Consider the following 41,960-nt stretch of genomic DNA (forward strand, 5'->3'; position numbering starts at 1 on the left):
TTCTCGTTATATGGATAAGCTTCTAGATCAATTATTAGATATTACTCGGCAGGATGAGGAGAATGTAACACTTCATGTTGCAATGCATAATGTATCCGAAATGCTACAAAACATCGCTGCAGATTATCTGATGTTTTTAGAGGGTCAAAACTTCACTGTTGAAGTGAATATCCCTGATGAGGATATCTATGCTTCGATTGATGCCTCCCTAATCGAACGTGCGCTGCGAAACCTGCTCGACAACGCCATTCGTTACGGATCAGAAGGACATTATCTTGGAATCGAACTTTGGGAAACAGATGATGTCCTCTTCATAACGGTTATTGATAAAGGAAGTGGCATTACTATACAAGATCAAGAGCATGTTTTTGAACGATTCTACCGTGCCGATAGTAGCAGAAGAGGCGAGGGACTTGGTATTGGACTGTCCATTGTCAAAGAAATTATTGCCTTCCATGGTGGATCAATTACTTTAATAAGCGTCCCTCTTGAAAAAACAGTGTTCGAGATCCAACTACCAAAAAGTCAGCGTAAATAACGCTGACTTTTTGTATCTTTACAGTGTCACTACTATTTGTGATACGGTTCACCTCTCTTAATTAATTTGTAAAGCATTATACGTACTTTTTCCATCGTCCTCTGTAAACCAGAAGACGATGCTTTTTATGTTCTTGCGGTCAGCTTCCACATGAATTTCCTTTATTTATGATCGAAGTAACGCCCTTTTCACTTAATTCGTAAGTACCGCTAAAAGTCCTCGTCGACAAAACTTCGTTATTCATTAGATCATCTCATGATGAATACTCCCGCCACTTACCAAAGCTGTCGCTTCGATTGAAGTGGGGGTTTCTGATGGTTCATCCCATTTATTTCAGGATGCTTAACACCAGTGGAGTTGACACATTGATGGTCTGGTTACCATCCAACCCCTCTATCCCATTCGCATCTTTGACCGATACGTTTGGGAATACTTTTCGCATAATATTGGCTGCACCGTTGACATCGGCATGAATCAAACCCTTCGTGTTCTGATACAGACCGCGAGACATCCGTTTGCCTGAGAAGATCCATGTTCCTTCTTCACCATAACTCGGTAACGGATCTTGATCTACAAAGCTGGCTTTCGAGGTATACGCCTCTTCCGTCAGGATCACGATGATTCCCTGCTCAGCTGCCTTATACTCGATCATCTTGATGAGCATGTGATGGGGAATATGATGGAAGGACTGATTATTTCGCCGTCCGATTCCGAGCGATTGTTTCCATCCATCGTTATGGCCAATGACGATCGTACCGATGTTGTATTCCACAGCTAACCGAACAATATGACAGCTTGTCTTGTGGAACAAGTCTTTGATCCTCCGATGACGCTTCAGATGAAGCCGTTCTAATCGCCTGGATGTATACGCCCCCTCGCGAGGTTCTTTACCCTGACGAAGAATGCTAGTATAGTACGCTTTCATCTTGTTGTAATACTGATTGATTGCTTTCACGATCTTGCCCTTCACGAGGATCGGTTTCGCTCCGGTCGTCGTGACGATGGTTGCAAGATTGACGACACCAAGATCAATCGCCAGCATGTGGTCTTGTACTCGCTCCTTCATTTCGAGCGGATAAGCGAAGATTAATTCGACGACGTACTGTCCATGGCGTGGGATGACACGTACTTGCTTCAGTTGTCCGTCGGTACAGCCTAGCTTCCCGATATTCAGTTGTAGCTTGCTCTTTGGAAACTTGAGAAACTTTCGTTCTTTGATCACGCAGTCTTGGTTGGAGAAGATAACTTCCTTGACCTTGTTCCGAGCATATCCCGGAATATGGGGCTTGCCGTTGTACTTCTCAGGATGCTGGCGGTAATCCTTGATACTGGCAAAGAAGGATTTCCAATTGTGGAACACCACCTTCATGATTCCCTGACTGCTCTGCGTCGGGAGCGCTCGATAATCGAGTTGATTCATCACTTTGAACAAGGCGTCGAGGAAGTTGTAATGAACAAAGGGACTTTCTTGCGAGGGTAGCTTGAACGGAGGGGAACTGCTCCCTTCCCTTCGTCGTTCATTCATTAAATCAATATGTGACGCCAACGTATCTAGAACTTCTCGTTGCAACGGTTGGAGAGGCTCGTTCTTCTCAAATGCGGTCACAATCTGTCGGATGTAAAAATTGGTCGTGTTATACAGGTTCTTAGCGTCCTGGCATGCTTGATCGAGGTACGAAAACAAGCGATGACCTGGCTTAATCCATACTTGATGGGTTCTAAACATGGACTTTGAATCTGACAACATTTCACCCCCTCCCAGACCGAAATACGAATATATGTTCTCTATCCATTATACCTCTTAGGATATAAGAAAGGAAGAATATGTTGTGGGATTATTCAAGAAATCGCCGATTCACCTCGCCACTTATAGAAGTGGAAGTCCTCTCGGCGAAAACTGATAGATAAGTGAATTAGACGAACTTTCGCTTTAAGTGAAGTGGTTGAATTTATTGTTTGGTGAAGACCAGGGGGCTGAACGAGCACATGGAGCATCAGCTCTTAGTTAGCTCAGTTGGTAGAGCAGATAATTCTTACTCCTTAAGTCGAGGGTCGTTTCTTAGCTTCATTAGTTATTTAGATTTTTACAATTTGATAAATCTATAGGATGAACGAAGGATTTTCCAGCTAACAATTGCTAAATAAAAAAATAGTGCACCGAAGAGGAGAGCGAAGGGCAAGCTTAAGAGACGTGGGACTTCGAACATCGCGATATTCATTTCTAGTTTAAAACCGAATGTCCGCACCAGCCCTGCTGTCGATGACAATATAGCACAAATGAACAAACCAACTGTCAACACGCTGAATACAGGAAAAGCAAATAATCCAACCAATATTTTCAGTATCATTCTATAAACAGATCCCATGGACAACACCTCTTCATTTAATTTGCACAGTATGTTGCACTAAAGAGCGAGGATTTACGCTCAAGCTTTTCGAATATTGTACTTCACCAATTTTACAACCGGGTCCAATAATAATATCCTCTCCGATAACCAAATCGGCATCTAGATGTTCAATAACGATGTGTCTTCCCTGTAGACTTGTACACTTTCCATTTCTTCTGCCTAGCCGTATCAAATTCGCAAATGACAAACGATCAGAGCGAATTTCAATATTCTTCTTTGCAATGATATGTCTGAAAAAACTCTTGTAGTGGAAATTAATCCGTACTTCCTTAGCTGATAGAGTATCATCGATATGAATTAAGCCTTTCGCATGAAACGTTTCGACGCTTACTGATGTGTCAACATGTATTGAACCAGCAGAATAGATGTGTTCAGCGGTAATAGAATGAAAATGTCCGTGTCCGATATTCGAAAAATCCTTAGCGATGCAATCTGATTTAACACTGCAAGAGCCATTGTTTTTAAAGCTGCAGGTTCGAATCATCCCTTTAAATCTACCATGTCCAACGACTCGTATTGCTTTCGCATGAACATCTTTGATGTAGGTCCCCATTCCATTAATTCTTATAACATTAGAATTGGAGTGTTTCATATACTTCCCTCCTTAAATATTTTAACAGTTATAATATATTACAATTAAAATACATTGCGAAGTGGTCTCTTGTCAAGTGAAACTTACTAACTATGGAGGTATCTAAAAAAGCTGTCACGCTTTTTGCGGACAGCTCTCAATCAATCAATTATTTTTGACATAAGTACGTTTACTTGCTTTAAAACACTGGCTATTGTACGAAGCTTCTCTGAAGGGAATTGCTTGAATATGGTTTTTAACTTTTCTTCTCCTATGCTGGTTAGCTCAACCATTACAACTCTTCTATCTTCCTTAGTTCGAATTCTGCAAATCAGGTTTTGCTCCTCAAGCTTATCGCACATTGAGGTTGCTGCACCCGCTGTAATAAAAAAACGCTCGGATATGTCCGTTATCCGCATGCTGCCAGATAACTTTAAATCCATCAGTAGCATGATATGGTTCTGGGACAATTTATCGTTACGTGTTATACCTTCTATGAATGCTTTCGATTTTTGTTGAACCTGTCGCATTTCATTCATAACATATTGGATATCTATATCCTCATCGCTTTGTGCAGACACTATCCAACCACCTTTAATTTTATTAATTAAACATTATATTTATATAAATATATATAATGACTGTATGGAAGTCAAAGTGTAATTCGCTAATATTAAATGAAGGATTGATGCAACGATCGTGTCAAGGAGCTTAAATCGCAAATAGCTGTCAGGAAAAGAATTTGGGGTGCACTTCACAATGGGAGTGGTTTCTTAATAGAACTCTTTTATTGCACACTCATCAGTTAGTCAAGTTTAATAACCTTATCAAAGCAGTATGATTCTTTGTCATAGCCATTATGAAAATAAAAAGCATGGGCGTCGGTTCTCTTAAATCCGCTACATAAAATAATGCTTGATATTCCCATTTCTTTTGCATAATTTTCAGTATGTCTTAGTAGTTTTGTAATTTCCATCCTTATTCATGTTTTCCATAGTAACTCGGAAGTTTTCAATACTTACATTGCGAACTCCAAGTACATCATTCCATAAAAATACAACTTCAGTATAATCACTTGCTACAACTTCTCGTAACTTAATATCTATTCCCAACCCCCCTAAATAGAAATATTCGTACAAATGATTCGATAATCGTTCGATAATCCATATCGTATCTTACCATAATTCACATTTTTCGTATCGCTTCAATTTTGCTCATATTCGAGCGAAGGATGTGCATACCCTGTTTCCAACCTCATAAATGACAAGAATGATGTAACCCCACCACCACCCCTTCCACCTCATCAGACCGCCTAGAATCCTTTCTGATGCGCCAAATCCTTAAATCTGTCCACATATAAAGAAAGGTGTCGGAAACCAAAAAAGTCCCGTTTCCGCCCCAATGAGGAATGTCAAAAACTATACTTTCTTCCTCAATACAACAAACACGCCCCATGAAAAAAGGAGACTCTATAAAAGTCTCCTTTCACCACATCCTCTTATTTTCTTTACTTTTACTTACTCTGCTTGGCAACCACTTTCAATATAATCGTTACTGCCTCTGCTCTAGTTGCCTTATCATTAGGAGCGAATTCATTATTGCCTTTACCAGATAGTAGACCAAGATTTTTCAACGCTGCTATCTGAGCCTTTGCCCAGCTAGGAATAACTTCGTCATCCGTAAAGTCGGTTACCGTATTCGCTTCTACCTTCAATGCTAGCGCTTTGGCGATCATCATAGCCATCTCTGTACGTGTAATTTCTGCATTGGGACGGAAACTGTCATCCGAGTATCCTTGAACGATACCTGCTTGAACAGCTTGCTCGATGGCGTCTGTTGCCCATGTGCCAACCTTATCTGAGTCAATGAATGTCAGCTTCACAGCTTCATCTTGTCGCTTCAACGACTTCATCAACATCACTACAAATTCCGCACGAGTGACGACAGTATTCGGCTTGAACGTACCATCCTTATATCCATTCACGATACCGATTTGTGCTGCTTTATTGATGTCCGACTCTGCCCAGTGTCCAGTAATATCATTAAATTTCGGATGGTCCGTTCCAGACTGTTCCTCCTTACTTACAGCCATTACCGCAAACTTCGCAAAGAAATTGACTTCAACTGTAATCTTATTGCCATCTACCTTGCCGCCTTCAATCTGTATCCATTCCTTCTTCACCTCATCATAATAGAAGACAGCTGGATACTGATCTTCCTTCAAGCTTGAAGGATCAAAAATAAAGGTCAGCGTTACCAGCTTATTAAAGTTCTCGGAGAAGTTTTTAGAAATCTCGTAGATCAGACTGATTGGTGCGTCTTCATCGGATAGAAGATTGTCCGTGTCTGTCAATTCCTCTATCGTGATGTTTATTTCCTTGTCTGATGCACCTGCCGGAATGACAATGGTCACTCTATTCGGTATGCTCACTTCACCTGAGCTTCCTACTGGAAGTGTTAATGTTCCATCAGTTGAAGTTACTTTACCGCCACCTGTGCTAGGACTACTTGCGCCCCCATCGGTGCTGCCACCACTACTTGATGCCGCTCTAGTTACCGTGATCGTATATGTCTTCGTCGTTAATCCATCTTGTGCCGTCGTTATCACTGTAATCGTATTACTTCCTTCGACCAAACTAATCGCGCCCGATGCAGTACCACTCGTCACCACTACACCATTCACCTTCACGCTCGCAGTGTTTTCTTCTAACGTTGGTGTTACGGTAATACTCTCCACACCATGAGCCACGCTCGCCGTGTAATCAATCTTGCCTGCCGCAAACGTCGGACTCAGGACTCCACTTGATAATACCAAGCCGCTCAAATCTGCGTTGTTATTTAGCACTGCCATTGCCCTAGTTACCATGATCGTATACGTCTTTGTCGTTGTTCCATCCTGTGCCGTTGTCACAACTGTGATCGTGTTGCTTCCTTCGATCAAACTAATCGCGCCCGATGCAGTACCACTCGTCACCGCTACGCCATTCACCTTCACGCTCGCAGTGTTTTCTGCTACCGTTGGTGTCACGTTGATACTCTCCACACCGTTAGCCACGCTCGTCGTGTAATCAATCCTGCCTGCCGCAAATGTCGGACTTAAGACTCCACTTGATAATACCAAGCTGCTCAAATCTGCGTTGTTACTTAGCACTGTCGTTGCCCTTGTTACCGTGATCGTGTATGTCTTCGTCGATGTTCCATCTTGTGCCGTTGTTATCACTGTGATCGTGTTGCTTCCTTCGATCAAACTAATCGCGCCCGATGCAGTACCACTCGTCACCGCTACACCATTCACCTTCACGCTCGCTGTGTTTTCTTCTACCGTTGGTGTCACGGTGATACTCTCCACACCATTAGCTACGCTCGCCGTGTAACCGATCTTGCCTGCCGCAAATGTCGGACTTAAGACTCCACTTGATAGTCCCAAGTTACCCAAATCTGCGTTGATACTTAGCACTGCCGTTGCCCTTGTTACCGTGATCGTGTATGTCTTTGTCGTTGTTCCATCCTGCGCCGTTGTCACAACTCTGATCGTGTTGTTTCCTTCGATCAAACTAATCGCGCCCGATGCAGTACCACTCGTCACCACTACACCATTCACCTTCACGCTCGCAGTGTTTTCTGCTACCGTTGGTGTCACGTTGATACTCTCCACACCGTTAGCCACGCTCGTCGTGTAATCAATCCTGCCTGCCGCAAATGTCGGACTTAAGACTCCACTTGATAATACCAAGCCGCTCAAATCTGCGTTGTTACTTAGCACTGCCGTTGCCCTTGTTACCGTGATCGTGTATGTCTTCGTCGTTATTCCATCTTGTGCCGTTGTCACAACTGTGATCGTGTTGCTTCCTTCGATCAAACTAATCGCTCCCGATGCAGTACCACTCGTAACCGCTACACCATTCACCTTCACGCTCGCAGTGTTTTCTTCTAACGTCGGTGTTACGGTGATACTCTCCACACCATTAGCCACGCTCGCCGTGTAATCAATCTTGCCTGCAGCAAACGTCGGACTCAAGACTCCACTTGATAATACCAAGCCGCTCAAATCTGCGTTGTTACTTAGCACTGACGTTGCCCTTGTTACCGTGATCGTGTATGTCTTCGTCGTTATTCCATCCTGTGCCGTCGTTATCACTGTGATCGTGTTACTTCCTTCGATCAAACTAATCGCGCCCGATGCGATACCACTCATCACCGCTACACCATTCACCTTCACGCTCGCCGTGTTTTCTTCTAACGTCGGTGTTACAGTGATACTATTCACACCATTAGCCACACTCGCCGTGTAACCAATCTTACCTGCCGCAAATGTCGGACTTAAGACTCCACTTGATAGTCCCAAGTTACTCAAATCCGCATTGTTACTTAGCACTGCCGTTGCCCTTGTTATCGTGATCGTATATGTCTTCGTCGTTAATCCATCTTGTGCCGTCGTTATCACTGTAATCGTATTACTTCCTTCGACCAAACTAATCGCACCCGATGCAGTACCACTCGTCACCGCTACACCATTCACCTTCACGCTCGCAGTGTTATCTGCTACCGTCGGTGTCACGGTGATACTATTCACACCATTAGCCACGCTCGCCGTGTAACCAATCTCGCCTGCCGCAAACGTCGGACTTAACACTCCACTCGATAATACCAAGCCGCTCAAATCTGCGTTGTTACTTAGCACTGCCGTTGCCCTTGTTACCGTGATCGTGTATGTCTTCGTCGTTATTCCATCTTGTGCCGTCGTTATCACTGTGATCGTGTTGCTTCCTTCGATCAAACTAATCGCGCCCGATGCAGTACCACTCGTAACCTCTACGCCATTCACCTTCACGCTCGCAGTGTTTTCTTCTACCGTCGGTGTTACGGTGATACTCTCCACACCATTAGCCACGCTCGCCGTGTAATCAATCTTGCCTGCAGCAAATGTCGGACTTAAGACTCCACTCAATAATACCAAGCCGTTCAAATTGGCATTATTACTTTTTGGAGCAATAACTCTAAATGCATCAGAACGTGAATAGCCTGCAGTATGTTTTGCATCATCAACTTGAACATACAAATACCAATGACCTGTATCCGTAGGAGTAGTTATGGTGTCTTCACTTTGAAGTGTAGTCCCCTCTCCTTTGGTCCAACCTGGCAACGAGGAGTCTGTAGACCATTTATACTCGGATGTGACTGATACAGCAGCAGGAACTTTAATCTCCACAATTGTTGTGATCTCTTCCTTCCCTACCGATTCACCATTTGGAGAAAAACTAACTCCAGCAGACAAAATATTTACAAAAGGAAATAACATCGAATCAGCATATGTCTTTGCTGTAGACGAATCAAATGCTACGAACGTTATTGGATGACGATCCAGATTAGTAATTGCATTTTCTCCAATAGTAGTTGAATCACTCTCAATAATGACAGTTTTCAATTTTCCATTGTTCTGATAAAATGCATAAGTACCAACACTTGTTACTTTATCTGGAATATTCAAACTAGTTAGACCATTATATTGAAATGCCTTATCCCCTATACTCGTCACACTTGTTGGAAGACTTAAACTAGTTAGAGGAGCAGCAAGGAATGCTAATTCCCCAATGCTTATCACCCCTTCGGGGATCGTAACACTCTTCAGCAAAATATTTTCACTAAACAGACCTTCAGCTATAACTGTCAATTTACCTGGGAGCTCTACGCTTTCTAGACGGTTAAATTGAAATGCATAAATACCTATACTCTCTACACTATTTGGAATTTTTACACTCGCTAAGATATTATTGGAAAATGCATAATCTCCTATACTAGTCACACTATTTGGAATCTCTATACTTGTTAAACCACTATGTTGAAATGCATATCCTCCAATACTTTCTAATTTACTTGAACCTGCAAAAGTTATTCTCTCTAGATCAATGTTGTTCGCAAATGCATACGCCTCGATAGTTGTTACACTAGGTGGAATCTCTACACTCTTTAATTTTGTTCCGTAAAATGCACGATTGCTTATCGTTATTACACTGTTCGGGATTTTTACACTGGTTATATGTTTATTACGAAAAACGTTATCCCCAATAATAGTTACTGGTAAACCATCAATAGTTTCGGGAATGATTACATCTGGACTCGTTCCCTTATACTCGTAGATTAGAATTTCTTCCCCGCTAAGCATAGAATATTTAAAATCTCCCTCTGCTCGTGTTACTGAGATCATATACGTATTCTTTGTTGTTCCATCCTGTGCAGTAACTACTACCTTAATACTATTACGACCTTCATTTAGCTTAATCCATTCACTTGTACTTCCGCTCATTACTACACTGTCATTAACAGTTACTTTAGCCTTTGGATCCGCTACATTTGGCGTCACCTTGATACTACCCACACTATATTCTACTTCGGCACTATAACTCATCTCGTCCATTGCAAAAGTTGGACTCAAGCTCCCGCTCGATAGCACCAAGCTACTCAAATTCGCATTATTACTTCCTGGTGCAAGTACTCTAAATGCATCAGAACGTGAATAGCCTGCAGTATGTTTGGCATCATCAACTCGAACATGCAAATACCAATAACCTGTATCCGTAGGTGTAGTTATAGTCTCTCCACTAAGAAGTGTAGTTCCCTCTCCTTTGCTCCAACCTGGCAACGAGGAGTCTGTAGACCATTTATACTCGGCTGTGACTGATACATCAGCAGGAACTTTAATCTCCACCTTTGTTGAGATCTGTTCCTTCCCCACGGATTCACCATCTGGAGAATAACTAACCCCACCTGATAAAATATTTATAAAAGGAAGTCCCTGTAATTCAGCATATGTCTCGGCTGTAGACGATTGAAAGCCTACAATGATATTACGACTACCACCGATGTTAGTCAGTGCTGAGTCTTCAATAACTGTTGTGTCACCTTCAATAATAATAGTTTTTTCTGTGGTACTGCTAAATGCAACCTTCCCTATACTCTCCACACTAGCTGGAATCATAACATTTTTGAGTCGGTTACTATAAAATGCTCCCTCTCCTATCGTCTTCACACTTGCTGGAATATCTATACTTGTTAGAGGAGCTGATGCAAATGCTTGTTTCCCTATGCTCGTCACACCATACGGAATTGCCACACTACTTAACGATACATTTAAATAAAATAGACCATTTTCTATTATTGTTAAATTCGCTGGAAGATTTACGCTAGTTATAGCGTTACTTCCAAATGCAAAAGCACCAATACTTACCACGCTATCTGGGATTGTTACACTAGTTAAATCATTGTTGTTAAACGCATAGACCCCTATACTTGTTGTACCCTCTGGAATCTCTATGCTCGTTAACCCACTACCACTAAATGCAAGGTCTTCGATATTATCCAATTTACTTAAATTTGCGAAAATTACCTTCTTTAATTGTCGGGTGTTTTGAAAAGCAAGAGCCTCTATGATTGTTACACTAGCCGGAATCTCTACACTTGTTATGCTTTTTTCTGAAAATGCAGCTTCCCCAATAGATGTCACGGGTAAATCGTCTATAGTTCCCGGGATTCTAACGTCAGTACTAGAACCTGTATACCCTGTTATTTCAACTTTTCCATCCAACTTAGAATAGCTAAAGTCTCCATACGTATCTGCATGAACTTTTTGAATGCTGTCTCCTGACCATAGCCCCAAAGTCATAATTGACAGTATAAGTAAACAAATCATCAACTTCTTACTTTTTTCAACTGTTGAAAAATTCCAAATTTTCATAACGATTATGCACCATCCTAATTCAATTTTTATAAGATTAATTACCACTCTCACGGTATTACTATAAGTTTATCAAGTATTCATGCGACTTTTCTTAATGAAATCTTAATGGTTTTTAAAACACCATTTAAATAGATATCATTCTAAGAAATAAAAACAATACAAAAGAAAGGAGACTACTTAAAATGGTACCTGTAGTCTGGACACTCGAAAAAGAGTGTGCTTTCTACAGGTACCATTTAATTTCACCATATCATCTTCATTGCTTTATTTTTACTTACTCTGTTGAGCCACCACTTTCAATATAATCGTAACAGCCTCAGCTCTAGTTGCTTTATCATTAGGAGCGAATTCATTATTGCCTTTTCCAGATAGTAGACCAAGATTTTTCAACGCTGCTACCTGAGCCTTTGCCCAGCTTGGAATGACTGCGTCATCCGTAAAGTCGGTTACTGTATTCACTTCTACCTTCAACGCTAGTGCTTTAGTAATTATCACTGCCATCTCTGTGCGTGTAATTTCTGCATTCGGGCGGAAACTGTCATCTGAGTATCCGTTAACGATACCCGCTTGAACAGCTTGCTCGATAGCGTCTGTTGCCCACGTGCCAATCTTATCTGAGTCAATGAATGTCAACTTCACAGTCTCATCTTGCATCTTCAATAAATTCATCAACATCACTACAAATTCCGCACGAGTAACAACGCCATTCGGCTTAAACGTATCATCCTTATATCCATTCACGATACCGATTTGTGCTGCTTTATTGATGTCAGACTCTGCCCAGTGTCCAGTAATATCATTAAATTTCGGTTGCGTAGATTCCGATGGTTCAGTCCCTGTATTTACTGCCATGACTGCAAATTTCGTGAAGTGATCGACGTCGACTGTGATCTTATTACCATCTATCTTACCTCCGTCAATCTGCACCCATTCTTTCTTCACCTCGTCATAATAGAACACAACCGGTTGCTCATTTTCATTCAAACTTGCCGAATCGAACACAAAGGTCAACGTTACTGATTTAGCGAAATTATCGGTAATATTTTTCAGAATTTCATAAATCGGACTGATTAGAACTCCTTGATCAGATAGAAGTTCTTTCGTATCCGTCAATTTCTCGATCGTAATTTGTAATTCTTGGTCTGAAGTTCCTGCTGGAATAACAACTGTCACCCCATTCGGTAGACTTACCTCGCCAGAGTTTCCTACTGGAAGTGTTAATGTTCCGTCAGTTGAGGTTACTTTACCTCCAACACTACTACCACCACTACCAGTACCACTGTCGGAAACAACACTTGCTCTTTTTACTGTAATCGTATAGACTTTCTTCGTTGTTCCATCCTGTGCCGTAACTTCTACCTTAATCATATTACTGCCTACGCCTAAACTAATCGCGCTCGATGCCGTTCCACTCGTCACCAACGCGTTATTCACCGTCACTGTCGCACCGCTATCAGCTACCGTTGGCGTTACTATCATGCTATTAACATTGCTTGCTACGTTCGCCGTGTAACTAATTGTTTCTAAACCAAACGTTGGACTTAGACTTCCACTCGACAGTACCATACTACTTAGATCTGCATTATTACTCTTTAGTGCCGCCGCCCGCGTCACCGTTATCGTGTACATTTGCTTGGTTATACCATCCTGCGCCGTAACTTCTACTTCGATGGTGTTGCTTCCCTCTATTAAATCAACTTCTGCCTGATTGAATATAGGAACTGCTCCATTTACCTTCACAGTCGAATGATTATCCGACAAGTACAACTCTACCGTCATACTACTCACGTCGTTCGTTACACTAGCAGTGTAATCAATCGTGCCCCTAAAAAACGTCAGCATTAATTTTCCACTCGTCAACTGTATAAGATCTAATAACGCATTACTACTGATTTTCTCCGCTCGTATCACCGTTATCGTGTAAATCTTACTTGTGCCGCCATCTTGAGGTCTAACTTCCACTGTCATAGTGTTGCTTCCCACCTCTAGTGCAAGGTCTCGTTCAAATTCCTCAGGTCTTTCTGGATTTGGTGTCATAAATGCTTTATTCATTAGTATTGTCGCCGCACTATCTTCTAATATCGCAGTAACCGTAATTTCCTCCACATCGTGATGCACGTACGCCGTATAACTCGTAATGTCCGGCTCAAACCTTGGACCTAAGTACCCTTTTGACAAATACATATAACTTAGATCTGCACTACTTTCCAGCCCTAATCGTGTTACATTCACCGTGTATGTCTTCTTCAGCAAACCATCTTGAGCCGTGACTACTATTTTGATGGTGTTGGTTCCTACGTTCAAACTAATCGAATTTGATGCCGAACCTCTCTCTACCACTACATTATTCACTTTCACGGTCGCTTCACTATCTGCTGCCGTTGGCGTTATTGTCATGCTACTTACCCCGTTATTTGTAGTCACCGTGTAATCGACTGTGTATGGATCAAACTTTCCATTTAAGGTTCCTGCGGACAGATACATACTACTTAAATCTGCATTAGCTTCTGCATAAACCTCTTGAATCTTGGAGCCTGACCAAAGCCCAAACATGACCAAAGACAGTGACAGCAAACAAATCATTGTCTTCTTCATTACAGAGAAATATTGTCGCATCATTAATTAATACACTCTCCTATTTTTGATTTTTATTTTTTAGATATAAATCTAGTATATAAGATATTTTCGGTTCAATTCTTAATGAAATCTTAATGGATTATGGGCTGCGCTTGTTCTACAAGTGCATCTATAAAACGGTTATCCATGAACACCTATAAAGAAAACCAGGTGTAATTAGCTTATTTCTAAACTAATTACACCTGGTTATTGAACTTGATATATGCTGAATCTTCTACTAATCCTAGTAGCAGATTCAGAACTTGTATATTTCGTTTAGTATTATTAATCGATAATGAAGTAATTACCTTTGCAAAATATTGCTTGCTTTGTGTAGACGGACAAGCTTTTACATCAGCTAAAGTTAGTGATGTCTCAATTCTTAATGAATATTGTGGTCAATTAAACTATTCTCCTCACCAGCGATACACAGCACTCCACATGAGCCGAGTGCTACTACGTAACTACTGTCACTTTTAGCATTGCTGCTTCAACTATTAATTCAACTCTTTGCTGTACCAGAATGTGTGATACGCATCACCGTATAGTATCTAAGCACAAAGTACGATTTGACCATAACGTTTACATCTGTATATAACCACAAAGCCACTCCGAAACAATGGAGTGGCTTCTTTAATAGAACTTCTCTTTTATTGAACTATTTTTTTCCTAAAAATACAATTTGTCCTACTTAACCTTTCTCGAATCTCAAACAATAAAGCGGTTCACCTTCATTAGTAACGCCACCCGTGTACTCAAAACCTAGACTGGTATACAATTTTTTTGCCCCTTCATTTGAAGAAACGAAACTCGTATATATCTCTTTACAAGGAAATCGCTTCATGACTTCTATAATTTTCAACATTGCCTGTTTTCCAATTCCTTTACCTTGATGTTTGTAGTCAATCATAAGCCTTGTAATAAAATAAAATCCCTGATTTTTATCTAAACCATACATTGCGAAACCAACCATTGTCTCATTATAATAAATAGCTTTTGGCAACCATTCCACCTCTACCTTAGCTTGAGCCAAAGAAAATGCGTTTGATGCAACATGTTCTTCGAATAACAACCTTTCTTTTGTATCGTTTGACTTTAACAAGACACACTCATTAAAGTTCTCCGCAGTAATGTCTTTTAACTGAATATTCAAATATATTCCACCCTTACGTTTGGTTTTTCTATATACTGCTATTTAAACTCTGTTAATTATGTGATAGAACTTCCCAGTAGTCCCAAGCCTTTAAATAATCGGCTAAATCATGTGGATGGTGTATTAAACAGATACCTATGCGACAATAAAGCTGAATGATTACTTCTTCGATAAGCCTTGATCTCTCAATAGGTTCATGATTAAGCAAAGTGAATGTTGAAATCAAAGTTTCTAGGTTCAAATCATCAGGCGAGGAGCAAAAAGCATAAATAAAATCATATAGTACAGGTCCAACAATGGGTGATGGATCGATAACCCCTTTTAATACGTTTTGATCATACACGAAATTATGAACACCGCAATCACCGTGAAGCAAAAATCTTTCATATCCTTCACCCGTCGATATGTTTCCAACAAATGATTTTACTTTATGATAATCTTCAACTGGTAAAATGCTACCAATATTAATTCGGGCGTATTCCACACCCCGATCAATGAAGTCATGCCAAGTTTGACACGGATTATCTAACCAGAATCCCCACTTATCAGTTTGCTGATAGATTTCGTAATGATTCAGAAGTTCATTGATCAAAAGAGTCAACCAGTTTATTTTTGTACCACGATTAAAATGCGTTGTACCAGCGGTATAGAAATATACAATGAACTTTTTAGCAGTATCGGTATAGAGAAGTTTAGGTAATAATGTGCTATTTTTATAAGCTTGATGCAATTGTTCGACCAAAAATATATTTTCTGAGTTATCAATCTTCAACACGTATTTTGGATCATCGTCTACTGTAAGAGTATATACTACTCCTTCTGTAGTTCCATTCATCTTATTAAGAATCTTGGTGGTGCAATCAACTACACCTTTTTCACAAAGTTCTTTTATTATCCTGTTAACATCTATTGCTAATTCCATTTCTGCTACCTCCCGAAATCATTCCAATAATTTTATATCATACGCTCTCGGGTTGATAGGTATAGATTTAATTTATCTAACATCACCGCAATAATACCACATACTGGAACAAATATCTTTATCGTATCGCTAAGTTTCATGCATGGGTCGCTGACTGGATGTGCTATGGGTGTTCCCGAAAATCACAATCACTCTATGGATTTTAACTACCCCCGAGTATGTCCTTAAACAAAAAGCCACCTAATCAGGTGACTAATCTTTAAATATATTTTCTACCGCTTTCTGCTTATCTTCTTCGGATGGCATACTGTATCTTAATATCATGTCTGCTGAACTATGACCGCTAAGGCTCTGGATTACACTTATGTCCTCTCCTGCACGTACTAGCCCTGTAATGAAGCTATGTCGAGTCTGATGAACGTTGTGTCCATTCTTCTCCATTAGATGCTGAACACTTCTGATGCTAATACGCTCTTGTCTGTTGCTAACAAAGAGGGCTACAAAACCAAAAGAGATGCTTTCTTTGCTATCCCAACAATAAAGACAATCATCACTAATCCTTTATACGCTGCATTCATTCGTTTCAATCAGGTTCAAAATTGGACTGAGAAAAGAAGAAAAGGGAAAAATGAAAACTTTACTCTTGTTAAAGGTGAACATGAACCTATTATTGATATGCTTGTTTGGGAAAAGGCACAATCTACGATTGAGATGAAGTCGCATAAGCCTACAAAAGCATTTTTTGGTCACTTCCCTTTGACAACCCTTTTGCGTTGTCCAATGTGTGGTAATGGAATGATTGGACACAGAACAAAAAACTCGACAGGCGAATACATCCGCTATTATCAATGTTCCACCCTACTTTCAAAAGGCTCTGCTGTATGTAAAACCAATTGGGTAAGAGCAAATGAAGCAGAAGATTTTGTCTATAAGAGGATAGAGCAGATTACTGCGAATCCTGACCTCCTAGAGAAGATTGTAGATAACGTCAATGGAAAAGTTTTAACCTTAAAACAACCACTACAAGAACAGCTTGAATATATTACAGAGCAATTACTAAATGTCGAAAAAAACACGAAGAAGTTCCTCAGAATAATTGAAACATCGGATAATCCTCCATCCTCTATATTGGATAAGTTAGTTTCCTTGGAAGCTGAAAAGAAGAAATTGATTGTGCAACAACGAGAAACAGAATATGAACTCGATAGACCAACTATAAAAGAAGTTTCATTTGAACAGGTTTACCAAGTATTGAAGGGCTTCTCTACAGTCATTACCAAAATCGAGCCTGAAAAACAAAAAGATTTACTACACTCCATCATTAGCAAAATCACCGTAAACCTTGGAAATAATCCAGACGAAAGAAGCGTCAAGGACATTGAATTGTTCTTCGACGCTTCTATAAACAACGACTTTGTGCTTACTTATGATACGCATCACCGCGCTGTCTGTAACGGCAAGTTTTTGAAAAAGGCCATCCTTGGCGGGATGGCCTTTTCTTTGCAGAACATGTCGTAACTTAACTTATGTTTCCGTTAGCTAAAGAACGGTTCGTATTTATTTTTCTCCAACGACTAGACCTAACGAAATCCACCGACCATTATCACGTGTAATCAGTTCTTGTTCCGCTTCTGAAATACGTCGCTGGTCGCGATAATTTAACCACCACTGATAGGCTTCTTCAAAGTAATAACTTTCAGTAATGGCTAATCCTTGTTCGGTAAATAAGTTACGATTCCAATCTAAAGTTGAAAAACATTTTTGAAACCCTAGATTGAATTGGCTATCTAATTCAACCAAATCATCAGGCATTGCACCAGATAAGCACATGGGTTCAGCAATTCCAATTCGCGCACCTGTTTTGGCTACCCGAATCATTTCAGTTAATGCTAAGGGGCGTTCATCCCCAATCATCTCAAACGATCCAATACTAATAATGGCGTCAAAAGTGTTATCAGCAAAAGGCAGTGACTGTGCTTTTATCTTCATCTGTAAAACCTGGTTCTCGACGCCCTGTTCAGTCGCATAAGCTTGGATTTCATTGGTTTTAGCCCACGGTTCAAGAGTAACCACCGAAACATTCCAATGCTTCGCAATGGTTGAAGCAATTTGACCTGAACCGCCTCCGACTTCTAAAATTCGCATACCAGGTCTAATATTTGTAGCTTTTACTAATGATAAAGCCATCTCAAACGAACCTGGTCCCCAAGCCTTTGGAGTTTCAATACTTAAAAATGGATTTATTGTGTTATTAGTATTCAATGTTTTTTCCCCCGTGTCATATGGATTATTATTCTGTGCACGGAAGATGATTAATAAGAAAAATTATTACCCTTCCGTGCCTCTAATAAAAGTTTCCGTAGCATTGATTTTGGCAATCATCCAAATCACTCACTTTCTATTAAGAATATAGTCAAGTTTATTACTAAGGAAAAAAATGGTCAAGGTATTTTTTTTCTATATTTAAAGAATCCGTCACGTTCTTTTGGTTATTTTTTGTTACTGTAGCATCAGCATGCCCTCTGAAGCCGCTTCCGACGTTGTCGACAACATGAATTTTTGTTTTTCACTTTACTGACCGTAAGCCCAATAACCGAATCAAATTGAATCTCAGACATATATCATGATAGTGCCCCAGTACCAAGACCCCTTTTTCGAGGGGTCATTTTCATTTTCAGGAGGGATGTAAGAATGAGAATCTTCAAGACACAGCAGGACTTTGACGCGTTGCGCCGCGCCGGAGCACTTCCGGCGGCAGTCCTCGATCAGATCGAGGACTACTTCCTGCAACTAAGGGATGAGCAGGAGGACGAAGAGGAGAGCGAGTTTCGCTTGGGTAAGCACGGCTACATCGTCGTTCTCGAAGCGGGAGACAACGTCCGCGATCTCGGCAACGTTGGGCTGAACCACGATGGCGGCGGACTGCTGGGCAGTTGCCCCGAGTACGTCGAACTGCTCGACGTAGAAGAAGGACTTCAGGCGTACAAAGTCGTGGTGCTGTACGACAACGACTACCTATTGACGTTCTTCACGCAGGCTGGAGTACACGACGAGGAGGTGGAACAATGGCTGAACGAACAGGCGCAAAGAAGCTGACAGCAAACGAGCTGATCGTCCAGAAGCTCAAGGAAACGTTTGACCGGAATGCTATCGAAGGCGAAAACGTTTGGGTCATGGTTGCGGCAGCAAGGCCTTTCCTTGAGGACGACGAAAACGAACTCTCCCAGAAAGCCGAACACGATGGGCAGAAACCCTCTCACCTCGTCCGCGTCGTGCTTCGAACCTCCGACGCCCAAGCGGGAACGAACCCGTACGTCGACGGCTCGGACTTTTTCCTTGCAGTCGACGAGCAACAGCAGACAGCCGAGTTCGTTTGGGAAGACGAAAGCTTTGCCGACGCGCCGCTCCTGCACGGTTCCGAAGTTCTGACGGCGATCAAGTGGATAAGCGAACTGTCCGAGTCGCCGCTGTGCGTTCGACTTGAAAACCCATTTCTAACATCTTCACAGAAGAACGAAAAGTGAAACCAGAGTGTGCCCCTCAGATCCTCTGAAACATCTGTCCTCCCGCACTTCCCAAACACACCAAGGGTTTTCTGCCGCCCTCCCTCTGCTCTGTGCTGTCCTGCTGCCAAAACCAAAAGACGACACAACATTTCTGTGCCACCTGCAAACAACTATCTTTCGCCAAATGTCGGTCACAGCTTGAACCTAAAGTGCCGAACTTGACGGACTTCTAAGTGGCTCAAGGCGTTGGCACTGCCGAAGCCACCCAACCGCCCTTATCTTGACCCGTCCGCAAAGTGCGGTACAGGATGTCAAGAATGCGGATGTCCAATTTATGGAAACCCATGCCCTGCAAGTTAGTTTGCCAAACAGGGCGGCAGTACGGCTCAATGCTAGTACCTCGTCATGTGAGAAATTCTGTTTTTCATCTTCACTCGGTCTATCGTCCAGCACGGCGTTGATCACTCTAAACACTTTTCCTTATGCTCTTTTCTTTTCAAACATGATCATCTAAAAGAAAGGGGAAAACCTCATTTGAAGACAGCAAACATCGTCAAGCTTCTCATCTTGTCAGCAAAAATCATCGAGATCTTGAGTGATCATACCCACTCAAACAACAAAAAGTCGGGAACACACGAGCGTCGAGTCTAATACCGGATGACCCTCCTTTGCAAAGCAACCTAGCAGTCCATCTCACCCATTGAGTCTTCCAGAAACGCGTATTCCCGGTCACAAAATGTTCACAAATCCCCATGTGCAGCCGGAGGCCGTGGAGATTCAGAACAAAAAGCTTGTGCATCCCTCGAAAAAAGGCCAAATCGCAAAAAATCGCTTGAGATGCCTTTTTCGATTAATTTCGCCAAAAACTGTTCAACAAAATCCAATTCAAATGCCCAATCCGAAACCTTTCGCCCTCGAAGTCCACGGGGAAAACCTTGACGAGCTTTTGTCGAGGTAGCCCCCAAACTACATTTTTCACATCGATCTACCATTAGAAACCGATTCCCAAACCCTGCTATGATATGAGCATTAAGACAAGGGGGGATCGCGATGAGTGAAGAAGCAAAAACAACTGTCCTTCAAACGATCGAGCAGTACAAGGCAGGCGATGCTGGCGCTCCGTTCGAACGTCCTGTGCTCCAAGCGCTAATACATTTGAGTCAGGAAGACATAGCAGACTTCCAGCGGATGAGGTCAGCATTCACCGATGCGGGGGTTCCGCTCCGCGAGCTGAACAAAGCGCTCAAGATGGAACTGGAAAAGAGTACACAAACGAAAAGCGTACAGTCAGGGGAGCAGCTGTTTCCGCCCGAAATGATCAAAGAACTGGAGGAAAAAGGTTTTATTGTCGATCCGTACAAGGGAGTCACCGACATCCAGCCCAACCTGTTCGCCAAGTACGTTCTCAAGACCTTCAAACTGCGATTCACCACTGGGGAGCGCTTCTACTACTACAAGAATGGCGTCTGGAAACCGCTCCGGGAAAAGCAGTTGCAGCGGTTCTTGTATGACCTGATTGAACGAGTACAAAAAAACGTTTGGCGCCCGGCTTGGGAGAGCGGCTACATGACCACTCTTGCTAGGTCAGCCAAGTACGTTTCCGAGTTCGACATGAACAGAAACTACATCAACTTGGCGAACGGGATGTTCAACACGGAAACGTTTGAGCTGGAGGATCATGACCCAGTCCTCCACTCCAGCATTCAGAACCTCATCAACTATGAACCGGATGCGGAATGCCCAAGGTTCCTCAAGTTTCTTAATGAGATTTTTCAAGGAGACCAGCAAATCCTCAAGGTCGTACAAGAAATGATGGGTTACTGCTGCACAGCGGAAACGAGGGCGCACAAGATGTTCATTCTGGAAGGCATCGGCTCGAACGGAAAGTCGGTGCTAATTGAAGTCATCGAATACTTGTGCGGGAAGCAGAATGTTTCTCACGTCCCTATGAACGAGCTAAGCCAACCTTTCGCGCGGGCCGAACTCGTCGGGAAGCTTCTCAACGTCTCGTCCGAGAACGAGTTCAGTCAAAAGGGACTAAACACTCAGCAAATCAAGACTCTCACAGTTGGCGACATGATTCGGGTCGAGAACAAGCACGAGAAGGGATTCAGTTACCAGCCCGTCTGTAAGCTGCTATTCGGCATGAACACCCTTCCGGCCACCTTGGACAAGTCGCACGGTTTCTTTCGCCGCCTTGTCATCATTCCGTTCCGCAGGGTGTTCAAAGGCGCAGACGCTGACAAAATGTTGCTGGAAAAGTTGTTGGAGGAACTTCCCGGAATTCTCAACTTCGCGATGGAAGGACTTGAACGGCTCAGGGCAAACGATTACGTTTTCTCTAATTCCGAGGCGATTGAGCAAGCTGTCTCCAATTACAAGAGCGAACAGAACCCGGTCATCACTTTTGTCACGGACTTCGTTCTAGCTGGAAACAAAAGCGACCGACTTGGCAAGAACGATCTGTTTGAACGATTTCAGATTTGGTGCAGACAACATGGCGAGATGGATTTCGCCTACAAAGCGAGCAAAGACCGCCGCGTATTTTGGGCCGCTTTCCGAACAGCATTACTTGAGGCTGGGCTTCCAACACCGGACGAGGCCACTAGCAACGGTTGGAGATACTTTCCCGGTTTGGTTTTGCTGGATGAGAGGAAGAAGAGTATGACCGACTTGTTTGACGACTTTGATGAATTGGAAGATGAAAAAACGGGAATAGAAGTCACCGATGAACACCTCGAAGATGACGCTATCGCCTACGAAATCGATTTTCTGGTCAACGGGTTTTGCCAAAACTTGTCTTTCAATGAGTGGTTGGAAAAAAACGAAGACCCATCTGATCTTTGTACGTTCAGCTTCAGGCGGGTGGCTGTTGAAGAAAACCCACAGTTTCAAGAACAAGTGACTGTGTTAGCGTAACAACTGTTTTTGCCGAACTGCTGAACTTTGCCGCAAACCACAGTGTAGGCTAGTAAAGATGACAGCCTGCGGTGTGAACTGCAACGCACTTTGCCGCACTTTGCCGCACTTTGCCGCACTTTGCCGCACTTTGCCGCACTTTGCCGCACTTTCTGTAACCAACATTTCGGGTTGGTAGTGCGAGTCAGTGCGATACAGTGCGGGTGGCTTCCCAGCGACACAAGAAAATAACGACAGGACGGCACATTTCAGGTGCCGTCCCCCACCATCCCAAAAAGAATTTTTCAACGAAGGAGTGGTAACCGTGCAACTGACAACTCAAGACAACTACCAAACAATGGTCGGGATTCTCGCAGAGATGTTAACAAGCTACCTTTCAAAACTGCAAAGACGGATGAAGTTCGCCAAAGTCAACGAGCAAACATTCCAATTGATTAGCGCCATTCTCGAACAGGAAGACGAAGAGCAGGCCGACTTTGAGATGACCGTCGAACTGCTCGGAACACCGCAGTTCAAACAAATTGCCTGAACAAAGGAGGTCAGGGCCATGCCCCCGACAAAACGAAAAAACTCTCCGATCAGCGTTCTTACAACACCCTTTCCTCCCGTCGTGGATCACATTGCCATCTACGCCAGAGTGAGCACTGAGGAACAAGCAGAGCAGGGTTACAGCATTGAAGCCCAGTTAGAAACGCTTCGGGCTCTCTGCAAGCAGGAGCACAAAGTTGTCTTCAAGGAGTACGTGGATGCAGGGATTTCCGGAAAGACAATCGAAAAGCGCCCGGCACTGCAGCAGCTTTTGGATGATGTCGAGAGCGGAAATATTCAAGAAGTACTGGTCTGGAAGATCGACAGGATAAGCCGGAAGCTTTCCGACCTCATGTACATCACAGAGCATCTTAAGAAACACAACGTGACATTCAGAAGCTTTTCCGAGAAGCAGTTCGATACTTCGCCAGCGGGGAACGCCATGATGCAATTTTTCGGCATCTTAGCTGAACTACAACGGAACATGATCGTGGAGAATGTGAAGATGGGCATGAAGCAACGAGCGCGAAACGGTAAGTGGAACGGGGGTCAGGTGCTGGGGTACGATGGTGTCGAGATTCCATTAGGTAGAGAGAAAGAAACCGTCCTGCGCCCTAATCCGATTGAGGCAAAACTGGTTCGAAAGATCTTCCGGATGTACGCCAGCGGGCAAGGGCTTCGAAGTACCGCCAACCAATTGAACCATGAAGGCTTCAAAACGAAGCCCGGAAACACTTTTAGCAGTGTGGCAATCAAAACCATCATCAACAACCCTTTGTACGTCGGAAAGATCAGGTACAACGTGCGGGAAAACTGGAGTGAAATGCGGCGCAAAGGCATCAACCCCGAGCCGATCATAGTTGACGGAGAGCACGAGCCAATCATCTCCCAGGATTTGTGGGATGCTGTTCAGATGTTGTTCCAGAAAAAATCTTTCTCACCGCCACGTGTCTTTGACGGAACGTACCCGCTGGTCGGTCTGATGAGATGCCCCCAGTGCGGCTCGACACTTGGTGCGCACCGCGTCTGCGACACGCTCAAGGATGGCACAAAGGTTGTTCGACGCTACTACATTTGCAACGCATTTCGAAACGGCGGACGGAGTGTTTGCAGTTCCAACTCCGTCAAGGCGGACGTAGTCGAACAATTCGTGTTTGAGAGGTTGGCCGAAGTCGTCCAGAAGCCCAAAGTACTCGATGACATCGTAAAGAAACTCAACAAAGATCGCACAAAGAGCGTCGGGCCGCTCCAGAAGGAACTTGAAGCGTTCGAAAAGGAATTGGCATCCATCGAATCGCAACGAAAAAAGTACTTCAAGCTGTACGAAACCGATGCCGTCGACGATGACCTTTTCGTCGAGCGCCTCATCGAATTGAAAGAGAAGCAGGAACAGTTCGCGCGGCTCAGAGCAGAAACCGAAAGACAGCTGTCTGATAGCACGTCAGACCCCATCCCGCTCCAGCAAGTGCGTCAGGCATTGTCCCAGTTCCAAAGCGTACTTAGTGCGTCGCCCGCCGAAACACAAAAGACTTTGCTCCAGACGGTGGTAAAGCAAATCCACGTCAAGAATGGGCGAAAAGTCGAAGGCATCGAACTAGAGTTTGACCCGAAAGTCCAAAAGCATTTTTTTGAGTTGGTCCCTTCTGCCAAAACGGCGGAGGGGGCTTTTGCTTTCCGCAAGCAAAAGTCCTCCTCCAAGTACACTATCGTCATTTGACCTCAAAACAGCACGCAGAAGCCCTTTAACGAAACGTATTCCGTGAGATTGCCCTGTCCCTGAGCCAAGCCATTCAACGAGCTTTCCAGGCCCCCTGTGAGTTTCCTCCAAAAAAACTTGCCGCTACTTATGATACGGTTCACCGTATCACAAGTAATGCAGGGAGAACTGGAACAACAAGCCTTATGCTTAAAAATTCTATGAACAAGCTACTTAACAGCAGGGTAAATAATAACTTGTTTTCTTTCATATGATTAATTCTCTCTATATATTAATAATTAAATTCTATTACATAATCTTCTTTTTCTTCAAAAAGATCTTGATAAGGATTATATACACGTAACTGCATGCTTTGTTTTTCTATGTCCCAATTAACAAGACAAAACCTTCCTTCTCCCCCCCGCTCTTCCCCTTGCCAATTATACATACATTGAAACACTGAATTATCATGTACTCCTTGATCAAATTTGTAACTAACATTAATCGGAAGATGGTGTCCTGAAAATATTGCTCTTAGCTTTGCATAATATTTAAAGTGCATTTGCCACATTTCTTCTCCATCTAATCCATCTGAAACAGCTTCATACTTATACTTCGGATTGGTTTTTTTATTTTCATGAACACGTTGCCCATCTATGTTCATATAACTATGTGTAACAATGATGAGCTCGTAGTCTGGGTGTTTTTTTACTACTTTATCTAGCCATTTCAGCACTTCTCGTCTTGGCATAAATTCTAATACTACAACTAATATATTCGACGTTTCAATTTGAATTAAAGCATACATGTTTTCAGTTTTGTATCTTTCATATGTATCGCCATACCATTCCTGCTCCTCAATTTTGTGGGTTCCAAAGTATTGATTGAACATATGTAGTGAACGTCTATTCTCGGGTGAAATAGGACCACTTGTCGAAACAATAGGTTCGTCATAGTCGTGATTGCCTGGCGAAATCAGAAAGGGTATGTTCATATCCGCAATACCTTTCACTGCGGCCTCTGCAATTTGATATTCTTTCTCTTCAATTGCTCCTTGATCTACAATATCCCCAACATGCAGGACAAATTTTATTTGATGTGACTCTGCATTTTTTTGAATCCATGTTGTACATCGCTTAAAAAGGTCAGGATAATATCTCGTTATTTTTTGCGTGTCAGGAATAACTGCAAAAGAAAATATGCACATTTAGCTTCACATCCTAATTTTTATATAGCATACATGCCACTTGATGACCATTCGTACTGATTTTTAGTTCAGGCATGAACAACGAACATTCCTTTAAAGCTTTTTGACATCGAGAGCGAAAGGCACAACCACTAGGAATGTGAAATGGACTAGGTATTTCCCCTAAAATTGGCTGCTCTGTTTGTTTTGTAAAAGGATTGGGTTCTGGAGCGGCATCGAGTAAGGCTTGCGTATATGGGTGCTTAGGGCTTGAAAATACATCTTCTACATTACCAATCTCCACTATATTTCCTAAATACATAACTGCAACACGATCAGCAAAATATTGTACTACGGATAAATCGTGTGAAATAATAGCAATAGTTAGACCCAACTCTTCTTTTAAATCAGATAATAAATTAATAATTTGAGCCTGAACAGAGACGTCTAATGCAGATACCGGTTCGTCAGCAACTAATAATTTTGGGTGTGAGACAAGTGCTCTAGCTATCGCTACTCTTTGTTTTTGGCCTCCTGATAACTGATAAGGAAGTTTATTCAAAAAATCTTGAGGAAGTTGGACCTTTTCAATAATAGAGCGAATCTGTTCCTCTTGTTCCTTCTTATTACCAAGCTGATTAACTGCTAAAGGTTCTCTGATACTGTCCAATAACTTTAATCTTGGATTTAAAGAGCTATTGGGATCTTGAAAGATCATTTGCATTTCTTTTCGTAATGGCTGCATTTGCTTACGATTATATGAAGTAATCTCTTGTTTCTCAAAAAAAATTTTCCCTTCAACTGGCTCATTTAGTCTTAATAATGCTCTGCCTAGTGTGCTTTTTCCTGAGCCAGACTCCCCCACTATAGCTAAAACTTCGCCGCGATAAATATCTAAATTTATCTGATTAACTGCCTTTAATTTTCTTTTCTTAAAAATAGTAGAGAAATCAAAATGAATACTTAAATTTTGTGCGCTAGCTATTATTTGCGTATTTAAGCTCAACCATTTTCTCCTCCTCCAATAAATGACATCTAACTTGATGGGAGCTACTTAGCGTTGATAATTGAGGTAATTCAGAGTTGCATTTTTCTTTAGCATATGGGCATCTTGTATGAAATGGACAGCCTGTCACGGTTATAGTGGCACTTGGAACGGTACCTTGAATAGCTAAAAGTCTTTCCCCCTGTGAAGCTCTCTGGCCTTTTTTCGGAATTGATCCGAGAAGAAGCTGGGTGTAAGGATGACTTGGGTTAGTGAATAGCTCCATCACCGAAGCAGATTCAACAACTATCCCCCGGTACATGACTGCAACCGTGTCAGCAAATTGAGCAACAATACCCAAATTATGCGTAATAAACATCATAGACGTTTGACGCTCTTGTTTTATTTTTTTCAATAAATATAATATTTGTGATTGAATCGTTACATCAAGAGCGGTCGTTGGCTCATCTGCTATGAGCAGCTGTGGATCACAAGCCATTGCCATAGCGATCATAACTCGTTGTTTTTGACCTCCGGAAAATTGAAAGGGGTAAGAATGATAGCGATTTTTCGCTTCTGGTATGCCTACCTGTTCAAGTAATTCAATAGATTTTAGCTTAGCTAATTTACGTGACATCTCTTTGTGCTTAATAAGCACCTCAGAAATTTGATCACCTATAGTCAATAAAGGATTTAGTGCTGTCATAGGCTCTTGAAATATCATTGAAATACGTGAGCCTCTGATCTGCTCATACTCCTTTGTTGAAAGTTGCGTTAAAGAGATAGGGTCCTTGTCAGTATAAAGTAGCATTTCTCCCTCAATACGGGTGTTTTTTAACTTCGAATTTTGACCAATTAGCCCCATAATAGCTAAAGCAGTTAGACTTTTTCCACAGCCTGATTCACCTACCACTGCTACAATTTCACCCTTATGAATCGTTAAATTAACACCATGTACAGCATGAATGTCCGTTTTGTCCTTTCTAAACTTAACCATTAGTTGTTTTATCTCTAGTAATGGCTCCATATAATCACTCTCCTCTATTCTCTGTGACTCGAAAGCTGCATGCGTTCTTTAAAATAATCACCGATGTTTTGTACAATAAAGGACATACATACGATTAGTAGCGCTGGTAATATTGAGATCCACCATGAGGTCATCAGATAATTTCTACCTTCACCGACCATCCGACCTAAGCTCGCTGTAGGTGGCTGAATTCCGAATCCTAAAAATGATAGCGAAGATTCCATCGTTAAAATTGCAGGAAAATATAAAGTGATCATTACTAATACTGTTGGTAAAATATTAGGTAGAATATGTTTGCGAATAATATATAAAGTAGATCCTCCAGAAGCTTGAGCGGCTTCAATATATTGATTTTCACGAAGAGATAATACAAGACCTCGTACAATCCTCGCGTAATTTTCCCAGTTTGCAAGTCCTAATAAAACTATAAAAACAATGGGATCTGTACCAAAAATAACAATACCCATTAATAAAATTAAGGTATAAGGAACGGCGAATTGAAAATCAACTACAGCCATAATTATGCGATCAACAATCCCTCCCATATAACCACTTAATAAGCCGGCTGCAACGCCGACTATACAGCCAATAACAAGCCCGATAATAGCTATACCTATCGTTGTTTGCATACCATAAATAACTCTACTTAATAAATCTCTACCTAGTTGATCAGTGCCCAATGGATGAGCCCATTCACCGCCTAAAAATACTGGGGGTAAATTATTATGCATAAGGTTTGTCGCATTAGAATCATATGGAATAATCCAACGTGCAAAAACGATTATAAAAATAAGCACGCCTAGCAAAAGCATATTAAGCTTCATATACCAAGATAAGGAGGTCCAAAATCTAGTTAATTTAATCAAGTTATCCCGCCTTTCGAACTCTTGGATCAATGATCCCGTACAATAAATCAACACATAAATTAACAATAACTACGATGATAGCAAACCCTACTACTGCAAACTGTATAACCGGAAAATCCTTATTCATTACAGAATCTACTAATAGCTTCCCTAAGCCAGGCCATGAGAATACACTCTCTACAAAAAGAGCGCCTCCTAAAATATTTATAACGAGCATACCGAGCACAGTTGTAATGGGAATCAGTGCATTGCGAAAGGCGTGCTTACATATAACAACAATCTCCTTTAATCCCTTTGCTCTTGCTGTTCGAATGTAATCTTGAGAAAGTACTTCTGTTAAACTCGTATAAACATATCTAATAATGGTCGCAATGGGATGAATAGAAATAGCAATTACAGGCATAATATATCTCTTCCAGCTTCCCATTCCCATTGATGGAAGAAGATTAAGATGAAAGCTAAATACGACAATTAATAGTATTGCAATCACAAAACCAGGAATGGCATATCCGAGACATGCGATGAACATAATGACGTTAACATATTTACTATTATTGAAAAATGCTGCCAAAAATCCTAATGCTATACCTATGATTGCACTCACCAAAAATGCCCAAATGCCGAGTTTAAATGTTTCTATGGCTGCATTCTTAAATATGAGCGTAACATCACGACCATCATGAATGCTGTTACCAAAATGACCATGCGATACTTCTTTTATATAAATAATGAATTGTTCATAGATTGGTTTATCTAAACCATACTTTACCTTTAACGCCTGTCCTTGCTCTAATGTTAAGCCTTCTGGAAACATCATACTAAATGGATCACCTGTTAAGCGTGCACCTATAAAAACAAATGCAAGTACAGCCAATACGGTAACAATCGCTTTTACAATTCGTTGTAAAAGATAACTATACACTCTACTATCACTCTTTCCATTTAGAATAAGAAAGCTACTATGAAGGTAACCGTCATAATAGCTTTCATTTGACTTTTCTATAGTCTAAACATTCATTTTATCATTCATTTGTTAACTTAATTTCACCAGAGCGTAAAGAGATTGTATACGCACGATAATTTTTAGGTAGCTCCCATTCATAAGAACTGCTAACTCCAATGTATTCAAAAGGTTGGTACATTAAAATAAATCCTGCTTCATCTTTTGCAATTTCATTCAATTGACGAATTGCGTCCTTTCTTTCTGTTACGTCAGTCGAATAACGTGCTTTTTCCATATAAACATCCCAATCAGGATTTTGTGGGTCCCATAATCCGCGAGTGCTTACCCAAATCGTATCTGACCAAGAAGCATCAATTAAACCCATTGGATCTGGGTAGTAAAGCGGGTTGGACCAAGTTCGAACCATTACCTCTGAATCTGGAATGGCATTAACATCTGGTACTTGCGTCAATGTCGCAGTTACACCAATTTGCTTCCACATTTCAATCATAGCTTGAACAGCTAAATCACCATTAGTATAGTAATCTGCACGAATGACAACTTCAACTGGGGTGCCATCATAGCCTGACTCAGCAACTAATTGTTTAGCTTTCTCAACATTATATTCAACTGTTTTCACGTCATCTAAATACATATCCCCATAATCGGAAAATTGTAAGGATGTTGGGACTTTTGCTTTATCGTTCCATAGTGCACTTACTAACGCTTCACGATCGACAGCTAAATCTAAAGCTTGTCGTAATTTTTTATTTTTCATAAATTCATTATTCATGTTCAGCACTAAAACGTGGAATAGTGGGTAAGCAGCTTCTACTAACTGAACATTCGGTTGATTTGCTAATACTTGTTCTTGCTCAGGTGGGATACCTACAGCGATGTCAATCTCACCATTAGCTAAGGCGGTGACACGAGAGGCAATCTCTGAGATAAAAGTATACGTTACTTTCTTCACTTGAGCCTTTTCACCCCAGAAATCATCAAAGCGTTCTAGCACGGCACTTTCCTTTGGTACAAAAGAAGTTACCTTGTATGGCCCTGTTCCTACTGGCATGGCATCAGCCGCATCTAGCCCGACCTGCTCGATATATTCCTTTGAAGTAATAGCACCACTAATATCTGATATAAATATTTCCACAAGTGGATCTTCAACTAATGTATGTACACGTACAGTTAAGCTGTCAACAATTTCAACTTTATCGAACGTATTAAAATAGCGTCCATAAGCGTTGTCAAAACGTTCTTCACTTTGTTCGAAAATACGATTTAGCGAATAGGCAACGTCCTCTGCATCCATTATCGTATCATCATGAAATTTTACGTTTTCGCGTAGTTTAAACTCCCACACTGTAGGCTCTACTTTTTCCCAACTCACAGCTAGACCAGGCAAATATACTAAGTCTTTAGAGTGCGGATCTCGCAGGATTAAAGTATCATAGATATTGTATTGAAATTGTGCATCAGCATTTGACGTTCTTGTATTTTCAAGACCTGCGGTAAACTGATTCGTACCAATTCGTAAGTGTTCAATTTCCCCAGTTTCCGTTGCTGTTGATGTGTTAGGTTTTGGACTCTCCGAATCTATTTGATTAGACGTGTTAGATGATAATGTCTTGTTGTTAGGGGCATTATTCGCGCAAGCTGCTAACATCGAAATACAGAAAAGTAGAATCAATAGCTTGTTAACCAGTGGACTTTTCATTATGATTCCTCCAATTTAGTTGTATTGATAGTTATAAATATTGGACATTTCGTTATAAAACTTATCCCCAAAGTTATCAAACTTAAGATGGTACACATTTGCCTTAAAATACACATTACCATTCATTCTTATTGATGGACAAAGTTTTATAGTAATCGTTGTAAAACTGTGATGAGTTGATCCTTCGTTAAAATAACTGGGTTATTGTTCATACGTCCCTTTGTGTATGCACGATCTACAATGTCATGAAGTGAGCTTTCACTTACGCCGTAGCTTTGAAGCTTTGTAGAAAGTTCATATTGTTCATATATCTTGAACACTTTATCTTCTACGTGTTCAGCACTATCAACACCAAATGCTTGCAATAACGGTTCAAGCTCTTCAATGTTTTTAGCGTTAATAAAAAACAGAGAGCCTAGTGTAATACTTGTTGCTATGCCGTGCTCAATGCCAAACATCAGTGTTAGTGGATAAGAAATGGAATGACATGCCGTCGTCATCGTATTGCTAAAGGCCATTCCCGCATATGCACTTGCAAGTGCAAGCTTATTACGAATCGTTAAGCTTGTTGGATCATGCTTTAGTAAAGGTAAATACATCATAATCTCTCGGATTGCTTGTAGAGAATAAACTCTCGTATTAGGATTACTATTAATAGACCAATATGCTTCCGTCGCATGACATAGTGCATCTAGGGACGTGATTACACTTAACTTTAATGGCATATGCTGTGTTAACTGTGGCGTAATCAATGCACTGTGAGCATACAATTTCTCATGTGATACAGAATATTTCAAATCCAACTCAGTATCCCAAACCGTTGCCCACTTTGTCAGTTCAGAACCTGTACCAGAAGTAGTAGGAATTCCAATCCAAGGAATCGATAAATCTTTTTCTGAATAACTTTGCTCCATAATAATAGTTCGCAAGCTATTCGCATCTTTAATTTTTTGAGATTTTGTCGCAATTAATGTTTTGGCAATGTCCAGTACACTACCACCGCCAATTGATATAATTAGCTCATAATTGAACTTAGAGATTTGATTAGTAAGTTCGACAATGTCTGTTAAATTAGGATTAGATAGTGTAATCTCCTTAATTAACACCTTTTTTTGATATAGCTGCTCCATAATTGGCGCTAAAACTTCCATTTTCTCTACACTTGCTCCCCTAGTTAAAAGCAGAACATTGTTGATATGTGAAAAGGATGTTTCTATTGCTGCCGCTAGTTGCTTTGCTCCATCCGCTTCAAAATATAAGCATACTGGATTGAAAAATTTACTCACCTGCATCACTCCAATTCCTTCAATCCAATCATTTACCTTTGTTGAATTTGCATAATGACACTATATATATCTCCTATTTCATCGATAACAAAATCTGCTTGGGCAGCAATATAACGAGCACGAACGTCATCCATTTTTTGTGAAAGTGCTTGCTTACTCAATGCATGAACCTCTGCTTCTGTTAAACCAAGCTCACTTCCCCCTTTTATTACGCCTACACTCCATACACCAGCATTTTTTGCTTCATGAATATCTGAAATCGTATCCCCAATCTTAATCACTGCATGTGGTGGAAACACCTCAAGCTCTTCCATATTTTTATAAATCATATAGGGATAAGGACGACCTGCCTTTAATTCATCTCCACATACTAAGTAGTCAGGCTGGTATCCTTTCAAAGCTGCATGAGGCGCTACAACCTCCATCATTTTTTTAGTATAGCCTGTAGTTGATCCGATTTTAATTCCGTCTGCTCTAAGTCTTTTTATTAGATTTAACACACCAGGTATTGGATCTGTATAGTCTTCTAAGGAAAGCATTAGCTCCTGCTCAAAATAGTCGTATAGCTCATAAATATCCTTTTCCGTTGGTGAACTCCCATATCTGTCAAGCCATAGCTTTTCTATCCGTTCAAATGTAAGCATTGTTTTGATATGATCAATCTTTAAAAGTCCCATTGGTCTACGGACCTCTTCAGTTGTAACAACAATTTCTTTTTTTGCAAAAGCAGAAACAAAGGCTTGAACTGGTGCAAAGCAACCATAGTCTACAGTCGTTCCTGCCCAATCAAAAATAACTGCCTGTATACTCTTGTTCATATTAAACCTCCTCTCAAGATTTTTTATCTTACTCCTCGGATTATATATAATTCAAAATATAATTCAATGTATTTTGCGTTTATTTACATAAGTTTTACAATATTTTAAGTTATTTTGCCGTTTTATATAATAATCGCAATAAAAAAAAGCATTCTATAGCGAATGCTCATTTTTGTGTAAAGGTATTTAATTTCTTATGCAGCTAATCTGAGACAATAATATTGACCTGTTGCTCTATGTATTTTTCATGTAGGCTAGCATCTAAATGTGAGTCCGTAATGATCGAGTCAATCGCCTGTATCGGACAAATATTGAGGTAAGACATGGATTCAAACTTACTTGAATCAGCAACAACAATCTTCTGATTAGCAAAACGCAACATTGCATTAATTACCTCAGATTCGCCCTGTCTAAAATCAGTAAGTCCCTTCTCCAAAGAAATAGCATTAACTGCAATAAATGCAACATCAATATTAAATTGAGATAATTCCTGTTCAAACGATCTGCCATATAAAGAATACTCCTCAGCATTTAATATTCCACCTGGAACAATAATTGTAAAGTTTCGGTTTTCAGCTAATACTTCAGCTACCTTAAGCGAATTAGTAATGATCGTTAATCGATTAAAACTCTCTACTAGTTTCTTAGCCACTTCAATATTAGTTGTTCCTGCATTTAATGCGATTGCTTGATTTTCTTTAATTAGGGATATCGCTTTTGTCGCTATTTGCTTTTTTCTTTGTAGATAGGTAACCGTTCTCTTATGGAAAGATTTATTCGTGACCGCTTCATCAACTACAACAGCTCCACCGTGCACACGCAGTAATTTATTTACTTGTTCCAGATAATCTAGATCTCGTCTTACAGTATCAAGTGAGACCTTGATTGTATCCTTTAGTTCCTTAACTGTTACATTTCCACGTTCCTCAAGCTCTTGTAAAATTATACGATGACGTTCTGACGCTAACATGAAACCGCCTCTTTATCCTTTTTTTTGCTTGTTATTGCATTTTTAATATAGCAAATATCATAATAGTAGTAAAGGAAGAAAACTAGCCATATAAAATATCGATTCATTCGTTAATGGGAATAAATGACCCGTATAATGTTTCAACTAAATGGGATATGGACCTCTGTTTGGAATTTAAATGAAATAAGACTACTTGATCGTGGAACATCAAGTAGTCAAATCTAATCAAATGTCTCACTAAATAAATTCCATCAATAGCTTGTTAAACTTATCACGTTCATCATAAAACGTCGCATGACCACTATATTGGAAAGGGACAAGCTTACTATTTTTAATCAGTTTACTTGTTTCCTCAGCATTAGAAAATGGGATGACTTGATCATGGATACCATGAATAATTAGTGTAGGTACTTCTATTTTATCCAGATCGTTATTCACATTCTCATCTCTTAGTGTTTCCATAATTGCAACAGTGGACCAACCAGCAGCTTGCAATCCTAGCTGAAAGAACCAATCCGATAATGGTGGCGTTATATATTGAAAGAAAAAGAGATCAGATAAACCCCACAACATTTTGGGTCTATCATTAAGTGTTTCTGCAATGAAGTGATTTGCAGTATCTGCAGGTAATGCGTGTGGAGACACAGCATCTATAAGTACGAGCTTAGTTACTCCATATCCTTGATACTTCGCCATATAGCGAATACATATCGCTCCGCCCGTGGAATGACCCGCCAAGGCAAAATCTTTCAATTGCAAAGCATCAACTACAGCACGAACATCGTCTGCCAGTCTATCAAAACTATATCCAGTGAATGGTCTATCTGAATTCCCAAAGCCTCTCCAATCCATACCTATACAGCGATATCCCATCGCAGGAAGAATATTATATTGATATTCAAACTGTTTATGACTCAATGGCCATCCATGTAAAAATAGAATCGTTTTCTTTCCCATAGGATTAATATCTTCAACATAAACACTTACACCTGGTTCTACGGTTACATAGTTTCCCACGCTAACTCCTCCGATAATGATATTCTTGATAACAATAACGTATTCATTTGAGAGGAATTAGGTGAATGCCTATATTTAATTTGAGCAAAGTTGGATTAAAATTTGGTTTTTTTAAATGAAATGAACGAACCATTCGATTTCTGCATCTAATTCCATGCAGATCGTTCGCTTACAGGATTTCTCTCGGTAGAATTATCATTAACTCCTAATTCAGTAGCAAACTCTTCGTTGGTGTTTTTGAAACTCTGTTTGTTATGACTCTTCTTTGCTTTATTTCCTTTTGCATTGGAACCGTCTTTCGATTTCGTATGGTTCACTTCTTCATTTAACATTGTTAATCCTCCTCATTAATCCCTTTTACGAAATACAGAAAAAATTTTATATCTTGTAGCTATATTTTCATAAATAGTTTATCCAGCACGATGGTTTTTATCATGTCCTAGTTACTTAGATCGACAACTTGATTCAAAGCTGATTCCTCAGACTGTTTACCTGTTAGTTTGTTCATTAACTCCTTTACTACCTTAGTCCAGTTTCCCATCTCCCAATACTCCGCAGTGTCCGCTTTAACTTTGATTAATATTAGATTAGGATCATCACTAGTCGTTTTCAGCATCTTTTCGTAAGCAATATTCCAAAATTCTTTTATCTTATCCCTGCTATCCACTAATTCAGCTTTTCCCCGTATCGAAACATAGGATTTACCCGCATATGCTACATTCACATTCGGATAGTTAACGAGTTCATCATATACATTGGTGTCTTTCATTGTCATAAACCATAAGTCTCCATCAAAATCAACCTCTTGAGTCTTCATAGGACGCGATACTAGACCTTGCTCCGTGGCTGATGTTAGCATGGCTATGTCTATTCCTATAATTAAATTCCTTACCGTTTCAATTGCCTCCTGATCTAATTCATGTGTATTTGTCATATTCAGCACCTCATTTTTTATATTGAAAGATTATCTGTTATCTTTCGCAAAAATGACAGAAGCTAAACATTAAATTTTTTAACTTTTAACCATTTATGTACCTTACTTGTTTCTATAGCATTTCTAAATGAAATTCAATTCACTCAAAATAGCTTTAAAACAAAAAAATAGCTACTCGGATAAGTGGCTATTTACTGTAATTCATATATTAAATTTTACTGCCCTAATTGACCGCCATCCACCGTATAAATCGATTGAGACATATATGAAGCGTCATCTGATAGTAAGAAGACTGCTACATTTGCTACTTCTTCTGCTTCTCCATATCTTCCCATAGGTACTGCAGTACCCTCGCTTCTTAATGACAGGAACAACGTATTTCAGTCCGAGGACAGCGCCCTTAACATTGACATTAAACACTAATTCGAAGGTCTCTGTTGGATAATCTTCAATATTTTCAGTAATTCCTTCTATCCCTGCATTATTGAAGAAACCATCAATTTTCCCATGAATAAATGCCTCCTAAAAATACAATCTTTTGAATTACAAAACGTTAGTCAATGTAATTATTGCGCTGTATATCCACCATCAACAGTTAAGCTATTTCCAGTCATAAATGAAGAATCTTCACTAGTAATATTTGCTTTTATAAATAGAGCTTCAGCATTAAGCGCCTTTAGCTCTTGCTCAAATTGCTTTCCTTTTTCTTCATTTAGATCAACTAGAACCACTTTTTCTCCTTCTGAAACGAATAAACGTGCTGTTGCTGCACCGATACCAGAAGCTCCAACAGTAATTACTGCTACTTTGTTTTTCAGTTTGCCCACAATAGAGCCCTCCAGTACAATATTTGTAATATTACTATTTACAATTTAGCCAAATAATACAAGGGTATTTTGTTAATAATTTTTTTTCGATTCGATCAACCAAATCCCTGACAATATGGATTATTTCAAACGTTATACAGCCTTTGGCTTTTATGGACTTATGTACTCGCATAAGCATATAGGAAATTAATTCAAACAATTTTGATGTCTGAATTACAATCTTTGGACATACAAAAGCTCCCCTTGTGTAGATAGGTTTTATTATTCAACCTGTCTACCACAAGGGGAGCATATAAAAATACTGACTTCATACCTTTTATTTGCTTAACAATCGCCGTTCCATTCTCGACATCAATCGTAACTTCAAATGCCAGGGTTTGGATTTGGGTTCGAGCTTTCACTTGGGTTCGGACTTTCGCTCGAGTTCGGACTTTCGCTCGGGTTCGGACTTGGACTCACGCTCGGCTTAGGACTCGGACTTGAGCTTGGACTCGGAGTCGGGATCGGAGTCGGAGTTGGTTTCAAGTTAGGATCCTCATTCTTCACCGGGTTACCATAAAGCGTCTTAAGGTTAAGGTCGCTTACATCGACTAACGGCATGTTATCCGGGTCAAACGGTAGTGCGTTGCGCAACTTAATAATGATCGTCTTCATATCATCGGACAGCTCAAAACTGTATAATTCTGGATCGAACGGCACGCCATCAATTTTAATCTTGGACAGGTCTATGGACTTCGGATCAACCTTTGCCGTCAACGTCAGATGCAAAATATCTCCTGCTGCAAATTGCGCTCCAATCACATACAGAGGTCGAATCTCTTCGATCTTTTTAGCGGTTACGAAGGCTCCAGCAGCTAGATCTTCTCGGTCTGATGGTGTTTTCCCATCGAACGTATTATCTGTATCCTTTGGAAATAATCCAAGTTGGAGAGCCATATCAACATAACCTTGAGCCCAAGCGGAAACAGTCGGATGATTGCCTGTCGCTGCCTTCGCTTCATCCTCTTTGCCCAACGCACGAACTAGAAATGTCGCTAATTGCTCTTTGGTCACCTCGCCTGCAGGGTCAAATTTATCGCCACCCACGCCATCCGTTATTCCAGCTTTCCTTAGCGCTTCGATAAAAGGTAATGCATATCCCACTCCGGAATCGTCTGCCTTTACGTCTGTGAAGGATGATGTCTTGAGATCTGGGTTAACCGTAAGACCAGTAATTAACGCCGCTACCTTCGCAAATTGGGCACGATTCATCTCTTCTTTCAATCCAAAAGTTGTATCGGATGTACCGTTGAAGACGCCTGCTGATATCAATGCATCAAACTTAGCCTTCGTCGCTGCATCCAAGTCCTTCAGGTCAGTGAAATCATCCGACGACTTTGCGGTAATCATGTTGCCGCCAAACGACATTGCAAAGATTAAACAAATAGACAATAAGATAGAACTAATAAATGATTTCTTTTTCATAATTATTATTCAACCCACTTTCTATATTTTTTCTTACTTCATACGGAATAATTTTAACATCAATTAATTCGTCAAATCTTAATGAATTCTTAATGGATTTCAATGAGATCGTATTTCTTACTCCTACTCTTGTGATGCTTCCTTTATTAACGGCATCCCAGCTTCAACCAATCGTTTGTTACGAATGAAGAAAATGGACAGTATTACAATAAATAACCCTGTTCCGACAAGTAGCCATTCAATCTCAATTATATCCGCAAGCGGACCGAATATTAGCATCCCGATAGGCATCATGGAAGTTGATATCATACCGAACACGCCAAATATGCGTCCCATGATGTAATAATTGCTCCGTCAGCCCTCATACCGACAGAGAATGCAATTTCAATAGCTGTCAATCTCCAGTAATCATCTCCGAAGCTACGCGTCACTTGTAGTGGAGTCAAAAATGTAGCCGGCGCCATCAACTTTAAAGTGTAACTACATCGGAGCATATTAAGAAGTTGTCGGCATGGCACCTCGTTAAAGAGTCCTATTTGAAAATAGAGTCGGACCATTCTCCCAAAGAGAATAGCCCGACTCCATTTCTGTTAAGAGCTGTTTCTATTATCCAAGATACAACTGCCCCTCATGCAATCTTGTATTAGGGTAGCTGATGAATCGACCAGACTATATCCGTACTGAAACCAAGGGTTAGACCGTCTGCTTCGTAATATAATCTAACGTCATCACCAGCTTGTAGCTCTACATTACCGGTTAGCGTCACCGTCGCACTACTTAGTACGGTCCTTAGAGTTAACATCAGTGCTATATTGACGTCTAAGATAGGCATATAACCTTTTATTAAATCAGTGTTGTCATTCTTCCTCACAGTAAAAACTGGATCAATGCCGTTTCCTATGCTTGCACTAACTGAAGAGTTAGTCTTGTAGTTAACAGTAGCATGTATCGCATACTTACCAGTGGCTGGTGCCGTAAATATCCCTGTAGCAGGATCGAATGCAAGGCTTCCGTAATAAGGGGATACATCAATCCAATTCGTGAATTCCGTGCTACTAGCGATGGAGGTTGTCGTACCCGAAGCAGAAAATCCTTCCGAGGTAACAGAAGTCCCAGTCCCTGCCGGGCCTGCAGGACCCTCTGGCCCTGGATCTCCTTGGTCACCTTTATCTCCTTGCGGTCCTACTGCTCCCGGATCGCCTTTATCGCCTTTATCTCCTTGCGGTCCTATTGCTCCCGGATCGCCTTTATCCCCTTTATCTCCTTGCGCTCCTACTGCTCCTGGATCGCCTTGGTCACCCTTATCTCCTTGCGGACCTGCTACTCCCGGATCGCCTTTATCTCCTTTATCTCCTTGCGAGCCTACTGCTCCAGGATCGCCTTGGTCACCTTTATCTCCTTGCGATCCTACTACTCCCGGATCGCCTTTATCACCCTTATCTCCTTGCGGTCCTGCTGATCCCGGATCGCCTTTATCACCTTTATCCCCTTGCGAGCCTGCTGATCCCGGATCGCCTTTTTCACCTTTATCTCCTTGCGTGCCTACTGCTCCCGGATCGCCTTTTTCACCCTTATCTCCTTGCGAGCCTACTGCTCCCGGATCGCCTTTTTCACCCTTATCTCCTTGCGTGCCTACTGCTCCCGGATCGCCTTTATCACCCTTATCTCCTTGCGTGCCTACTGCTCCCGGATCGCCTTTATCACCCTTATCTCCTTGCGTGCCCGCTGATCCCGGATCACCCTTGGAACCTTGTGAGCCTGAATACCCCGGATCACCTTTATCTCCTTTATCACCCTCTGGACCTTGCGGACCTGTCTCACCCTTTTCTCCCTTTGGCTTTTCAATTGTCTGAGTATTAATATTGACTTGCCCATTCATACTGTCCCATTTGATTTCTAGTCCAAGTGAAGTAGCTAATGCTCGTATTGGTAAATATATGCTATTTTTGTATGATATCGGATAAATTTGATTTTGATTCGTGTCCAATAATTGAACTAGCTTTCCGTCAACATATATTGAGGGGGTGGATTTCAATACCGATACTGTTGCGCCTACTTTCATCCCCTTCTCGTTGTTTGTAGAAGCCACCGATGTCGTAGAACCAGTCGTAATATAAACCGCTCGATCCTCTTGATTCCAGCTTATCTTGAATCCAAGTAACTGAGAAGTTGCCCGAAGCGGTAAATATAATGAATTATTGATTGAAATCGATAGAATATCCGCTTCTGTTTTCTTGCCATCAACGTAGATTGGTGTATATGTTACTTTCCCTTGCTTACTTACTGTTTCCGCAGCTGCGGGTAAAGCAGATACACTGAATGCAATTAATACAAATACAAGTAGTGCGATTAAATTTTTTTTCATCATTTTAAATCTCCCTTTACCAAATTTTATCTTCACTTTTTATATCACTCCCACTTTGGTTGTCCTACCATAAAAAAACCTCTGGAAAATTACTCCTATAAAATATTATAATTTCATTTTTAATATTTTTCTGTAACTTAGGTTACAAACAAATAAGTATAGAGTGAACTTAAGAGTTAGCCGAACGGTAGACAGTTATGATAGACTCAACTACCGAAGGGGATTTTTCATAGCAAAGAAAGGACAAACCTTTTAACGATATGATGATGCAAAACGAAGTTGATTGTTGATTCCGAACATAAAAAATACAGAGCAACTGGGGTATTCCCCCGTCATGCTCTGTATTCAGAATTTATATACTACTATTCAGTTCAGTTTACTCCTTCTCTGCGTCCCCAGTCGTAACTGGATTCCCCTCATTACTACTCCAGTCGCTCCAGCTACTCATCCCTATGCGAATATATCTTCTTGGCATGCTAGAAGCTCGAAAAGTGCCATGCTGGGCAATCCTACAAAGATGCCTCGTAAACCAATGTCAGCACATAGTAGCGACTGCACCCTTCCCAAGGAGTGAGAGGTTCACTTGCGATGCTAAGCCTTACGAAAATGTTTGGTTTAACAATTGGGGGTAAACTAGAGCTGGCTGTGGTTCCAATACCTATTCGCTTGGCAAGGTGACTGATGATACCCATCTTGACGGCTACCAATCTTGTACGGTAAAATCTGCCCATAAAATAAAAGGACATGGTTCACACTTGAGTTTTACCTATTGGTTTGCCCAACGGAGACTGCAGGGAACGTTGTTGCGTTACCCAATTATAGCCGTCTCCCTCATAAAACACAGAAAACCACCTATCCTCCTCGCAGGCTAGGTGGTTTTCGCTATGTCCTTGTTAATCATTGCCAAAACATAATCTACCATGTTTTAATAGATTTAGGAAAACGACATAAGAAAGGTAG

Annotated in this window: 32 protein-coding genes and 3 pseudogenes (1 of these 35 cut by a window edge); 7 read left to right on the plus strand and 28 right to left on the minus strand. The window is 40.9% G+C overall.

Annotation, left to right across the window (positions count from 1 at the left end):
* Positions 1–538: the 3' portion of a HAMP domain-containing sensor histidine kinase gene (locus AC1TPB_RS04600; protein WP_482075401.1), read on the plus strand. It extends 875 nt beyond the left edge of the window; 538 of the gene's 1,413 nt are visible here — the last part of the coding sequence; its start codon lies off the left edge, out of view; it ends in the stop codon at positions 536–538.
* Positions 539–866: 328 nt separating this feature from the next.
* Here AC1TPB_RS04600 and AC1TPB_RS04605 read toward each other — a convergent pair whose 3' ends face one another.
* From AC1TPB_RS04605 to AC1TPB_RS04645, 9 genes are all read right to left on the minus strand, one after another.
* A complete protein-coding gene (locus tag AC1TPB_RS04605; RefSeq protein ID WP_482075402.1) occupies positions 867–2,285 on the minus strand; it encodes an RNA-guided endonuclease InsQ/TnpB family protein in 1,419 nt (472 codons plus the stop codon).
* Positions 2,286–2,917: 632 nt separating this feature from the next.
* Complete coding sequence (locus tag AC1TPB_RS04610; RefSeq protein ID WP_482075403.1) at positions 2,918–3,538, minus strand: hypothetical protein; 621 nt, start codon at positions 3,536–3,538, stop codon at positions 2,918–2,920.
* 140 nt (positions 3,539–3,678) lie between these two features.
* Positions 3,679–4,098, minus strand: a complete 420-nt coding sequence (locus tag AC1TPB_RS04615) for a MarR family winged helix-turn-helix transcriptional regulator (protein WP_482075404.1) — start codon at positions 4,096–4,098, stop codon at positions 3,679–3,681.
* 363 nt (positions 4,099–4,461) lie between these two features.
* A complete protein-coding gene (locus AC1TPB_RS04620; RefSeq protein ID WP_482075405.1) occupies positions 4,462–4,629 on the minus strand; it encodes a hypothetical protein in 168 nt (55 codons plus the stop codon).
* Positions 4,630–5,030: 401 nt separating this feature from the next.
* Complete coding sequence (locus AC1TPB_RS04625; protein WP_482075406.1) at positions 5,031–11,249, minus strand: cadherin-like beta sandwich domain-containing protein; 6,219 nt, start codon at positions 11,247–11,249, stop codon at positions 5,031–5,033.
* A 273-nt stretch (positions 11,250–11,522) separates the two neighbouring features.
* On the minus strand, positions 11,523–13,871 hold the full coding sequence (locus AC1TPB_RS04630; protein ID WP_482075407.1) for a cadherin-like beta sandwich domain-containing protein: 2,349 nt from the start codon (positions 13,869–13,871) through the stop codon (positions 11,523–11,525).
* Between the two features lie 688 nt (positions 13,872–14,559).
* A complete protein-coding gene (locus AC1TPB_RS04635) occupies positions 14,560–15,021 on the minus strand; it encodes a GNAT family N-acetyltransferase (protein ID WP_482075408.1) in 462 nt (153 codons plus the stop codon).
* Between the two features lie 52 nt (positions 15,022–15,073).
* Complete coding sequence (locus tag AC1TPB_RS04640; protein ID WP_482075409.1) at positions 15,074–15,943, minus strand: phosphotransferase; 870 nt, start codon at positions 15,941–15,943, stop codon at positions 15,074–15,076.
* A gap of 252 nt (positions 15,944–16,195) precedes the next feature.
* Positions 16,196–16,384: a tyrosine-type recombinase/integrase gene (locus tag AC1TPB_RS04645; protein WP_482075410.1), complete on the minus strand. Its 189-nt coding sequence runs from the start codon at positions 16,382–16,384 to the stop codon at positions 16,196–16,198.
* Between the two features lie 3 nt (positions 16,385–16,387).
* Between AC1TPB_RS04645 and AC1TPB_RS04650 the strand changes: the two genes are divergently transcribed.
* The gene (locus tag AC1TPB_RS04650) at positions 16,388–17,461 is read left to right on the plus strand and encodes a recombinase family protein (protein ID WP_482075411.1); all 1,074 of its coding nucleotides are present in this window, start codon (positions 16,388–16,390) and stop codon (positions 17,459–17,461) included.
* 39 nt (positions 17,462–17,500) lie between these two features.
* Here AC1TPB_RS04650 and AC1TPB_RS04655 read toward each other — a convergent pair whose 3' ends face one another.
* Positions 17,501–18,205, minus strand: coding sequence for a class I SAM-dependent methyltransferase (locus tag AC1TPB_RS04655; RefSeq protein ID WP_482075412.1), 705 nt, complete (start codon positions 18,203–18,205; stop codon positions 17,501–17,503).
* Between the two features lie 429 nt (positions 18,206–18,634).
* On the opposite strand from AC1TPB_RS04655, the gene AC1TPB_RS04660 reads away from it, so the two are divergent.
* The 5 genes from AC1TPB_RS04660 to AC1TPB_RS04680 all read left to right on the plus strand — a co-directional run bounded on the left by AC1TPB_RS04660 (position 18,635) and on the right by AC1TPB_RS04680 (position 24,613).
* Positions 18,635–19,039, plus strand: a complete 405-nt coding sequence (locus AC1TPB_RS04660) for a hypothetical protein (protein ID WP_482075413.1) — start codon at positions 18,635–18,637, stop codon at positions 19,037–19,039.
* Positions 19,009–19,467, plus strand: a complete 459-nt coding sequence (locus AC1TPB_RS04665; RefSeq protein ID WP_482075414.1) for a hypothetical protein — start codon at positions 19,009–19,011, stop codon at positions 19,465–19,467. Before AC1TPB_RS04660 ends, AC1TPB_RS04665 begins: the two co-directional genes overlap by 31 nt.
* A gap of 1,032 nt (positions 19,468–20,499) precedes the next feature.
* On the plus strand, positions 20,500–22,368 hold the full coding sequence (locus tag AC1TPB_RS04670; protein WP_482075415.1) for a DNA primase family protein: 1,869 nt from the start codon (positions 20,500–20,502) through the stop codon (positions 22,366–22,368).
* A 304-nt stretch (positions 22,369–22,672) separates the two neighbouring features.
* Complete coding sequence (locus AC1TPB_RS04675; protein WP_482075416.1) at positions 22,673–22,897, plus strand: hypothetical protein; 225 nt, start codon at positions 22,673–22,675, stop codon at positions 22,895–22,897.
* Positions 22,898–22,915: 18 nt separating this feature from the next.
* The gene (locus tag AC1TPB_RS04680) at positions 22,916–24,613 is read left to right on the plus strand and encodes a recombinase family protein (RefSeq protein ID WP_482075417.1); all 1,698 of its coding nucleotides are present in this window, start codon (positions 22,916–22,918) and stop codon (positions 24,611–24,613) included.
* 271 nt (positions 24,614–24,884) lie between these two features.
* Here AC1TPB_RS04680 and AC1TPB_RS04685 read toward each other — a convergent pair whose 3' ends face one another.
* The 18 genes and pseudogenes from AC1TPB_RS04685 to AC1TPB_RS04770 all read right to left on the minus strand — a co-directional run bounded on the left by AC1TPB_RS04685 (position 24,885) and on the right by AC1TPB_RS04770 (position 41,003).
* Positions 24,885–25,799 (minus strand): metallophosphoesterase, encoded by a 915-nt coding sequence (locus AC1TPB_RS04685; protein WP_482075418.1) that lies wholly within the window; start codon positions 25,797–25,799, stop codon positions 24,885–24,887.
* Between the two features lie 13 nt (positions 25,800–25,812).
* Entirely contained in the window at positions 25,813–26,784 is a 972-nt protein-coding gene (locus AC1TPB_RS04690) for an ABC transporter ATP-binding protein (protein WP_482075419.1), read from the minus strand.
* The gene (locus tag AC1TPB_RS04695; RefSeq protein ID WP_482075420.1) at positions 26,756–27,790 is read right to left on the minus strand and encodes an ABC transporter ATP-binding protein; all 1,035 of its coding nucleotides are present in this window, start codon (positions 27,788–27,790) and stop codon (positions 26,756–26,758) included. Before AC1TPB_RS04695 ends, AC1TPB_RS04690 begins: the two co-directional genes overlap by 29 nt.
* A 14-nt stretch (positions 27,791–27,804) precedes the next feature.
* Positions 27,805–28,656: an ABC transporter permease gene (locus AC1TPB_RS04700; protein ID WP_482062878.1), complete on the minus strand. Its 852-nt coding sequence runs from the start codon at positions 28,654–28,656 to the stop codon at positions 27,805–27,807.
* 1 nt (position 28,657) lies between these two features.
* Positions 28,658–29,578, minus strand: a complete 921-nt coding sequence (locus tag AC1TPB_RS04705; protein WP_482075421.1) for an ABC transporter permease — start codon at positions 29,576–29,578, stop codon at positions 28,658–28,660.
* Positions 29,579–29,678: 100 nt separating this feature from the next.
* A complete protein-coding gene (locus tag AC1TPB_RS04710) occupies positions 29,679–31,319 on the minus strand; it encodes an ABC transporter substrate-binding protein (RefSeq protein WP_482075422.1) in 1,641 nt (546 codons plus the stop codon).
* 146 nt (positions 31,320–31,465) lie between these two features.
* Complete coding sequence (locus AC1TPB_RS04715; RefSeq protein ID WP_482075423.1) at positions 31,466–32,605, minus strand: phosphonoacetaldehyde reductase; 1,140 nt, start codon at positions 32,603–32,605, stop codon at positions 31,466–31,468.
* 32 nt (positions 32,606–32,637) lie between these two features.
* Positions 32,638–33,423, minus strand: a complete 786-nt coding sequence (gene phnX / locus AC1TPB_RS04720) for a phosphonoacetaldehyde hydrolase (RefSeq protein ID WP_482075424.1) — start codon at positions 33,421–33,423, stop codon at positions 32,638–32,640.
* 202 nt (positions 33,424–33,625) lie between these two features.
* Complete coding sequence (locus tag AC1TPB_RS04725; protein ID WP_482075425.1) at positions 33,626–34,393, minus strand: DeoR/GlpR family DNA-binding transcription regulator; 768 nt, start codon at positions 34,391–34,393, stop codon at positions 33,626–33,628.
* 237 nt (positions 34,394–34,630) lie between these two features.
* Positions 34,631–35,410 (minus strand): alpha/beta fold hydrolase, encoded by a 780-nt coding sequence (locus AC1TPB_RS04730; RefSeq protein WP_482075426.1) that lies wholly within the window; start codon positions 35,408–35,410, stop codon positions 34,631–34,633.
* Between the two features lie 146 nt (positions 35,411–35,556).
* Entirely contained in the window at positions 35,557–35,742 is a 186-nt protein-coding gene (locus AC1TPB_RS04735) for a hypothetical protein (RefSeq protein ID WP_482075427.1), read from the minus strand.
* A 107-nt stretch (positions 35,743–35,849) separates the two neighbouring features.
* A complete protein-coding gene (locus AC1TPB_RS04740; RefSeq protein ID WP_482075428.1) occupies positions 35,850–36,344 on the minus strand; it encodes a pyridoxamine 5'-phosphate oxidase family protein in 495 nt (164 codons plus the stop codon).
* A gap of 215 nt (positions 36,345–36,559) precedes the next feature.
* The gene (locus AC1TPB_RS04745; RefSeq protein ID WP_482075429.1) at positions 36,560–36,679 is read right to left on the minus strand and encodes an SDR family oxidoreductase; all 120 of its coding nucleotides are present in this window, start codon (positions 36,677–36,679) and stop codon (positions 36,560–36,562) included.
* Between the two features lie 73 nt (positions 36,680–36,752).
* A pseudogene (locus AC1TPB_RS04750) lies at positions 36,753–36,857 on the minus strand (oxidoreductase); the annotation flags it as partial.
* 110 nt (positions 36,858–36,967) lie between these two features.
* Positions 36,968–37,171 (minus strand): annotated as a pseudogene (locus AC1TPB_RS04755) (SDR family NAD(P)-dependent oxidoreductase); the annotation flags it as partial.
* 363 nt (positions 37,172–37,534) lie between these two features.
* A complete protein-coding gene (locus tag AC1TPB_RS04760; RefSeq protein ID WP_482075430.1) occupies positions 37,535–38,635 on the minus strand; it encodes an S-layer homology domain-containing protein in 1,101 nt (366 codons plus the stop codon).
* A gap of 123 nt (positions 38,636–38,758) precedes the next feature.
* Positions 38,759–39,102, minus strand: a pseudogene (locus AC1TPB_RS04765) (MFS transporter); the annotation flags it as partial.
* Positions 39,103–39,278: 176 nt separating this feature from the next.
* Positions 39,279–41,003 carry a stalk domain-containing protein gene (locus tag AC1TPB_RS04770; protein ID WP_482075431.1) on the minus strand — a complete coding sequence of 575 codons (1,725 nt, stop codon included), beginning with the start codon at positions 41,001–41,003 and terminating at the stop codon, positions 39,279–39,281.
* Between the last annotated feature and the right edge of the window lie 957 nt (positions 41,004–41,960).

The organism is Paenibacillus sp. Y951 (assembly GCF_056786395.1).

Coding starts and splice junctions, on each gene's coding strand:
- AC1TPB_RS04605 (WP_482075402.1), bottom strand. CDS start 2,285: ATGTTGTCAGATTCAAAGTCCATGTTTAGAACCCATCAAGTATGGATT.
- AC1TPB_RS04610 (WP_482075403.1), bottom strand. CDS start 3,538: ATGAAACACTCCAATTCTAATGTTATAAGAATTAATGGAATGGGGACC.
- AC1TPB_RS04625 (WP_482075406.1), bottom strand. CDS start 11,249: ATGAAAATTTGGAATTTTTCAACAGTTGAAAAAAGTAAGAAGTTGATG.
- AC1TPB_RS04630 (WP_482075407.1), bottom strand. CDS start 13,871: ATGATGCGACAATATTTCTCTGTAATGAAGAAGACAATGATTTGTTTG.
- AC1TPB_RS04640 (WP_482075409.1), bottom strand. CDS start 15,943: ATGGAATTAGCAATAGATGTTAACAGGATAATAAAAGAACTTTGTGAA.
- AC1TPB_RS04645 (WP_482075410.1), bottom strand. CDS start 16,384: ATGGAGAAGAATGGACACAACGTTCATCAGACTCGACATAGCTTCATT.
- AC1TPB_RS04650 (WP_482075411.1), top strand. CDS start 16,388: ATGCTGAACACTTCTGATGCTAATACGCTCTTGTCTGTTGCTAACAAA.
- AC1TPB_RS04660 (WP_482075413.1), top strand. CDS start 18,635: ATGAGAATCTTCAAGACACAGCAGGACTTTGACGCGTTGCGCCGCGCC.
- AC1TPB_RS04665 (WP_482075414.1), top strand. CDS start 19,009: ATGGCTGAACGAACAGGCGCAAAGAAGCTGACAGCAAACGAGCTGATC.
- AC1TPB_RS04670 (WP_482075415.1), top strand. CDS start 20,500: ATGAGTGAAGAAGCAAAAACAACTGTCCTTCAAACGATCGAGCAGTAC.
- AC1TPB_RS04680 (WP_482075417.1), top strand. CDS start 22,916: ATGCCCCCGACAAAACGAAAAAACTCTCCGATCAGCGTTCTTACAACA.
- AC1TPB_RS04685 (WP_482075418.1), bottom strand. CDS start 25,799: ATGTGCATATTTTCTTTTGCAGTTATTCCTGACACGCAAAAAATAACG.
- AC1TPB_RS04695 (WP_482075420.1), bottom strand. CDS start 27,790: ATGGAGCCATTACTAGAGATAAAACAACTAATGGTTAAGTTTAGAAAG.
- AC1TPB_RS04710 (WP_482075422.1), bottom strand. CDS start 31,319: ATGAAAAGTCCACTGGTTAACAAGCTATTGATTCTACTTTTCTGTATT.
- phnX (WP_482075424.1), bottom strand. CDS start 33,423: ATGAACAAGAGTATACAGGCAGTTATTTTTGATTGGGCAGGAACGACT.
- AC1TPB_RS04725 (WP_482075425.1), bottom strand. CDS start 34,393: ATGTTAGCGTCAGAACGTCATCGTATAATTTTACAAGAGCTTGAGGAA.
- AC1TPB_RS04735 (WP_482075427.1), bottom strand. CDS start 35,742: ATGTTAAATGAAGAAGTGAACCATACGAAATCGAAAGACGGTTCCAAT.
- AC1TPB_RS04740 (WP_482075428.1), bottom strand. CDS start 36,344: ATGACAAATACACATGAATTAGATCAGGAGGCAATTGAAACGGTAAGG.
- AC1TPB_RS04745 (WP_482075429.1), bottom strand. CDS start 36,679: ATGGGAAGATATGGAGAAGCAGAAGAAGTAGCAAATGTAGCAGTCTTC.
- AC1TPB_RS04760 (WP_482075430.1), bottom strand. CDS start 38,635: ATGAAAAAGAAATCATTTATTAGTTCTATCTTATTGTCTATTTGTTTA.
- AC1TPB_RS04770 (WP_482075431.1), bottom strand. CDS start 41,003: ATGATGAAAAAAAATTTAATCGCACTACTTGTATTTGTATTAATTGCA.